A 49,408-nucleotide genomic window follows, 5' to 3' on the forward strand; every position below is an offset into this window, starting at 1 on the left:
TGGTCGCTCTGTGCAGCAGCGCATGGAACAACCGTCAGCTGCTGCATCGGCTCGCCTTTGATGTCTCGAACTATTACCGAATTGGGATGACGGACACCGTGCCAAAAGCCAGGGCGGTGGCCCGGCTGCGTAGCGATGTGGCGTTGCTCAATAACTGGTCTCGTAACGGTGAGCCGCTGCGCTACGGGCTGGGGCTGTATCGGGGGGAGCGGCTGCGCCCTGCACGACTAGCTGCCATTCAGACATACGTTCCGCCACCGCCTCCACCGCCGCCCCCACCCATTCCGGGCAGCAGCGCGGGCGAGTACACGCGCAACTGGGGCGTAGCCGGTTCCAACGTCTACGCCGCATGGCAGGCCGGTGCGACCGGCCGCGGGGTGACCGTCGCGGTTGTCGACAGCGGCATTGACATGGACCACCCCGACCTGTCCGCCAACATCTCGCCCCTTTCAACCGATGTGGTTGTCGGGCGCAATTCGCCGGAAGGGCCCGACCGTCACGGCACGCGGGTGGCCAGCTTCATCGCCTCGCCGTTCAACGGCCGCGGGACGGTTGGCGTGGCCTTCAACGCGAGCATCATGTCCATCCGCGCCGATGTTTCGGACTGCGCCAAAGAAGATCAGGAGTTCTGCTTCAGATCCGCCGATCTGGTACGCTCCATCGACTATGCCATCGCCAATGGCGCCAAGATCGTGAACATGTCGCTCGGCGGCGAGGGGCAGCTGGGATCAGCCTTCGAGGCCGCCCTGAAACGGGGCGTCGATGCGGGCATCATCTTTGCCATCGCCGCCGGCAACGAAGCCGGAGACAATCCCGAGTGGCCCGGTCGCTATGCGTCCGATCCCCGCTTTGCCGGATCGATTATTGTGGTCGGTGCGCACGGTCAGAACGGGGCTATGGCGTCCTTTTCGAACAAGGCGGGCGTTAGCCAGAACGTCTATATCTCTGCCCCCGGTTCCGATGTGATCGGGGACTGTGACGATACAAGCTGCTGGCGCCTGGGGGGCACCTCGTTCGCCAGCCCCGTCGTGGCCGGGGCTATGGCCCTGCTGAAAGAAGCCTTCCCCAACCTGACGGGCCGCGAGATCGTCGAGATCATCCTGCGCACGGCCAGCGATGCCGGTGACACCGGCACCGATACGACATGGGGGCGTGGCAAACTGGATATTGCCGCCGCCTTCCGTCCGATCGGCCAGACCTCTACCCCCTCCGCGACAGGCGCAACCGCCATTGGTCTGGGGACCACGCCCGGCACCTGGCTGGGCGGGCCGTTCGGCGATGCCATGCAACGTACCGGCAGCATGGCCACCATCGCCTATGACGAATACGAGCGTCTGTTCAAGGTGAATGCCGCCGACGTCTACCGTTCGGCACCGCGCCGCAGCTACCAGCCGGAAACGCCGCGACCGATGGCGCAATCCACGGTGGCGGCGCTTGGTCCCGCAGGCACCTATCTGTCGCTGGCCGCCGCTGTTCCCATGCCCGAACCGGAGCCTGTGATTCAGCGATACGACCTTTACAGTGCCCCGTGGATGGGCACCGAAGATCGCCGCGAGGCCCTGTTCGAGGTCTCTACCAGCAATCTGTCCTTCGCCGCGTGGCAGGGCGAAGGTGGCGCGCGTTCGCCCTTCCGCACCCGTGCCGGTGACGGCTTTGCCTCCCTGGCACAGGTGGACCATGCGGTCCGCGGCGTCATGAGCTTCAACACGGGCGATAACAGCCACATCATCCTCAGTGCCGACAGCGGCTCGGGCGACCGCCGGCTGCCGCTGCAATCGCTCGAACGCGATGCGGCCACCTATGGCCGGATGGGGCTGGACTGGCGCTTTGCCAACGGTGGACTGGCCTTCAGCCTTGGTCAGGTCGAAGAGAAGATGGGTCCGCTGGGCACCTATATGCCGATGAGCTCGGATCTGGCCCTGCCCTCCAGCACACGCTTTACCGCTCTGGGTGGCGATGTACGCCTGAGCGAACGCCTTACCCTGACCGGTGAGGTCGGCATGGGGCGCACCGATATCGACGGTCGCTTCCTGTCCTTGTCCCAGGCCGCCGTTAGCTCCAGCTGGAACCTCGGACTGCAGGCCAGCTGTAAGGGATGGTGGACGGGGTGCAGCACCCTGACGTGGGAAATCAGCCAGCCCCTGCGTGTCGAAAGCGGCACCTTTGAAGCGACACTGGCCGACATCCCGCTGGATTATTTCGATCCGGTCACCTTCTCGCGCCGCCGGTTCTCGGCAGCGCCGTCGGGCCGCCAGATCGACATGTCCATGCGCAGCCTGCACGAGCTACCGGGCGGATCGGTCCTGCAGCTTGAAGCCACCGCGATCCGCGACGAACAACACCGCCGCGATGCCAAGCCGGGCTATGCCCTGATGGCCCTGTGGCGGCGGGGCTTCTAGGCCAGTTTGAGCCATAGGGGTGCCAGCCCGATGGGCCGGTCTTCGTCCGATACACCCAGTTCGGACGGGACCGGCACAGGCTCCAGACAGATGCGGATCACCAGATCTCTCGGCATCTTCAGATGGGCTGCAATCGGCATGGAGAGGTTGACCTCCATACTGTCTCCGTCACCGGTATTGTCAAAGCTCTGCTCGAAAGCCAGCACTTCGTTCAACCATACCCAGACCTTGCGGCTGGTCGTGCCGTCGGCCTGTTTCGGAACATAGAGATAGGCCGATACAGACAGCGTTTCTGCCCTTTCCCAACCGCTACCGGCGGGCAGGACAATCTCGCCGAAGGGCGGCAGGCTCCACGGCGCGATCTCATTGGCAGGGGTCCAGCCCTGTGTCATCAAGGCGTGACCGGCTGCCCCCTGGGCAAAGTTGATCTGCGGTGTTTGGCTGAAATCCAGTTCCAGCGCCTTCATGCGCCGGTCGATCTCGGCCACAGCCTGATCCAGGGCCTTGCTGGCCGCCTGCAGTTCCGCGCGGGCCAGATGACGGGCGGGCACGGCACTGTCCGGATCGGGACGTGCACGGTTCCTCTGCCGCGCCAGATCAATCCAGTCCTGGCGGTCGAATCCGACGGGGTGCGCGGGGACGGCATGACCCTTGGCCGCATCATGGGCGATGGCCCGTTGCCAGATGGACGGGCGCACCGTGAACGGACAGGCGGCCAGCATCGGCACCAATGCCGGTAAACGCTGGCGCTTGCCCTGCGCTTCCCACCACAGACGGCCCTGTTCGAGGGTTTGATTGAACTCGCAGTCGATACCCAGCAAGGCGCAGAAATCCTGCCATTTGAAGGGAATATCGACCTCGCCGTAGTCCCAGAAGGCGAAGGGGGTGCCAAAGGCGCTGGCGATGATCGCCCCGTGCAGAGAGGCGGTGAACAGGAAATCGACCGAGGCGATCTGGTCGAACAACCGCTCCAGCTCTTCAAACGAGGCAACCGAGGCGCTGAGGGCCACATCGGCTCCCACCGTCCGGCGAAACTCCTCGCTGCGATCCCGCGCAAACACATGCACCATAGAGGCCGTCTTGCCTGCCAGCGCCTCTATCTTTTGCGGTGTGTGCAGCAAGGGCACCAGATAGCCGGGATCACCCAGCGGCGTGTCATCCGGAAGTTCCAGCAGCTGTCGCGTCAAGGGGCCGCGCACCCCCCAGATATCGCTTCGCGCCCTGCGGTCCGGCGACAGGCCGTTCTCGTCGCGGGCCCCACAGCACCAGAAGGCGACGCGGGCCTCGTCGGGCAATCCGTTCAGGTCGAAATCGACCAAGGCATCACTGAGGGCGCTGCCGATCAGCCGGTATTGGGAGGCCCAGACGAAAGGCTCGACCAGCATCCGCTCGACAAAATATTCCGTCAGATAGTCCCCGAAATTATAGGCCTGCGCACCGCGCGTATAATACGAAATTCTTTTGTCGATCTCTTCGGCCAACGCGGTCCCTCCCAAGGCAGCAGGCACCAAAAAGGCCTGAAGGCGATTGCTCACCCTCAGGCCTATCTTATTGTCCAGCTTATAGTCTAGCAGGAGTTATGCGCGCTCGACGCACAGGGCCACGCCCATGCCGCCGCCGACGCACAGGGTCGCCAGACCCTTCTTCGCGCCCGAACGCTTCATCTCGAACAGCAGGGTGGTCAGGATACGGGCACCCGAGGCACCGACCGGGTGACCGATGGCGATGGCGCCGCCGTTGACGTTCACCTTGGCCGGATCGAGGTTCAGTTCCTTGACCACGCACAGCGACTGGGCGGCAAAAGCTTCGTTCGACTCGATCAGGTCCAGGTCCTCGACCTTCCAGCCCGCCTTCTCCAGAGCGCGGGTCGAGGCCGGGATCGGGCCGGTGCCCATGATGGCCGGATCGACACCTGCGGTCGCCCACGAGGCGATGCGGGCCAGCGGCTCCAGACCGCGCTTGGCCGCTTCTTCAGCCGACATCAGCACCAGAGCGGCCGCACCGTCGTTGATACCCGAGGCGTTACCGGCGGTGACCGAGCCATCCTTGGTGAAGGCCGGACGCAGCTTGGCCATGGCCTCCAGCGTGGCGCCGTGGCGGATGTATTCGTCCTGATCGACAACCACATCGCCCTTGCGGCTCGGCACGGTCACCGGAACGATTTCATCGGCGAACTTGCCAGCCTTCTGCGCCGCCTCGGCCTTGTTCTGGCTGGCGACAGCGAACTGGTCCTGCTCGTCGCGGGTCAGGCCCCACTTCTCGACGATGTTCTCGGCGGTCTGGCCCATGTGGTAGCCGTGGAAGGCATCCAGCAGACCATCGCGGAGCATGTGGTCCTCAAGGGTGACGGCACCCATCTTGTGGCCGTTACGCAGGACCTGCAGGTGCGGTGCCTGCGACATGGATTCCTGACCGCCGACGACGACGATGTTGGCATCGCCCTGTGCCACCTGCTGGTAGCCGAGGGCCACAGCGCGCAGGCCCGAGCCGCACAGCTGGTTCAGCGACCATGCGGCGGCTTCCTTGCGGATACCGGCATTGATCGAGGCCTGACGGGCCGGACCTTGGCCTGCACCGGCTTGCAGCACCTGACCGAGGATGACCTCGTCAACCTCGTCACCCGAGACGCCAGCACGCTCCAGCGCGCCCTTGATAGCGACTTCGCCCAGCTTGGAGGCCGGAAGCGACGACAGCGAACCGAGGAAGGAGCCGACCGGCGTGCGGGCGGCGGAAACGATGACGACGTCTTTCACAATATTCACTCCCAAAGGATTTTTTCCGTCTTCGCACATGCAGCATTCTGCGTGCAAGTTAGGCTTGAGTGTTAGCTGATTTCACACCGCTTACGCGGCATCGTCATTTTCCCGCCCCTATGATGTTGAACGGTGATCGCGCTGGCGGGTTTATAGATCTGTAACCGCGTAGCAGCCCGAACGGATGTGTCGCATGACCCCTAAGCCCAACCTCTTGAACCGCCTTGGCCGCCACATGATGAAGGCCGACGAGCTGGACATGGAAGAACACTATGCCAGCCGCGCTGAAAAGCTGGCTGATCTGTGGGTGCATCTGGTCGGTCTTATTGCGGCACTGGTCGGTGCGGGCGTTCTGGCGACTCTGGCCGGTATCTATTCGGGTATCGGGGCCCTTGCGGCGACCCTTCTCTACAGCCTGTGCCTGATCGGCATGCTGACGGCCTCGACCATCTACAACCAGACCCATCCCTGCGCGGCGCGTCCAGTGCTTCGCCGTCTGGACGAAGCCTTCATCTTTTTGATGATCGCAGGCTCCTACACCCCGATCACGACCCAGCGCTTTGAAGGTTCGCTTTCGATCGGCTTTACCCTGCTGGTCTGGGCGATCGGTCTGGGCGGTGCCTTTGCCAAGATGTTCGTGCCGCGCCTGTCGGACGTATTCTGGTCGTGCGTCTATGTGCTGTTCGGCTGGCTGATCGTGTTTGCCATCAAGCCGATGATCGACACCGTATCGCCGGTGGCACTGGGCCTGCTGGTGGCGGGTGGCGTCACCTATACGGTCGGGGTGCTGTTCTTCATCAACCGCGCGCTGAAGTTCCGCCGCGCCATCTGGCACAGCTTTGTCGTTGCGGGCGCAGGCATGCACTGGGCCGCCATTCTGATCGGCGTGGTGCTGGCCCCCAATTTCGGCTGAGCATCGACTTCACCACAGTTTGAAAAACGAGACTCGCCTTAGCGCCCGCAATGCGTGATGGTGTGCTGCACAACAAAACGCGAGAACAAGCGTGGCAGACAAGTCTTCAGAGGGTGGAAATTCGATGGGTACCGTCGTCATCAAGAAGTACGCCAACCGTCGTCTCTACAACACGGCATCCAGCAGCTATGTGACGCTGGACGATCTGGCCCATATGGTCCGTCAGGGGGTAGAGTTTGTCGTCTATGACGCCAAGACCAACGACGACCTGACCCGCCAGATTCTGACCCAGATCATTTTCGAACAGGAAAACCGAGGCGAGGCCCTGCTGCCCGTTCAATTCCTGCGCCAGCTGATCGGCTTCTACGGCGACAAGATGCAGGCGGTACTGCCGTCGTATCTGGAAATGTCGCTGGACCATTTCACCCGCCAGCAGGACGAACTGCGCCAGCAGTTCACACGCGCCTTTGCCCAGACACCGGGCGGTTCGTTGATGGAAGAGGCCGCCCGTCAGAACATGGCCATGTTCGAGCGCGCCATGCGGATGTTCCCCGCCTTTGGCTATGGGGCCGCACAAACCCCGTCCGAACCCCAGGCCAAGACCGAGGCCGAGCCTGCGGCTGCTGACGATCTCACCGAGATGAAGAAGCAGATGGAAGCCATGCGGGCCCAGTTGGACAGGCTGTCAAAAGCTTCGGGGCAATAGGATGAGCCCTCCCATCGATCCCATCTCTGCGACGGGAGCCGTGGGCCCGACAGCCGTCAATGCCGTCGATCCCGTGGCGGACCGCAAGGGCGACCGCCGCCGTGGCGACCGCAGAAAGCCCGACGTTTCCAAGGCCCTCGTTCCCACCGGGGAAAAGCCCTCGGCAAAGCCTGCCTCGGTACCACCGCCACCACCGGCGGCCTTTGCCGCCCAGGTTCTGGGTCAGCCCGGCAGGAAACGCGGTTTGAAGGGCGGCCCCGAGGTGCTGGACACCGCCCGCAGCACCTATCTAAGTCGAGAATATTCAGGGACTAAAGACCGGCGACCGTCACCAGGCATCCGCAAGGCCACGGAAATCTAGGCCTCAGGCATCGTGCTTGCTTCGCGCAGGGCGAACCTTGCCGGAGCCCTAAATGTCTTCACTCTACCAGCCCTTGCTGCGCCTGACAGAACTGCTGCTGGTCAGCACCATTTTCCTGGCGTTCAGCTAGGCGGAATACTCGTCGATACGGCCCGGTGACCGGCAACGCGACTTGAGCCAGATCACACCCATCAGGTCCGAGATCGACGCCTTGAGGCGTCCCCAGTTGGTGTATTTGGACCGTCCCGTCTCGCGGTGGCGGTGATCCACATCCCGATACAGGTTGCGATAGCCCTCGCGGATCATCAGCGCGGGCAGATAGCGGTGCATGTGATCGAAATACGGTAGGCGCAAAAAGGCCTCCCGACGGAAAACCTTCAGCCCGCAACCGGTGTCATCCGCATCATCATGCAACAGCTTCTTGCGAATACGGTTGGCCCAGAGCGAGGCCCTGCGTTTGGCCTCGCTATCCTGACGCCGGGCGCGGCGACCGCCGACCAGACCGACATCCGCAGGCGCGGCCACAAGCATGTCCACCAGACCCGGCGCATCGTGCGGAGGGTTCTGCCCGTCGCCGTCGAGGGTGACGATAATGCCGCCCCGCGCCGCCAGCACCCCCGTGCGAACGGCACGCGACTGCCCCGCATTCCGCCCGTGCGACAGGACCCGAAGCATGGGCAGCTCCTGTGTCGCCGCACGAAGCAGGCTCAGGGTGTCGTCCTTGCTGGCATCATCGACAAAGATCATCTCGAAGTGACGACCCTCGAACGCCGTGGCGATATCGCGCGCCAGCGTGACCGCAGCCCCCGCTTCGTCATGTACGGGTACAACCACCGAGACGAGTGTTTCATCGGCGAAATCAGGCGACGACGGCGTCGGGGCGGATCGGGTCATGTGTTGGATGTACCTCAAGATTCCGCGATGCGATACGTCCCCTTTCACAGCCCCGATTCACAGGTTGAAGCTATTGCACGGCAAAAGCTTTCACCCTTTGATCGACGCGTGATACGAGTATCGCCATGACGCGTCCCAACCTGGATCGATTTATCGCCGGATGGCGCGGCCCCGCGCTGGCTGCCCTGTTGACCCTGATCGCGGGTTTGCCGGGTCTGCTGCTGCTGCCGCCGCTAGACCGTGACGAGGCGCGATTCGCGCAAGCCTCGTCGCAAATGCTGGAAAGCGGCGACTTCGTTGACATCCGTTATCAGGATCAGCCCCGCTGGAAAAAGCCGGTCGGTATCCACTGGATGCAGGCTGCTGTGGTCGGCACGATTTCGGATCCGGCTGACCGGGCCATCCAGCCCTACCGGATACCGTCCCTTCTGGGGGCCATGCTGGCGGCCTGGGCGATCGCATGGCTGTCTGGCGTGGCCCTGGGCCAACGCGCCGGTTTTCTGGCCGGCGCGATACTGGGTACGACCTTCCTGCTGTCCACCGAAGCCGGTATCGCCAAAACCGATGCCATGCTGTGCGGGCTGACCACTCTGGCGCTGGCCGCTATGGGGCGGATCTATCTGTCTGTCCGTAACGGGGAAAATACCGAGAGAGCACACAAGCTGTTGTTCTGGCTGGCCGTCGGACTGTCCATTCTGATCAAGGGCCCCATCGGGCCGATGGTCATACTGCTGACGATGGTATCCCTGTCGATATGGGACCGCGACATTCGCTGGATCGGCAGATTGGGATGGGGCTGGGGGCTTCCGGTTCTGGCCCTGATCATCGGTCCGTGGGCGATTGCGATAACCATCGCAACCGATGGCGGTTTCTGGCGGCAGGCGCTGGGCGGCGATCTGGCCCCCAAACTGGTTGGCGCACACGAAAGCCACGGGGCACCGTTCGGCACCTATCTGGCGCTGGCCCCGATACTTCTTTTCCCGGCCACCCTGCTGCTGCCTGCCGCGGTGGCGACCGCATGGAAGCAACGGCAGGCGTCGATCATCCGCTTTGCCGTTTGCTGGTTGGTACCGGCATGGCTGGTGTTTGAGCTGGCTCCCACCAAACTGGCGCACTACACCCTGCCGACCTTCGGGGCCCTGGCCATACTCATGGCCGCCGCCTTGACCCAACCCCTGAGCCGGTTCACCCGCTGGTCCGGTGCCGCACTGGGCCTGCTGGTGGCCGTGGCGATCAGCTTCATAGTTTTGTACGGCCTGACCGAGTTCGGCCGTTCGACCGCCCAGACATGGGCCAATGTCACCATCGTCTGTCTGGTCATGGCCGCAGCCATCGGTGGCTTCATGCTGGTCAACCGCGCCGCCGTGACCGCCGTGCTGGCCGCCATATGTTTCGGTGTCATCGGCCATGCGGCCCTGGCCGGTACGCTTCGTCAGCTCAAGCCGCTGTCCGTGGCACCGCAACTGGTCGAGAAGATGAAGCTCGCCGGCGTCCTTCCGGCACAGGGTCGCCTGCCCGGCCCGATCGCCATTACCGGCTTCCACGAGCCCAGCTTTGTGTTCCTGACGGGCCGCGAGACCCAGCTGACAGACGGCCAAGGAGCGGCCAAGGCTCTGGCAGAGGGCCGTCCGGTCGTGGTCGAAGCGCGTGACGACCGGGCCTTCCGCACGGCGCTGGCCGAGTTGGGCGGTTCTGGACGCGCCGTTGGCGAGGTGCGCGGCCACAACTATTCCAACGGCGAGGATGTGCGCCTGACCATCTATTCGCCGATCACCAGCGAACCCCAGGATTCCCCCCGTCCATGACCCGTCGTTTCATCGAAATCGTGGAGGTCGGTCCCCGCGACGGCCTTCAGAATGAAAAGACTGTTCTCAGTCCGGAAATCCGGCTGGAATTCATCCGCAGGCTCGAAGCCGCCGGTGCCCGCCGTATCGAGGCCGTCAGCTTCGTCCATCCCAAATATGTGCCCCAGATGGCCGGTGCCGAAGAGGTGATGGCCCAACTGCCCCACCACACGGGCCGCAGCCGCATCGGCCTTGTTCTGAATGGCAAGGGATATGACAGGGCGCTGGGCACGGCGGTGGACGAGGTCAATGTCTCGCTGTCTGTCAGCACCGGCTTCGGCCTGAAGAACCAGGGGCTGGCCCCGAAGGAACAGCTTCAGATGCTGGCCGACATCGTGGCCGGACGCGCCAATGCCGAAGGTGCGGGCGAGGCTGTGCCGTCCCTGTCGGCGACCCTGTCCTGCGTATGGGGCTGTCCGTTCGATGGAGAGATTTCGGTAGGCCAGGTCACGGACATGGTCGGGGCTGTGTCCGAACTCGGTCTCAAGGAGATCGCCCTGGCCGATACGATCGGCGTCGCAGACCCGTGGAGTGTAACCCGCAAGGTCGAGGCCGCACGTCAGGTCGCGGCCGACGCCAAACTCCGCCTGCACTTCCACGATACCCGCAACACCGGGCTGGCCAACGCCTATGCCGGTATCGAGGCCGGTGTCGATATTCTGGATGCCTCGGTTGGCGGTATCGGAGGTTGCCCGTTCGCACCGGGCGCGACAGGGAACCTGGCGACCGAAGATCTCGTTTACGCACTCCACCGCGGCGGGTTTGAAACGGGCTATGATCTGGATGCCCTTATCGAAACCGCTCGCTGGATCGGCAACCACCTCAATCGCCCCGTTCCCAGTGCGCTTTCGCGTGCCGGTGCGTGGGGCCAACGCGACTGATATCCCGCGCGATGATCACAGCCTGTATCGACGGCTTCAACCTGGCCATGCCTCATGGCACCGGCATCGCCACCTATGGCCACACTCTTCTCGAAGGGATCGCCAGCATGGGTGCGCGTGGGCAGGTGCTCTATGGCCCATCCGTCCCGCGCCAGGAAACGGCGGTGATGGACGAGGTGGCCGTGATCGCCAGCAGCAACCGCTCGGCCAAGGGCGGGTTCAAGCGCGCCATCGGCACCCGTCTAGCCCGGTTCGGACGCACCGCCCATCCCGTCATTCCCTCGGATCAGGTCATCTGGCCCACGGACGGCATGCGTCGCCCCGCAGCGCACAGCTATTGGCTGGCCCAGGAAATCTATTACCTCGCCAACCGCGCTTATAGCCAATATGGCACGGTCACACCTGTCCGCTTCGATCCGTCAGGCACGCCCATACCGGTTCCGGATGTCGTGCACTGGACCTGTCCGCTGCCGCTGCACGCACCGCAGGCCGTCAATATTCTGACGGTGCATGACATCATTCCGCTGAAACTGCCCCACACCACCAAGGAGCAGAAGCCGGCCTACTATCGACAGCTCATAGCCAGCTGCGAACGGGCCGACCACATTATCTGCGTGTCCGAACACACCAAGCGCGACCTGATGCAGGTCTGCCTGCTTCCGGAGCAGAAGGTGTCGGTCACCTATCAGCCGGTGATACAGCCCGATATGGGCGACGCAGAAGCCGATGCCGACTGGCTGGCCACCAACCTTGGCCTTGAACCGGACGGTTTCTTCCTGTTTTACGGCGCCATCGAGCCCAAGAAAAACCTTGGCCGCATCGTCGAGGCCTATCTGGAAAGCCGCAGCCAGACACCGCTGGTCATCGTCGGCGGCCGTTCATGGCTGGACGAATATGAAACCGGCCTGTTGAATGGCGTACAGGAGCATGGGCGCAGCCGCATCATCAAGCTGGACTACATGCCGCGCTCGGTGCTGGACCGCCTGATCCGCACCGCCCGCGCGACACTGTTTCCTTCCCTATATGAAGGTTTCGGTCTTCCGGCGCTGGAATCTATGGCCGTGGGGACGCCTGTGCTGGCTTCGACGGGTCACGCACTGGAAGAAGTCGTCGGCGAGGCCGGGATTCTTGTCGATCCTTATGATCCCGATGCCATTCGCCAGGCCATCACGGCGCTTGATACTGACAACGATTTACGTACACACCTGAAAGTATTGGGACCACGCAGGGCCAATATGTTCTCGGCAGAGAAATACCAGCAACGACTGGAAACCGTTTATCGCACGGTTGGTTTGCTGTAATCGTGGCGAACTGGAAGTCGAGCACCTAGGGCGAAATGCAACAAGTCCAAAGCCAGGGGGAGGTCATTCGGAAGCGACGCCGTTCGCCTCTGTACTCTCTCTATCGCAGCACTATAGAGCTTGGCCGTACTCTGTACGCCTTGATCATGCGCGAGATGATGACCCGCTATGGCCGCGAAGGTATCGGCTTTTTCTGGCTGATCGCCGAACCACTGGCCTTCTGTCTGGCCGTTATCGCACTGTGGTCGGCGATCAAGCCCGACTATGAATTCGGTATCCGCGTCGCCCCGTTCACCATGAGCGGCTATATGTGCCTGCTGGTGATCCGACATCTGGTGACGCACTCCCTGCATGCCCTTCAGGCGAACACCGGACTGTTGTTCCACCGCAAGGTGCGACCGCTGCACATCTATATCTCACGGGCGATTCTGGAGGTTCTGGGCTCTACCCTCGCCTTCTTCATCGTCTATGTGCTGCTGCTGGCACTCGGACAGGTTGACCTGCCCAAGGATTGGCTGCTGCTCTATGCGGGCTGGTTCATTCTGGCCTGGGTTTCATTCGGCTTTGCATTGGTGCTGGCGGCGCTGTCCATCCGCTTCGATGCCGTCGAACGATTGAACAACCTGCTGCTCTACATCATGATCCCGCTGTCCGGTGCATTCGTCATGGCAGAGTACGTGCCGGTTTCGTATCGCGAATACTTCCTGTACATCCCCTTCCCCCACGCTATTGAAATGGTTCGGGCCGGTATATGGGGCGAGTTTATCAAAACCCACTACACGCCGTGGTATCCGATTGCCTTCGGCGGTGTGTTGATCCTCATTGGCCTCGCTATGCTGAACATGTTCAGCAACCACATCGAAACTGAGTGATGCATGTCTGACCAAGCTGAAATCCGCTTCCTAGAGCCGCTGGATCAGACGCGCGTCCAAAAGCGCAAGGTGCGCTGGTGGCAAAAGCCTGTTCTGCTGGCTGCGCTGGTCATGGTCGCTCTGCCGACCTTTGCCGCGACCGTCTATTACATGGGCATCGCCAGCGACCGCTATGTCTCCGAGACGCGGTTTGTCGTGCGCCGCGCCGGACAGACCGGGCCCAACGCCCTTGGCCTTTCCCTGGCCAGCGTAGGCCTGTCGCCGACCTCGACCGATGCGTTCATCGTGCATGAATTCACGCGCTCGCGTGCCGGTATCGACTTCCTAAAACAGCGCCACGACCTGTCCAAGATCTTCATCTCGCCCAAGGCCGACCCGCTCTCGCGCGCCGTCCGTCCGTGGCAGGAAGGTACGGGTGAAGACCTGTACAAGGGCATCCAGCGCTTCATCACTGTCGGTTACGATTCGACCACCGGCATCAGCACCCTTCGTGTCGAAGCCTTTACTCCCGAAGAAGCGCAGGCCGTGACCCAAAGCCTGCTGCTGGGCGGTGAAAAGGTCGTCAACGACATCAACATCCGCTCTTCGCAGGCGGCTATCCAAGAAGGCGAGCGCACCGTCCGCGAAGCCACCGAACGTCTGACCGCGGCCCAGAACGCCGTCACCAACTTCCGCAACCGCGAGCAGATCGTCGATCCGGAACACATGGCCAAGGCCAGCGCCGAACTGCTCGGCGGCCTGATGTCCCAGTTGGCCGGACTGGAGGCGGAACGTCGCCAGATCGCACGCGAGACGCCGCAGAGCCCGCTGCTGGCACCGCTGGACCGCCGCATTGAATCCTTCCGCCAGCAGATCGATCAGGAACGCACCAAGATCGCAGGCAACACCAATTCGCTGGCCCCCAAGATCGCCAGCTACGAAGAGTTGGTGTTCGAGCGTGACGCCGCCGCGCGCACCCTGACCGCCGCCAACCAGGCACTGGAAACCGCCCGTATCGAGGCCCGCCGCCAGCTGCTGTTCCTTGACCGCGTGGTCGAGCCGAACCTGCCGGACGCCTCGACCCAGCCGCGCCGCCTTCTGTCGATCCTGACGGTCTTCATCACCTCGCTTCTGATCTTCGCCTGTAGCTTCCTGCTGTGGGCAGGTATCCGTGAGCACCGTCACGAATGATGTCTCTTGCTTCGCAGGACACTGCCGAGCGGCTTGCACTGGATGTGCGGCAGCTCGGTAAGACCTATCCCAACGGACATCGTGTATTCCAGGACCTTAGCTTTGCTCTGAAGCCGAAGGACCGACTGGCGCTTCTGGGTCGTAACGGTCAGGGTAAATCGACGCTGATCAAGATGCTGGGCGGTGCCCTGATGCCGACCGAAGGCGTGATCAACTGGGGCTGCACGGCTTCTTGGCCCATCGGCTTCGGCGGCGGGTTTCAGGGCAGCCTGTCCGGCTACGACAACATCCGCTTTCTGGCGCGTCTGTATAACCGCGACATCGGCGAGACTCTGCATCGCGTGGATTCCTTCGCCGAGCTCGGCGAAAAGCTGAAGGTTCCGGTGCGGCACTATTCATCGGGTATGCGCGCGCGTCTGGCCTTTGGCCTGTCGCTGGCGATCGAGTTCGACTGCTACCTGATCGATGAACTGGTCGCGGTGGGTGACAGCCGCTTCCAGCGCAAATGTCAGGTCGAACTGTTCGAGCGGCGTCAGGAGCGGACCTTCATCATCGCCTCGCACGATATGCACCTGATCACTTCGCTTTGCGATCGCGCCCTCATCATCGAAAGCGGCAAGGCCAAGATGTTCGATGACATCGAGGAAGCCGTAGACGTCTATAGTTGGCTAAGAGCCGCGTAATGAACGCGCTTTCCCCCCTGGTTTTTGTTCCGGCATCCATGCATTCGGGTGCCATTGTCGAACGCCTGCAGGCCCTGGCGGCCGAGCAGTGTCTCACCGCGGAGTTTGTTGCCGAAAAGGCGACCGACGCGCTGGTCGCCGCGCCGACGGCCGATGTCTGCATCTATCAGGATATCGACTTCGACCTGCTGCACCCCGATGCGCGATGGTCCGTGGTCCTGCCACGCTCCATGCAAGACCTGATCGCCATCCATAAGCTGTTGCAGCCGGATCAGCCGGACCATTGGGCACTGACCCACGGCTCCGGCGCTGCTGCGGGTGTGTACTGGCTGCGCGAGCACGGTGCCGCGACCATCCGCTTTGACGACCTGCCGCCCGCAGAAAGCGATTTCGACCTGTCGGCCAGCACCGCCGAACTCGAGCGCCTGTACGTCCAATGGCCGCTTGAACCGGGTCAGAGCTGGGATTGGCGCGCCCCGCTGATTGCAACATCTCCTGCCTATACGCCCGATCACGAGGGCTGGGTGAACCTGACAGGACGGGCGCGGCATATTCTGGCCGGTCCGTTCATCTTCCTGATGCCGGGTATATGGAAGATCGAACTGGATCTGGATGTGGACGTTGAAACCGGCGTGCCGAGACTGGCTTTCCAATGGGGCGGTGCGGCGCTGGAGAAGACGCTTTTCACCACCCTGCTGCGCAAATCGGGGCGCTATCAGGTGTCGTTGGAAGCCAAGATCACGCGCCCGGATGCGGCCCACTGTATGGTGGCCACCGATGCCGCACAGCTGCAGGGCTTTCTGAGGCTGCGCGATATGAAGCTGACCTATCTGTCAGCCCTCTGAGCGACTAACGACCGCGCAGCCGGGCGTACAGCCGCTCTCCGGAGGCCTTGTCTTCCGACAAATCGGTGATGCTTTGTAGAGGCGAGCGCTCGCTCTCGACCAGCACATGGTCGATATGCATCCGGTCCTCGTTCATCAGGGCATAGAGGGTGGCCTCGCATCCAAAGCCTCCGGCAAACCGCTGCGCCGCATCCCCGTGCATGGAGCGCAGCATGATACAGGCCCGCTCTGCCAGACGGGTCGAGTAGACGGTGGCCGTATCCGGAGCGACCACCGCCGTCGGAGCAGCCATTCCGCTGACCAGAGCGGCCCGCACCCGTGTCAGGCCATCCGTCCCGCCCGACTGTCCGAAAAAGACGGCGCGGCCATCCTGGAACAGATAGTGTGGCGCAAGTGTCCACGGGAAGGCCTGCCCGGCTTCAAGCACAAGGAAGAAGCGGTGCGCGGCATGGGCCGACAACCCCAGATCACCTTCACCGGTGACACCGGTTATGGCGCGCAGGTCCAGACCGCCCGTCTCGACATGCTCCGGCAGCCCATAGGTCAGGCTCACAGACAGACGGTATCCCGCTGCCTGTGCCGCCCTGAGCGATATCAGGGTCACATCCAGTGCGATATCGGCATCCAGCCCCGCAGGGGCCGGACGCACGAATATCTCAAGCAGGGGCAAGGTCTCAGCCCGCATCGGTTCCCGCCGTCAGCGAGGTCACGATGCGCTGCCACTCCCCATTGAACCGCACCTCTCCCGAAACGCTCTCATAGGCCTGGCGGCCCACTTCGCGCAGCGCATCGCGGGCCTTGGGATTTTCGATCAGGCGCTTGGCCTCGTTGGCAAAGGCCGCGGCACTCTCGAAGGTCGGGATACGCGATATCACATCGCTTTCCAGCCCCCGCATCGCCACAGGCGTCGCCACGAAAGCAGCCCTTTCCTGGAAGGTTTCCAGCGTCTTGATCGAGATACCCGTGCCACGGCGGTCCGGCAGAACCGAAACCTTGCTGAGAGCGCGGATGGTCGTCAGATCCTTGACGAAACCGGCATAGAAAACGCCCATCTCGCCTTCGAACCGCTCGTACATCTTGTCGCTGAGGCGTCCGGTAATCGCCAGCCTGTAGCCCTTCGGTTGCAAGAACGGCTTATAGACCTCGGCAATGAACCAGTGGGCCGACTCGACATTGGCCGGGTGGGAATCACCCGCCAGCAGCAGGTCGAACTGGTCGATGCCCTCGTACCAGACCCCCCACCCCTCGCTCGGGATCAGGTCGCTGATACGCTTCATGGCCGGATCGGGCTTGCGCAGCGGGATATAGGGTACCAGCAAGGTCGAAGCCTTGGCCGACAGGCTCAGAATGCGGTGTTCCTCCGGCGCGACATTGATCACATGATCGAAGGTCGCAACCTCGGCCATCTCGTCCTTGAGCAAGGACGACAGAGCCGCCGGCATTTCATCACGGGCGTCGATCAAGGGCCATTTGGCCATCTGGTACGACTGGATGTCGTGCGTCTCCAGGATCATTGGACCGCCGCAGTTACGCTTGGCCCACGCACTGTGGAAGACGTGGTTCACTACCGTCAGGTCCGCCTCGCGGCAGGCCTTGGCAAGGGCAGGCTCCACGATCTCGCCGGCGGCCACACGGGACAGGTGCTGGTGGAACGGCGTCATGGCCAGATAGTCGTCACTGTCTTCCAGTGCTTCCATCCGATCCGGTGTCGTGAACATGATCCGCTGCACATTGCCGCGCGTGTAGACGGAGTTCTCGCGCAGGATCAGCCACAGGTAATCCATATTCGCCATCGGCACGATCGGCTTGTCGAACATGAAGGTCTGGATGACGAAATAACCCGCGTTCACGAAGAAACGGATCTGCGCTTCCATCGCGAAGGAGCTGCCACAGCGCCCCCATGCGGGCATGACAACGACCACAACCTTGGGGTCCGCCTCGGCGACGATCGCGGGCGAGGTCTGGCCCGCGATGACGCGCTCGACCACATCAGTTGCAAAGCGACGGCGTGCCTCGGCCATGCGGCTGTCGGAGACTTCGCCTGCCTGGGGTGATGTGCGCTGTTTCCAGACGCTGTAGATCAGTCCCGGCAGTTCGGAGACGTCTTCGTAGATGGTGATGTCGGCATATTCGGCGGTGCGTGACATGGTGGTTTCGGCAGGAACCAGACACGGCACGCCAATGACCGAACAGTCGTGCAGCACCGCGCTCACCCGCTTGGCATAGTGCTCGGCCACATAGCTGAGAACCGCCAGATCGGCTTGGGCCATTGCGCGGATGTAGTCGTCGTTGTCCTCGGTATCGACGAAGGTAACGTCATCCCCCAGCACCGCAGCGATATCACGCAGGGGACGGATGGCATTGTGGTGATAGATCACGCGCAGGTCGAGCGACAGGCCCTGCCCCTTGAACAGCGACACGGCCGCCTTCAAGGCATCGCACGTTTCGGGCTTGATATCGACGGCCCGCACCACGACGCGGAAGGGGCGGTCCTTCAGGGACGGTCCCGAACGGTTGGCCCGCAGCTCGGCCTCGGCAGCTTCGCCACCGATCGCCTGCATCATCACCCCAAGGTTGGTCAGCCCTTCGAACAGACCGCAGGGCACACCGAAAAGCTCGCTGCACTCCTCCGCCAGTTCAGGACTGGTGGCCAGCAGATAGTTGTTCTTGAACGGCGATCCCGTCCGGAGGCGCTGCGCCATGCTCCCGAAATGGGAGTAGGAATAATAGCGGTCCAGGAAGGTACGGGCGTCAGACGCCTCGGCACCGAAGTGGAACAGGAAGTGGGCATCCGCCTCGACCACCCGTTCAATGCCCAGACGCAGGCGCGCCTCTGACAGGCTCTCCATCATGGCGGGCGTGACAGTGTGGAAGAAGAGGCGGTCACCGGCCCCCAGATCCAGTTCCTCGATCAGTTCGGCCAGTGCAAGACCATAGTCATCGCGGTTGAACGGCACCGGCACATTTTGCACTCGGCGCTGCTCGGATTCCTGTGCCACACGGGCGGCTTCGCGCTTGATGGCGCGCAGGCGGCGCTCGCCCAGTTCGACAGCGGCGCGGTCATTGCGGTCCCACGCCCGTTTGATGTCCTGCTCGGCACGGTTGATCTTGCGGGTATAGCGCAGAGCCAGAGCGCGCTCGGCCGCATTCTCGGGGCTCAGCTCGTGGCGCGAGACAATCTTGTCGTGCTGGTAGAAACCATGCGTGAAGACACGATGCTCGATGATTTCGGGGTGCACTGCAGTAATGCTTGGCGAGGTACGCGCCGAAGCCAGATGGAACTCATAACCATTCGCCGCAGCCGATGCCGCGAACGCCACTGCGTACTGCCACTTGTCACCAGTGGTACCGTCAAAGCTGGGGTCCACCAGGACGAAACGAGGTTTACGAGCAGCCATGATCAGTTGTTGTCCTTGGCCCGAATATCGAAGCCGATAATTTTGAAGGGTTTCAACGCACGTTGCACCACGCGAAGTTCAACCTCGCGCTCTGCCAGCTCGATGGGCCAGTCAAAGACTACCGTCGCCGCATAGTCTCCTTCGGCGGTCGCGGCCAGTTGGGCCTCGCCAAAGGTCCTGTCCACCGAAGGGCAGAAAATATCGAAGCCCGCGTCCAGCCTGGACTTTGAGCGGTCATCCACGGCCTGCGCCCGAAGCGTCAGCGAATAACGCCCCGGCAGCAGCTTTTTGTAAGGGCCATACAGTGCCGTCTGCTGGCTGCCGCGATCCAGCTTCTGGACCAGAACGCCGTCGCCCTGTTCCTGCGCGATACCGCGACGGATTTTGAAGCCCTGAAGCGTCAGCGGGCCGCGTATGTCACCCGGCTCCAGATAGTCGCTCAGCACGGAAGGCAGCGGAATGTTGACGTAGCCGCCCTGTACCTGAAGCGCCTTTTTAAAGCCGTCCAGGATGACATCATCGGCAGGTCCGTCCTGGGCGATATGGATGCCCACCGTTTCCACGCCCGCGGTCTGCGCCGACAGTCGCGCATAGATGCGGTCGATGCGCGTCTCGTAATAATCGACGAGAGCCTGCTGGCGCACGGCGGCCATCTGCTGCTCGGCCTTCAGGACCGCAAAGTCCTGGGCCATCGCATCATAGGCGGCTTCCAGCTGACGGATGCGTCCATTGACATCCTTGGGCTTACGCGCAGCCAGTCTCTTGCGGACAAAGTTGACGACCTTGTTCCTGAAACGCGCGATTTTGCGCTTTGCCGCCTTCATAGTGTCTCCTGAAATTCAGCACGCACCAGTCGCGCAACTAGGGTTTCAATCGGGGCTACAGTCGAAGCGACAGTATCTAATGCTTGTGCCGGTTCGCGTATGGCATCCACCACCGCATCGGCGATATCCCATATCTCATATGGCTCTGACACATTGATGAAACGCCATATTCCCGTAGCCTCACGAAATGCCTGGTACCGGCTGGCGACTACGCGGATATTGTGTGTCTGCGCCGAAACAAGCGTGCCGCTCGTCTCGCCGCATGACGGATACCTTAGGTTGAACACCAGATCCGATTCGCGAATATAGCGCGCAAACTCTTCCTGAGGGGGATAGTCCACAAACTCGACATGGTCCCTGAGCCCCAGACGCATGGCCATATCAACGACATCATAGTCCGGGACAGGCGGACGTTTGCCGACAATGCGCAGCCTGACCCGCGCACGTTCGGAAGGTTTCAGGCGATCCAGGGCCAGGGCGACGCCCTTGATCACACTCGCCACCCGTTTGGGCGGCGTGACCCAGCCGAAAACACCGATGTTGAAATGATCGTCCCGGCGCGGTGCCGATACCGCCTCGCCTGCCTCTTCTTTTTCACGCGGGTGCGCGCAGACACGGATGGCGGCGCAGCGCATGCCGGTGAAATCATTCTCGTAAAGGACGCGGTTGGCACCGAAAACACTGTGGGTCCAGATTTCATCCGAACGCGAAAGGGCATTGCCCATACAGTGAACACCGAAGGATATCGCATCCGGCAGCCAGCCATTGGCATAGCCGCGCAGCAGCCCCGGTGCCAATGTCCCCAGTTGGCTGGTCATGATGTCCGAAACCCTGTCCAGCGCGAACTCTGGCTCGCCCGTGCGCATCATGTGCTCGTGAACCATGAACATCGACGGATCATGCAGAACCGAGACTACCCGCCCTTTCGCCTGTTGCGACTGGCGAGCCAGCATACGGTGCGCAAAAACGTGTTTGTCGTTGTTCGCCAGAAAATAGACGCGTGTCGTATCTCCCGGCGGATCGACCTCGACTTCGCGCCAGTCCACGACGGGTACCCCGTGCAGATGCATGGGGAAATCCCCCTTTAAACCGTCACGCATCCAGGCATCGGAATCCGTGACGATGCGAACCTGCGCCAGATCCAGCACGGCGCGGTCAAGGTTCCGGACTAAAAGGTCGAAGTAGGACGCCGTCCCCGTAATGATTGGGGGTATAGGAGTCACGAATTCAAGTGCGGGCATCCGTCATCCATAGGATATGGCGTCGTCGCGAGGAAGAACACTTGATCTCGCCGAGACGTTCTATAGACCATGATTAATATTGGACGATATTAGAAATCGCGGACCATCCACGAATCACTGCGATGTCCGACTTAGGGAAATAATAATATGTTACCTACCGTAGATAGTGTTTTTTCTCCCCTGCCTACAGACGCCGATGAGGCCCGTCTTCTCCGCCTCCGCTGTGACAGCCAGTCCCTGCACTTCTATGGTGATATCTCGCGATTCATTTCTCAGCGCGTGAAGGGTTTCCAGACCCTCAGCCTGCTGGATGTCGGCGGCCGCACCGGCATCGGAACGGCCCTACTGCGCCTGCTTCACCACCCGCTGGCCTTCACCACCCTGAAGTTCGATCCGGTCACCAGCCTTGATCTGGACCCCGATCTGCCGCGCATCGCAGGCCAAGAGTTCAAGGACATCTCTGCAGTCCAGATGAATATCTTCGATCTGGAACCCAAGAGCCACGACATCGTTGTTTGCAGCCATACGATCGAGCACGTTCCGGACATGGAGGGCTTTATCGCCCAACTGGAACGGATCGCGCGTAAGTATGTGGTTCTCGCCTGCCCTATTGATGAAAATGTCCCGCTCAGCGATGGTCACCTGCGCACCATCACCCGTGAGCATCTGGCCTCCCTCGGCTACGCAGACATTGAAGTCTACGATTCCTTCCACTTCCATAACGGCCTGGCTGGCATTGCCATGAAGGCCGTCGGCTAACTGCTATGAAGATTGTATTTATCGGCAACTGTCAGGCTCAGGCGCTCACCCAGATCACGCATTTTCTGGGACTGGGCGCAGAGCTGGTTATCGTTCCGCCGGTGTTTGATCTCGGATCTTTCAACACACCCGAGATCAAAGAGAAAATCTATTCGGCAGACGTCGTCTTCTCCCAGCGTGTGAACGACGACTACCCTGCCGAATTCGTTCGTCCGTCCGTTCTGCGTCAGGAACTCGGCGACAAGGTCGTGATCTGGCCGAACATCTATTTTGACGGCTATTTCCCGGGCGTACGATATGTGTACGCCCAGAGCGGTGCCAAGCTGACCGGCCCGCTGTCGGACTATCACTTCCTGCAGATCCAGAAGTCCTATGCCGAAGGTGCATCCGTACAGGAAGCATGGGAAGCCTTTACCAGCCCCCGGGCTTCAGAGGTCCTTCCGGCCGATCCCATCGGCGACAGCATCGCCAACCTGCGCCACCGCGAGCAGGATGTTGATGTGAAGATGTCCGACTACATCGAAGCCAACGCCTTCCGCACCAAGATGTTCTATTCGATGAACCACCCCACGGACGAAGTTCTGCTGGAGGCACTTCGTCGGATGGTCGCCCACGCCGGTATCGATCTCAAGGTGCCCGACTACGATCCGTCGCTCTTTGACGGCTATCCCTATTCTCTGAACGAGATCGACCTGCCGATCCTGCCGTTCGTACAGACCCTGTATGACATGCCGGCGTCACCGATCGGCACCATCGTCGGTCGTGAGCTCGTGTTTGACGGCACCATTCACGGTGCCGGACCCGAGCCCCAAACCTTTACAGGCGTCGAACTGATCGAGGCCTTCTACAAGGTCTACGAAAGCGCCGAAGCGGCCGATGCTGTCTTCCTTCAAGGATACGACTGACTGTGACTCCGACTGATCCGATCCGTCCGCGCGCCATCCGTGCACGTGCTCCGTTGCGTCTCGGCTTTGCCGGTGGCGGAACAGATCTGTCTCCCTTCTGCGATGACCACGGGGGCTTCGTCATGAACGCCACCGTGGCATTGTATGCCTATGCCTATCTTGAACCGCGCACCGATGGCCGCGTTCATTTCGTGGCTTTGGAACACGACCAGTCTTTCGATCACGAGGCTGTCGCCGAACTGCCGCTGTCAGGTGCAGCCCTGCTTCATCGCGGCGTCTACAACCGCATTGTGCGCGACTTCAACAACGGCCAGCCGCTGGCCGTGACCGTGCGCACCTCGGTTGACGTTCCCAGCGGTTCGGGTATGGGCGGATCGTCCGCCCTGGTGGTGGCCCTGGTCGAAGCCTATCGCAACTATCTGCGCCTGCCGCTGGGTGAGTATGATGTCGCCCGTCTCGCCTTCTCGATCGAACGCGAGGACCTGCTGCTCGCTGGCGGCAAGCAGGACCAGTATGCGGCAGCCTTCGGCGGCTTCAACTTCATGGAATTCGGCGCCAAGGGTCACGCCATCATCAACCCCTTGCGCGTGCCCGAGCGGATGGTGAACGAGCTGGAGGCCTCTCTGGTGCTCTACTACACCGGACAGGCCCGTGAATCGGCCAACATCATCGAAACCCAGCAGAAGAACATCTCGGACAACAACAAGTCCTCGCTCGACGCCATGATGCGCCTCAAAGATGAGGCTGTGGCGATGAAGGAAGCTCTGCTGACCTGCAACATCAACGCTCTGGCCGAGACGCTGCGCCGCGGTTGGGAAGCCAAGAAGGCGACCTCTTCGGCCATCAGCAACAGCGAGATCGAACGTATCCTCGAACTCTCGATGGAAGCCGGCGCGCTGGCAGGCAAGGTGTCCGGTGCAGGCGGTGGCGGCTTCCTGATGCTGGTGTGCCCGCCTCACCTTCGCCAGAAGCTGGTCGACGTGCTGGCCCGCCAACCCGGCAAGCTTTTGCCGTGCAAATTCACCCCCGAAGGTGCCATCTCCTGGCGCGCCCTGTCCTAGGCCACAGCTCCATGAATGCCGTGCAAATTCGTCAGGCCGTCATCCTCTGTGGCGGCATCGGCTCGCGACTGGGCGAGCTGACCAAATCCACGCCGAAACCCTTGCTGCCGGTTGCTGGCCGTCCGTTTCTGGCGTTTCTGCTGGATCGTCTGCGTGCCGAAGGACTGGACCGCTTTCTGCTTCTGGCCGCCTTCGAGAACGAGCAGATCAAGGCCTTTGCCCGGTCCTATATGCAGTCGCATCCGGGCACCACGATCGAGGTCGCTGTAGAGCCGGGCCGTGTCGGGACCGGCGGCGCGATCTGGCATGCCCGCGAGGCACTGGACGAGCGTTTCTATCTGCTGAACGGCGACTCGTGGCTAAACGCGCCGCTGCGTGACCTTGATGGCCTCATGACACCATCCGTCCTGGGCGTCCTGTCCCTTCGCCATGTCGATGACCGCACCCGCTACGGTGCCGTAGAGACAGACGGCGATACCGTTACCGTATTTGGCGGTTCTGGCTCTGCATCCGGCCCCGGATACATCAATGGCGGTGTCTATCTGTTCGACAGGTCGATCGTTGAATTCCTGCCCGAGGATGGGTCGCTCGAACAGATGACCTTGCCGCCACTGGCTCTTGAAGGTCAGCTACGCTGCGTGAAACGAGACTGTTACTTTATTGATATCGGAGTTATTGAAGACTTCGACCGCGCCCAGACAGAGCTTTTAGCCCAGATCTAAGAATGCGCTTTATTTGTATCCGTGTGACAAGCGGCCTGCGGTCACTATTTCCGCAGGCCTAATACTTATAGTACTCTTTCGCCTAGCTACGGGCCATTCCAAGCCCGCCCCCATCTCTCAGCGAGGCTGCCATGACTTCCGGTGCCGTAGTACGATTCAAAACTGAACTTGATACGACCCGTCAGTGGCTGTTCGACTGTGCCTACAGCCTGTGGAGCACCGTCGGCACCGATGATCGAAAGGGTGGCTTTTTCGAGCGTATCCACGCCGATGGCACTCTCTGCGACGACCCTCGCCGCTCGCGTCTTGTAGCGCGTCAGATCTATGTGTTCGCTATGGCCAAACAGCTGGGCTGGAGCGGGCCTTGCGATGCCTTGATCGAGCACGGTCTGAATTTCCTGCTGAACAGATCCATACAGCCGGACGGCCGTCTGGTGGCCAGCGTCACCGCTGAGGGCAACGTCATCGACGCGAGCTTTACCCTGTATGACTATGCCTTTGCCATGTTCGCCCTGGCCGCAGCCAGCAGTGCGATGCCGCATAGGGCAGGTGCCCTGGAGACGCGGGCCAACGCCCTTCTGGACATTCTGGATCAAGACCACCGCACTGCGGACGGACGCGGCTATCAGGACGATGCCACCATCCTGAAATCAAACCCGCACATGCACCTGCTTGAAGCCGCGATTGCATGGACCAAGGTTTCGGACGCGCCACGCTGGGCCCAGATGGCCAATCGCCTGTCCGACTTGTGCGTGTCTCAATTCATCGATCCCCGCTGCCATGCGGTGCGTGAATATTTCGCACGCGACTGGACCCCGCTGGACAGTCTGGAACATCAGGGCATCGAACCGGGCCACCAGTTCGAGTGGGCATGGCTACTGATGGATTGGGCCGAGCGCGGCAACCGCCCCGAACTGGTCGCGCCGGCACAGGCCATCTTCAACACCGGCGAACAGCACGGGGTCAGCGATCAGGACCTGGCCGTCAACACCCTGAGCCCTGACCATTCCGTACTGGATCCGCGTCACCGTCTGTGGCCGCAGACCGAACGTCTGAAGGCCAAGACCTCGCTGTTCAGGCTTGCCGAAGCCCATAACCGCGACAAGCGACTGGACGAGGTCAGCGCAGCGCTGGCCTCGATGCGGCGCTTTTTCGACCATCCGGTGCGTGGTGCCTGGTGGGAGCATCTGGAACCCGATGGTCGCCCCGCTATCGAGCCGAGCCGCGCCAGCAGCCTCTATCACATCACCTGTGCTGTGGTTGAGGCCAATGGACTGACGGGCGTAGCGGAAGCGCATTCTCGTGCTACTGCTGAAGCATGCGCTTCATAAGGCCACGCATCACCCATTTTACGCCGCTGCCACCGGCCCGTAACGGCATTGCGGACTATGCCTGGCGCATGATGGAGGCACTTCGCCCCTATTTCGTGCAGTCCGCAGTCACTTCAACCGATGGCGGCACCGCGCCCAAAGGTGTGGCCCTGAAGCGCGCGGCCAAGAGCGGCGAGCTGCGCATCTACCAGATCGGCAACAACTGGCAGCACCGCACCGAGTTGGAGCAGGCCCGTAAAGTGCCGGGCGTGGTGATATTGCATGACCTTCAATTGCTTCACCTGTACCGCTCGCTGGGTCTTGATCCTGCAGAGGTCCGGCAATTGATGCGCCACAGCGCACCGCAACTGTCGGAGCGCACGATCGGCGATTTTGCCTCCGAAGCTTTGAAGTCCAAACTGCCCTATATGCTGTGCGACATGACAGGCGAGTTGGTGACCGGGTCACGGGCGGTTGTCGTCCATTCCCGATATGCCAAACGCCTGCTGGAGCGTACTGCGGGTCGCCCTCTAGACCATGTCAGCGTCATCCCCCATTTCGCCATGCAGGCGGCACCGCGCGACCGCGAGACCGTGCGCGCGCAATTGGGTGTGGCAGACACGACCTATCTGATCGTGACGTCCGGCTTTGCCGCCCACGTCAAACGGTTCGACCTGATCGCAAAGGCCATGTCCGAACTGGTCAAGACCATCCCCGATGCGCTGTGGGTCCATGCAGGCAGTCCGTCGCACGACAGGCTGGACCTGAACGACATCGTCGCAGGCTATGACAATCTGCATGGCAGGGTGATCTTTACCGGCTATGCCTCCGAAGATCGGCTGGATGACTGGATTGCGGTCAGCGACGTCTTCATCAACCTTCGCTTCCCTTCGGTCGGTGAAAGCTCGGGGTCCCTCGCCCGCGCCCTGGCCCAGGGGGCCTGTGCCATAGTCACCGACACAGGCTCGTACAGCGAATATCCAGACGACTGTGTGGTCAAAATGCCTGCGACCGGCACAGCCGACGCGCTACTTGGCATTCTGCTGCACCTGCACCATTCGCCGGATCACCGGGGATCGGTTGGACAGGCCGCGGCCAGGTTTGCGCGAACCGACCTGTCTATACAGACCTATGCCAGACAACTGGCCGACGTCATCCGCAAGGCCCGCAGACCCGCGGGGGCCGCCCTATGAGCCGCGCGCCCAGGGTTTTGCTTGTCAGCCCCACCTATACCCACCCCCAGGATCAGGGGAACTCCGCCCGCATCCATGCCTTTGCCCGCCAGTTAAAGCGGCGCGGGATCGAGGTGGACCTGCTGTATTTCGTATTGGCCGGACTGACCGACGACGGCCTGTACCAGATGCAGCAGGAATGGAATGCCGTTCACCTGCTGGACAAGCTGCCACACAGGCAACAGTCCTTTGCCTCTCACTGGGGGCTGGATGACTGGTGCCCCGATGCGCTGGTCAGCAGGGTCCGCGCCCTGACAGCCCAAAATCGCTATTCCGCCGTGATCGTCAACTATGTCTGGCTGTCCGGCTGCTTCGAGGCTGTGCACGACAGCCTGCGCATTCTCGACACCCACGACCTTTTTGGCGACCGGGCACGGCTGGCCATCGACGCCGGTCTGGAACCCTCATGGTTTTTCACCACCGTCGAGGAAGAGCGGCGCGGACTGGACCGCGCAGACCTTGTTCTGGCCATACAGGACGAAGAGGAACGCATTCTGGCCGCGCGCACGAAAGCCAGGGTGCAGATTGCGGGCCACCTGATCGATGCCATACCCGCCATTGAACGTCCGTATACGGACAACCCGGTGTTCGGCTATTTCGGAAGCGCAAACCCGTGGAACATCGCCTCGGCCCGCGCACTCGACAGGGCTCTGGTCGCGCCGCAATCAACGGCCCGTTGGGCTGTGGCCGGATCTGTCTGTCAAAACGTCGGCACTCTGCAATCGCACCCGATAACCCTGGGGCGCGTCAATCACCCTTCAGACTTCTACGACATGGTCGATTGCGTTCTGAACCCTATGACCGCAGGCACGGGGCTGAAGATCAAAACCATCGAAGCCCTGGCCTATGGGCGGCCCGTCATGGGAACGGATCAGGCCTTTGTAGGCTTGCCCGCCCGTCACGAGGCCCATGTGCTGGCCGATCCCGACGCAATGGTCCAGGCTATGGCCGCCTATAGCCAGAACAGCCGGTACCGCGATGAACTGGCGGTAGCATCGCGGGAAGTCTGGCGCGAATATACGTCGGTAACAGAAACCCAGTATGACGCTCTGGCCAATGCAATCAGGGCAAACTCTTGAACATGAGCGCTTCCATGTCGGCCACCAGCCATTCTCTGGCCTTTGAACGTTTTGTCGCCGGTGCGATCCAGCTGGCGCGGCGCGATAGCGTTGCGGGCGGTCAGTTGCAGGCCTTTGTGCGCGGCGTTGCCCTGGGTGATCCTGTCAGCATCGGCGAGGGCGACAGCCATATTCTGGTACCCGTCGAGCGGTTTCCCCACGTAGGGTTTCCAGCGGAAATCCGTATCGGCTGGGCCGATGGCAAGGATGCCATTGCCCCCTTGGTTATCGACGATTCCGCTACGGTCAACAACCTGATCGGCGAAGGTACGCTCGGCGATATTCAGGTCCAGTTCCGCAATGGCCTGATTACCGGCACCGCCCATAACCGTACAAACGGCGTCAATGTACCGATGCTGATCGGGCGGGTTAACGGCACCCTGCTACGCCCGGTCGATGTGAAACTGGCCGGTGGGGACGAGAGCGGTGGGGCGCACATCCGCTTTACCCTGCCTGTCGAGGCGAGTGATTTTTCGGACAGGGGCGTGACATTCGAAATCCTGCACGCCCCGTCGCTGGAATGTCTCTGGCGCACGGTTCTGGCTCCCGCCGATACGCTGATGGGTGGCGGGATCGTCACCGACATCCGCCTGTCCGAAGCCGAGCGGAAGCTGGCCGATGCCAGCATGGCGCTGGAAACCAAACTCAATGCGCAGATCGCCCGCCAGCATTTGCTGATCGAGGACATCACCGCCCATCTTCTGGCACTGATCAATGACAAGGGCGCGGACAACCGCGCCCAGGCACGCCAACTGGTCGCGCAAACCGGCGCAGCCACGGCTGCAGATACGGCAGTGGGCGTTGTCGGCGCACTATCGCCCTATCTGGGTTGGGGATGGAGCGATGCCGAACTGAGCCGCGACCGCATCGAGCAACGTCGCATGGGTGCCGCCGCCACGGTTCTCAATCCCCATCCGGATCGAACCCTACGCGCCATCGCCCTGACCGTAACGGAGGCGACAACCGAAGGTCTGGCCGCCCTGTCTGCCCAGATTGACGGCATTGATGCCCAGGTCGAACCCGGCAAGGTAGGCGGTGTCCCCTGCACGGTGACAATCCGCCCTCAGGCAGGCGTCAGCGCCTCTGTGCTGAGCCTGTCCTGCACCGCGCCCCGGGGCGGGATCGCGGTGCAGGATATTCGCTTCTTCTACGCCTGATTACAGGTTCAGCAGCGCCGGATCACCGCCCTGGGCGGCGATGTTGATGCTGATGGCCTTTTCCGAGGCGTAGCGGATCAGGCTGTTGGGACCGCCCGCCTTGGGGCCGGTGCCGGACAGGCCCTCGCCGCCGAAGGGCTGGACGCCGACGACAGCGCCGATGATCGAGCGGTTCACATAAACATTGCCCGCCGGAACCAGCGCCATCACCTCTTCGGCGAAGGCGTCGATGCGGCTGTGAACCCCCAGCGTCAGGCCAAAGCCGCGCGCCGCCAGTTTGGAGGCCACGTCCTTCAGGTCCTTGGGGTGGTAGCGGTAGATGTGCAGGATCGGGCCGAACACCTCGCGCTCGAGGAAGTCCGGCGTCGGGATTTCGGCGATGACCGGCGCGAACAGGTCGCCCTTGGCGCTGTCAGCGGGCAGGTTGCCACGGGCGATGACCTTGGCTTCCTTTTCCAAACGCGCGACGTGCTTTTCAAGGTTCTCGCGGCTCTCGGCATCGATCACCGGACCGATGTCGGTCTTGGGATCGGTCGGGTCACCGATGACCTGAACGTCCAGCGCGCCCTTCAGGCCCGCGATCAGCCCATCGGCGGCATCGTGCGGCACATAGAGAACGCGAAGCGCCGAGCAGCGCTGGCCCGCCGAGCCAAAGGCCGACAGGATCACATCGTCGATCACCTGTTCCTTCAGCGCCGTGGTGTCCACGAACATGCCGTTCAGGCCGCCCGTTTCGGCGATGAAGGGGATGATCGGGCCTTGGCGATTGGCCAGGCCACGGTTGATGGCATTGGCCGTGTCTGTGCCGCCAGTAAAGGCCACGCCGTCAATCATCGGGTGGGCGGTCAGAGCCGCACCCACCGTCTCCCCACGGCCCGGAACAAGGGCCAGCAGGTCAGGGTTCAGGCCCGCCTTGTAATAGAGGCGCACGGCCTCTGCGGCGATGAGCGGGGTCTGTTCGGCAGGCTTGGCCACCACGGCGTTGCCCGCTGCCAGCGCCGCCACGATCTGACCGGTGAAGATGGCCAGCGGGAAGTTCCACGGGCTGATGGCGGCGAACACGCCACGGCCATGCAGGACCAGCTGGTTCACTTCGCCCGTCGGCCCCTTCAGGGTTTCGCGGCCACCGAAGTCCTTCTCGGCCAGCATGGCGTAGTAGCGGCAGAAGTCGGCGGCTTCGCGCACCTCGGCCACGCCGTCGTTCAGGGTCTTGCCCGCTTCACGCGACAGCAGGGCGACCAGACGGTCCATGTCCGCTTCAAGCGCGTCGGCCATGGCCCGCAGGATCGGCGCGCGTCCCGCGCCCAGCATCTTGTCCCAGGCGACTTGGGCCTCTGCGGCCTTCTTGACAGCCTGATCGACCTGTTCCGGCGTGGCGTCCGAGGTCTTGCCGACGACCTGAGCGCGGTCATACGGATTGGTCACGTCGCGCGTTTCCACACCGTTCAGCAGCTTGCCGCCGATGATCGGACCCGCCATCAGCGTCTCGGCATCAATCGCCTTGACTGCGGCGGCGTGGATTTCGCGGGCCTCTGCCGTCGAATAGTCGCGGCCGAGGGAGTTCTTGCGGTCACCGTAGATGTTCATGGGCACAGGGATCTTCGGATGGCGGTCGGGCTGGGCCTCGACGGCAGTGATGGGATCGGCGGCCACATCGGCGGCCGGAACGCGTTCGTCCAGCAGGGCGTGGACAAAGGAGGAGTTGGCGCCGTTTTCCAGCAGACGGCGCACCAGATAGGGCAGCAGTTCTTCATGGCCACCGACCGGCGCATAGGCGCGGACGATGATCTTCTCGTCCGACCACATGTCGCGGGCGGCGTCATAGAGGGCCTCGCCCATGCCGTGCAGGCGCTGGTGCTCGATGGTCACGCCACGGTCGCGGGCCATGCGGCGCACGGCGGCCAGGGTGTGGGCGTTGTGGGTGGCGAACTGGCAATAGATGTGGGGCGCGGCCTCGATCATCATGCGTGCGCAGACCAGATAGTTCAGGTCGGTCGCGGGCTTGGTCGTGAACACCGGATAGTCGGTGCGGCCATTGACCTGCGCCAGCTTGATCTCGGTATCCCAATAGGCCCCCTTCACCAGACGCACCATCAGGCGACGGTTTGTGCGCTTGGACATATCGATCAGGCGCTGGATCGTTTCCGAAGTGCGCTTCTGATAGGCCTGAACGGCAAGGCCAAGTCCCTTCCAGTCACCCAGCGACGGCTCGGTGCACAGGCGCTCCAGAAGCTTCAGCGACAGGGCCAGACGGTCGGCCTCTTCGGCGTCGATCGTATAGTTGATGTCGTATTTGGCGGCGATCTCGGCCAGTCGCAGGATGCGCGGGTAAAGCTCTTGCCAGACGCGGTCTTCCTGAACCGATTGATAGCGCGGCGACAGGGCCGACAGCTTGACCGAGACACCGTGGCCCGCTTCCGGACCCTGGCCGGTTGCGGTCCTGCCGACGGCCTCGATGGCATCGGCATAGATTTTTTCATAGCGTTCGGCGTCGGCAGTCGTGCGGGCGCCTTCGCCCAGCATGTCGAAGCTGCACAGCCAGCCTTCCTTGTCCGAGCGTTTCAGCGCGGCCTCGATGGTGCGACCGACCACGAACTGCTCGCCCATGATCTTGACGGCGGTACCCACGGCGCGGCGGATGACCGGCTCGCCCAGACGACCCGCGATACCCTTGAGCACGGCGGGCAGGTCGCGCTTCATCTCTTCGTCCGGCTCAACCAGCTTGCCCGCGATCATCAGACCGAAGCTGGAAAAGTTGACCAGCGGGCTGTCCGACTTGCCGAGGTGGCTGGCCCAGTCGGCAGAGCCGATCTTTTCCGAGATCAGGCGGTCGCGCGTGTCCGAATCCGGCGTACGCAGCAGCGCCTCGGCCAGCGTCATCAGCGCCAGACCCTCACGCGTGCCCAGCGAAAACTCCTGAAGGAAGCTTTCTACAACACCCTGCTTCTTCTGGCTCTTGCGGGCGTGCTCGACCAGTTCGGTCGCCTCGGCCAAAACCTTGGCGCGCTCTGCGCCATCCAGCGGGGTCCGCGACAGCAGGTCCGCCACCGTCTCGCGCTCGTCGCGATACTTGTTGGCGTCCAGTCCGTCCCAGTGGCGAAGGTCACTCGACATTTGAATTCACTCCTGTGAATTTTCGCCTATATCGACGGATGAACCGAATGTCCTTCGATATTATATCGCCATTCCTGTACACGATTTGGCGACAGAGACCTTACCCTTGTCAGGGATATCGCGGTGGCGTGATCATCGTTGTTGGTATCTAGTCTCGCTATCGTCACGCGAAGCCGCTAAAACCTCATAACTTTACGAAACGGCTCAAAGGCCTAATCGAATTCATGCGTATCGTTCTGGTCACTGACGCCTGGGAGCCCCAGGTCAACGGCGTCGTCCGAACCCTGACCCGCACCGTGGCGGAGTGCCGCGCTATGGGTCACGAGGTCGAGGTTATCGAGCCAAGCCAGTTCAAGACTATTCCCTGCCCGACCTATCCGGAAATCCGACTGGCACTGGGAGCCGAAGAGGAAATCCGCGAGCGCCTGCGCGCGTTCGAGCCCGAGGCCGTGCACATTTCCACCGAAGGGCCGCTGGGCATCGCCACGCGCCGCATCTGCATCGAGTGGAAGCTGCCGTTCACCACCAGCTACCACACAAAATTCCCCGAATATGTTTCGGCGCGTTTCCCGATCCCCGTCCAGGTCGGCTACGCCTATATGAAGTGGTTCCACAAACCCTCGGGCCGACTGATGGTCGCCACCCCGACCCTGCGTGACGAACTGACGGAGCATGGCTTCCGCAATGTCTCGCCGTGGACCCGCGGCGTGGACACCGAGCTGTTCAACCCCGACCTGAAGCCGATCTTCGAGGAGCTGGGCGGCAAGGACTGGCCGCGCCCCTTCTTCCTGAATGTGGGCCGCGTGGCGGTCGAGAAGAACATCGAGGCCTTCCTCGAACAGGACCTGCCCGGCACCAAGATCATCGTCGGTGACGGCCCCGCGCGCGCCGAGCTTCAGGAAAAATATCCGGAGGCCAAATTCCTCGGTGCCAAATTCGGTGATGAACTGGCCCGCTGTTTTGCCGATGCCGATGTCTTCGTCTTCCCCAGCTGGACCGACACCTTCGGTCTGGTGATCCTGGAAGCTATGGCCACGGGCACGCCGGTGGCCGCCTATCCGGCCCACGGCCCAATCGATATCATCCCGAACTCAGGGGCTGGCGTGATCGACGACGATCTGCGCACGGCCTGTCTTGAATGTCTCAAGATCGACCGCAAGGATGTGCGCGCCTATGCCGAGAAGTTCAGCTGGCGCGCCTCGGCCGAGCAGTTCATCGAAAACCTCCAGCCCTATCCGGAACCCCAGCGCGGTCGCTTCTGGAGACGTCTGAGGCGCATTGCGCGCCTGCGCAGAAAACAGGCCGCATAAAATGAAAACGCCCCGGTGAATGGCTCACCGGGGCGTTTTTTGTTTGAGCGGACTTAGTCCGGACGGGCCATCGAGGTCAGGGCGCTCGCTTTGGCACGTTCTGCAGCCAGTGCCTCGGCACTGAGCGGCACCAGACCGCGATCCTGCAGATAGCCGCCGCGACCGGCTGCACCGTCCGACATGAACTCAAGAACGAATTCCTGAAGCCCCGGGATGACGCCGATGTGGGCCTTCTTGACGTAGATGTAGAGCGAACGGGCCAGCGGGTAGGATCCGTCGGCAATGGCTTCGATCGACGGGGCGACACCGTCGATGGTCTCGGCCTTCACCGTGTCCATGTTCTGCTCGAGGAAGGAGAAGCCGAACACGCCCAACGAACCCGGAGTGCGGGTCAGGGTCTGGACGATGGCGTTATCGTTTTCGCCCGAGTCGATCCACGCACCATCCTCACGGAGGGTATGGGTGACGCTTTCGAACTTTTCCTTGTCGGACTTCAACGCCGCCACGGCAGGAAGCTTCTCGCCCCCCGGTGCCATGCCCAGCTCAAGGAAGGCGTCGCGCGTGCCCGAGGTGGGCGGCGGGCCATAGACCTGGATGCGTTGGTTCGGAAGGGCCGGATTGACCTGGCTCCAGTTGGTGACGGTGTTGGCCGCCAGGGCACCGCTGGCGTCCGGTACCTGCTTGCCCAGCGCCTTGTAGAGATCTTCCAGCTTCAGATCGAAAGAATTGCCGTTGCGGGCCGTCGCCACCACAATGCCGTCATAGCCGACCTTGAGCTCGATGATGTCGGTGACGCCATTGGCGACACAGCGATCGAATTCGCTCTGCTTCATCTGGCGCGAAGCGTTGGCAATGTCGGGGAAGGACGGGCCGATACCGCCGCAGAAGGCCTGGATACCGCCGCCCGTCCCCAAGGCCTCGACCCGGGGCTGGGCACCGCCCGGATTGGCGCGGCCAAAGTTCTCGGCAACGCGGGTTACAAAGGGGAAGACGGTGGATGAGCCAGCGGCCCAAACACCCGCGCGGGCTTTCTGGTTGGCCGCTCCGCCGGAAGAGCCTTGGCCACAGGCGGCAATCGCCAGCAGTGCCGCGGCGCAGGCCGAAATCTTGAGTACGCGAGTGGGTAGTACGGTCATAGCCGGACCTCTCAGATCATCATCCATGATGCGCATAGAGATGATTTGTGACGGTCCGGCCAGACCTTTGTGACAGTCTGTGTAAACCTGACGCGGTTACAGCAGACGCTTGCGCATGGCCTGAGACAGCATGTCGATCAGGGTCACGGCGACAACGACCACGATCACAACCGCCGAAACGGCGCTGAAATCGAAGGCGTTCATGCGGTCGAACAGAACCTGACCGATACCACCTGCGCCGATCAGGCCCAGAACGGTTGCCGAACGGCTGTTCGATTCAAAGCGGTACAGGGCGAACGAGGTCCACAGCGGTGCCACTTGCGGCAGAACGCCCCAGATGATCTCGTGCAGCTTCGAAGCACCGGTAGCGCGAACGCCTTCAACCGGACCCTTGTCGATCGACTCGACCGCTTCCGAGAACAGCTTGGCCAGAACACCGGCAGTGTTCAGGGCGATAGCCAGAACACCGGCGAGCGGGCCAAGGCCCACGGCGACGACGAACAGCAGACCCATGACCAGATCAGGGATCGAACGCAGGGCGTTCATGACCCAGCGCACCGGCTGGACCACCCACACCGGAGCGATGTTACGCGCAGCCGCCAGACCCATCGGCACACCCAGGAAGATGGCCAGGAAGGTACCCCAAAGGGCGATCTGGATGGTTTCCCACATCTTGCTGACGAACAGTCGCCAGTCCGCGAAGTTCGGACGCAGCAGGTCGGCAGCGAAGGTCTGGATGTTCGCCGAGTTGGTAAACAGACGCGAGACGTTCTTCAGGTCAACGGCATCGATGCTGATCAGCAGCAGGACGGCCACGCCGCCCCAGATCAGGACATCCAGCGCCCATGCGCCAGCAGACTTTACCGGCGGCTTGGGAATGGCCGTTGTGGTTACAGGAGCGGTACTCAAGGCTGGACCTCACGAAGTGCACGCAGACGCTGCAGCTCGGCCTCGGCCTTGGCCGCAGCGGCGTTATCGCCCTTGGCCTTGGCGTCGGTCAGAGCCTGGTCGGCGATCATCTCGCGCACCGGATTCAGATAGGTTTCGTCCGCCGCGTTGAAGCCCGAATAGTTCAGGGCCTTCAGGATTTCGCGCTGACGTTCGCCCTCGGCACCTTCGGCGCGGCCGTAGGCGAGGAAAAAGGCACGGATCTTTTCCTTGACCGCCGGGTCAAGGTCGTTGCGGACAACGATGCCCGCTTCCGGGATCGGCGGCGAGCGCCAGATTTCTTCAAGCTGGGTCGCGATCGTCGGGTTTTGACGGGCGATGAAGACGGTGTTGATCGTGTTCGAGGTGGCGACCTGGACCAGACCGTTGGCCACGGCGAACGAGTTCGCCTGATGGTTTGCCGAACGCACGGTCTTGAAGCACTGCTCCGGCACAACACCCTTCGGGTTGAACAGGAAGGTCAGCGGAGCCAGCGTGCCCGATGTCGACAGGGCATCACCGATGCCGAAGTCGTATTTCTTGCCGCAAGCCATGACGTCGTCGAGCGTAATGCCCGAGCCCTTCTTGACGATGAGCGTCGAGGAATAGCTGTCATTGCCTTCCGGATCGACGATACGGGCCACGACTTCGCCGTTGGCGCGGTCGATAGCTTCGATCGCCGTCTTGGCCGGGAACCAGGCCGCCTGGATCTGGTTGCCGCGCATGGCCTCGACCAGAACGGTATAGTTCGAGGCGAAGTAAGGCTTTACCGGAACGCCGATCGACTTGGACATGTCGTCCAGCAGCGGCTGCCACAGCGGTCCCGAGGACGACTGGCCCTCGGCCGGCAGGATGGCGAACTGGACTTCACCAGCCGCCTTGCCGCCTGCGGCCTTGTCACCGCCGCAGGACGCGAGGCCCAGAGCCATGACGGCACCGGCCACCAGGCCCAGTGCGCGACGCGAAAAACGATATTGGGTCATGCCGTGGCCTCCCAGAACGCGTCCTCGTATTCGGGACCGTAGATTTCGATCAGGCGCTGCGTATCCAGACCCGTTGCCGGACCGTCGTACACGATCTTGCCCTTTTGCAGGGCGATCACGCGGTCGCAGTAGCGGATCGCATAGTCAACCTGGTGAAGGGTGACGATGACGCCGAGGCCGTCGCGCTTGTTCAGCTCGACCAGCAGTTCCATGACCTTGCGGGCCGAAACCGGATCAAGCGAAGCGACAGGCTCGTCAGCGAGGATGGCCTTGGCACCTTGAAGCAGGGCGCGGGCGATGGCACCGCGCTGCTGCTGGCCACCCGACAGGGTGTTGGCGCGCTGGGCCGCATACTCGGACACGCCGACGCGGTGAAGCGCGGCCATAGCCCTTTCGCGGTCAGCCTTCGGCCAGACGCCGAAATAGCCACGCCATGCCGGCAGACGGCCGATAGAGCCGAGGACAACGTTGGAGAACAGGCTGAGGCGTCCCACCAGATTGAACTGCTGGAAGATCATGCCCAGACGACCGCGCGCACGGCGCACGTTCTTGGTCACACGACCGTTCTGCTGAACGACGTCGCCAAAAACAGAAATCGTACCGCCCGGATCAATCGGGTGTAGACCCGTGATCGAACGGAGCAAGGTGGACTTGCCCGAACCCGAAGGACCAATAAGGGCGACCATTTCACCGGCGCCGACCTCGACGGACACGCCGTCGAGCGCCTTTCTGGCCCCGTAGGTCTTCGAGACGTCGCGTACCGACGCAACGGCGGATGATGAAGAACTCATGAACCCGTGGATGAGGTTGCAACAAAGGGGGCGCCGCATGACGCGAGAATGGCGCAAGGGCAAGTCTTAATGACACGCCTAGGTCGTTTTCGTCCAGCCTGCGGCACTTCCGACATCCGTCGCATACGACAAATTGCATATTAACTGTGTGTAACTTGGCTTTGGGCTGCCCTAAAATTACCTCTTTACATTCAGGCGTAATGACCCCATATCGCGCGTTCCGGCGGACCCCGTAGGTCCTCACTTGCGCCGCTAACGCCGGTCTAGGTTTAACAACTAACAGGGGGTTACGTGAATTGCGCACGTACCAACTTCCCCTGGACCTGGTCCGTGAGCGGTCCCCGGAGCGTCCGGTCGCACTCGTGCGTCCGGCTTCGGTTTCCGTAGCAGCGCGCTGGTTCCAGAATAATCTGAACGCTGACGTCTTCTATGCAGTGAAGGCGAACCCGTCGCCGTGGGTCATCGAGACCCTGGTCAAATCGGGCGTGAACAGCTTTGACGTGGCATCCGTGGCCGAGATCGAACTGGTTCGTTCGGTCAGCCCCAATGCACGTCTGGCCTTCATGCATCCGGTCAAGAGCCGCGGTGCCATCAAGGCGGCCTATTATGAGCATGGCGTCCGTACCTTCGTGCTGGACAGCCACGACGAGCTGCAGAAAATCCTCGAGTCGACCGACAATGCCGCAGACCTCAATCTGGTTGTGCGCATGGGCGTGTCGGCCGACGGCGCGGCCTATTCGCTGTCGGGCAAGTTCGGCGTTTCGCCGGATCAGGCTCCGGCCCTGCTGATGGCCACCCGCCAGGCCGTTCAGGACGGCCTGATGGGCGTCAGCTTCCACGTCGGTTCGCAGTGCATGCGTCCGTCGGCCTATGAAGCGGCGATGACCCAGGTCGGTCGCGCCATCAAGAAGGCTGGCGTCTTCGTCGATATCGTCGATGTCGGCGGCGGCTTCCCGTCGGTCTATCCGGGCATGGTCCCGCCGGACCTGCAGGAATATGCCGACGCCATCCATCGCGGCTTCAACGAGATGCCGGTGTCGGAAACGACCGAGCTGTGGTGCGAGCCGGGCCGTGCGATCGTGGCTGAAAGCTCTTCGATCCTGTGCCGCGTCGATCTGCGCAAGGGCGATGCCCTGTATCTGAACGACGGCTCCTATGGCTCGCTGTTCGACGCGACCCACTCGCGTTGGCCCTTCCCGACCAAGCTGGTCCGTGACGGTGAATCCTCGTCGGAACTGAAGCCTTTCCGCTTCTATGGCCCGACCTGCGATTCCATCGACCACATGCCCGGCCCGTTCTGGCTCCCGTCCGACATCGCTGAAGGCGACTTCATCGAGATCGGCATGATGGGGGCCTATGGCGTGGCCATGACCACCGGCTTCAACGGCTACGGCTCGCACGAGATTGTGGCTGTCGAGGATGCGCCTATGGCCTCGCTCTACGGTCTGGCCCCGCGCTCGATCCCGACCGTGCGCACCACCGCCGAGGAAAACTCGCGCAAGGTGGTTCGCCTGTCGCGCCCCAAGGGCAAGGCTGGCCAGCGCAAGCGTCGCAAATAACCCTCTTCCGGACCGGTCTCTTCGGAGACCGGTTCGAAAAACGTCCGATGGCGCCAAAAGCGTCATAGGACGTTTGTATAGATAGCGGCCCGTCGCTCCGTCCGGGTCGCTGTTTCAGTTTCTGACGGGCGCTCAAATCTTTAGGGAAACCGCTGAAATGACCGCTCAGTCGAACATGAAGGCTCAGCTGCTCAACAATACCGTCGAGCACGTGGACATCACCTCTTACGACGCCCGTCCGATCATCGACTCGATGCGCAAGATGTCGTTCTCGTCGCGCGATACCGCCCGCGCCGCCGACATCTTCAACATGGCCCTCGAAGACAAAGAGTGCTCGCCTTGGCTGATCCTGGCCGGTTCGACCTCGGCCGGCGGCTGCATGCACGTCTACCGTGACATGGTGCAGAACAACATGATCGACGCCGTCGTGGCCACCGGTGCCTCGATCGTCGACATGGACTTCTTCGAAGCCCTAGGCTTCAAGCACTATCAGGCCGAAGGCCCGGTGGACGACAACGTCCTGCGCGACAACTACATCGACCGTATCTACGATACCTACATCGATGAGGAAGAGCTGCAGGCCTGCGACCACACCATCCTCGAGATCGCCAACAGCCTTGAGCCGCGCCCGTATTCGTCGCGCGAATTCATTTGGGAAATGGGCAAGTGGCTGGCCTCTGGCAACGCCAAGAAGGAAGGCTCGCTGATCCAGACCGCCTATGAAAAGGGCGTGCCGATCTTCTGCCCGGCCTTCGTCGACTCCTCGGCTGGCTTCGGTCTGGTCAAGCACCAAAAGGAACGCGCCGCCGCCGGCAAGCCGTACATGTGCATCGACGCGGTTGCCGACTTCCGCGAACTGACCGACATCAAGATCGCCGCTGGCACCACCGCCCTGTTCATGGTCGGCGGTGGCGTTCCGAAGAACTTCGCCCAGGACACCGTCGTCTGCGCTGAAATCCTCGGCGTCGAAGCCGACATGCACAAATACGCCGTGCAGATCACCGTGGCCGACGTCCGCGACGGTGCCTGCTCGTCCTCGACCCTGAAGGAAGCCGCTTCGTGGGGTAAGGTCTCGACCACCTACGAACAAATGGTCTTCGCTGAAGCCACCACCGTGGTTCCGCTGATCGGCTCGGACGCCTATCACCGCGGCGCCTGGAAGTCGCGCGAAGCCCGCAACTGGGCCAAGCTGTTCGCCAAATAAGCCATGACCTGTCCCTGACAGGACAGACCATGATCAAGAAGGCTCCGGCAGTTACCTGCCGGAGCCTTTTTCATCTCTGGAAACAGACAAGGGTGATGGGCGTTCAGTTGGTAACAATAGGGAGCGCCAAACATGACCGAAGAAGAAAAACTGGCCGAACGTCTGAAGCGCGCGCTTCAAGGCACGGATTCAGGGTCCGACACACGCGCGGGATCCCTGCGTGGCGGCTCGGCCTCAGGCTCCGATGACGACAGGGATTCCGAGCGGATCAACGCGTATCTGGCCGAAAAAGGCCGCCAGTTGGCTAAAGACACGCAACAGGCCGAGGACGATAAGTCACAGGCCTAAGAGATGTGGCTGGATTGCCTTAAACGCGCCTTGCTGACAACGCGCGTATGGTCCAGTTATGAACCCTTATCTAAGGCTTGGGACCTGATAGGTAGATGAAGCCCTTTGGAAATTCATTGCTGACGGCTGTTGCGGCCTCGGCTTTGTGCGCCACCCTGCTGGCCGCATGCGGCGGGTCGTCCGATCGCCAGGAAACCGACAGCGATCCCGTTGCCGAAGCGGACCTCCATACCGAAAACGATCCTGTGCATCCGGAGCATGGCGGTAAGCCGCTAGCCACCGGTGCTCCTGTGTTCGCCAGCCTGTATCCCGACGCGACGCTGGATCAGCCGGTAATCGTGGCAGACGGTTCGGACGGACCGGGCGGTATGGCCGAATTCACCACCGCAGCCACGCCTGACGATGTGATCTCGCACTACCGTCGCCTCGCATCCGAGGCGGGCCTCAAGCCTGTCATGGCGATGAACCAGGGCAATGCCCGTGCCTTTGCGGCGCTGGGCGCGACGGGTGCCGAGGTTCAGGTTGTTGCCTCCCGCGATGAAAATGAGGCAACCTCTGTCCAACTGACCTGGAAAGACGGGCGCTGATACGGTCCCGCGGGAGATAACGATGAAGACGCGTCCGGTTGTTTTTACTGGCTTGCTGGCTTTCTCGATCTCCCTGTCAGCCTGCGTCGGCACCCCCGCAGCCTACGAACCGCAGGCGGTCGAGACGGCTCATGGCGGCAAGGGATATCTGTCACCTGACAGACTGCGTGAGTTGGCTGCTGCCGTTCCTGCACCCCCTGCGAAAGACAGCGAGCAGGATGCGGCAGACCGCAGCCTGTCGGCGTCCTATCGGTCTTTGGAAAATACCGACCGCTGGCTTCTGGCAACCAGTCACGCCGAAGTGCGCCTGCCCTATGCCCTTCAGCATTTCGATTGCACTCTGGGTGTCCGCTTCGACCCGGCCAACAATGCAGCCCCGGCTACGGCACGCCTGCTGCACAAGCTTTTCGAAGACGGTGAGGCCGCATCCACCATCGTCAAACTCAGGGCACACCGCCCCCGCCCTGTGGGCGACGACGCGGCCCGTACAGCCTGCCAAACCGTATCGCCCGCAGGTCGGGCCTCGCCATCCTATCCCTCGGGTAGCGCAACGGTTGCGGCGGCCTACGGCTATGCGATGGCTGCGATTGACCCCGAACACGCCGCTGAAGCCATAGAAACCGGCCGGCAGATCGCACTCAGCCGGGCGATCTGCGGCATGCACTACCCTACTGATGTTCGCGTCGGCTTCGAGCTGGGCCAGAAGGTTTTCGAGGAAGTGGCCAACACACCCGCCTTTGCAGCCGATTTGACCGCCGCGCAGGCCGAGCTGATGACCCTGCGCGCCAAACAGACCACCAACCCCGGCTGCGCCGCAGAAAGAAGCGCCCTGGCCATGAGCGCGGGCCTGCAGCTGTAATGCTGGAATGGCTGGCGGCGGTCCTGATCCCTCATCCCCCTGCGCCGCCCTGTACAGACGAACAAAAGCAGATACTGACACAGGTTTCCGATACACCTGTGCGGCTGGAGTGTTCGGTCACTCTGGCGGCCGGTGATACCATCCCCCGCCCTGTCCTGATCGAAGGCCGTACGGGCAATGGCGTATCCATCGACTGCCAAGGCGGCACGGTGGGTCGCCCCAACCTGGCTGTCTCGACCCGGCGCCCCACGATCGCAATCCTTTCCCGCAAGACAGACAACGGGGGATGGATACCCGCGCGTTCGGTGCGCATCCGCAACTGCACGGTTCTGGGCAATATCCGCATATTCGGCATGGGGGCGGACGGGGAATATGACGACCTCAGGCAGTCCTCCCGCAGCCGCGGCCACACAGAACGCGCCATTCTGGCAGCCCCCTCCGATATTGCGCTCGAGGGGCTGACCATCACAGGGCGCGGATCGATACCCCTCTATGTCGGGCCGGGTGTCTCGGGCGTTGTCCTGAAGGACTCGACCCTGAATGGGGTTACCTCCGCTACGGCCATTTATCTGGATGCTGAAAGTGCGCGTAACCACATCACCGGCAACCGCATATTCACCCGCACCGGACGGGAGATGATCGCGATAGACGGCTCGGCAGAGAACCGGATCAGCAACAACCGGTTTGACCTGCACGGCAAGCCCGGCGTCTTCCTGTACCGCAACTGTGGCGAGCGCGGCGTCATCCGGCATCAGACCCCGTCCCGCAACACCATCACGGACAACAGCTTCACCGGCGCATCGTGGCTGAGGCCACGTCTGGTTGTCGAGAATGCCCGCAACGGGCGGCGGTCCTATTGCCGCGACGATGCCGGATATCCATTCGGCAGCAGCATAGATGACCGCGACAACGCCAGCGGAAACATTATCCGGGGCAACAGCCGCAACTAAAAAGGGCGGAGCCTTCGGCCCCGCCCTTGGATGTCCTAGCGTTTCGGTCCCGTCAGCGGACCGTAAAGGTCCGTGCGGCGGTCGCGGAAAAAGCCCCATGCCGCACGGTGGCGATCCAGGAAGTCGAGATCGAAGGTCGAGACCAGCACGCCCTCTTCGTCACGCCCGAAGCTCTCGACCAGATCGCCACGATGGTTGGCGATGAAGCTGTGTCCATAGAAGGTCTGGCCCGCTTCGGTCACCTGTTCGTGGCCGATGCGGTTGGCACCGACCACCGGCACCACGTTCGAGACGGCATGGCCCTGCATGGCGCGCTGCCACGGGGCGGCGGTGTCGAGGCTGTCGTCGTGCGGCTCGGTACCGATGGCGGTCGGGTACATCAGCACCTCCGCGCCCTGCAGCATCATGGCGCGGGCGGTCTCTGGGTACCACTGGTCCCAGCAGATGCCGACGCCGACCTTGCCGAAGCGGGTGTTCCACACCTTGAAGCCCGTGTCGCCCGGACGGAAGTAATACTTCTCCTGATAGCCGGGGCCGTCAGGGATGTGGCTCTTGCGATAGACGCCCATAGCCTCGCCATCGGCATCCAGCATGACCAGCGAGTTGTAATACTGCGGGCCTTCACGCTCGAAGATCGAGACGGGAATGGCCACGCCCAGTTCCTTGGCGACCGGCATCAACTGGGTCACGCAGGGGTGCTTGTCCCACTCATAGGCGTGCTCGAACCAGTGCTCTTCCTGCGAAACGCAGAAGTACGGGCCCTGGAACAGTTCCGACGGCAGGATGACCTGCGCGCCCTGCTTGGCCGCTTCGCGGATGAAGCCGATGGTCTTGTCGATATTGTCCTGCAGGTCGGTGCCGTAGGACGTCTGGATACCGGCGACGGTGATTTCACGGGCCATTAGGCAGGCTCCTGCTGGCTGATGCAGTGGAACGAACCGCCGCCGGTCAGGATGGCGATGGACGGCGACGGGATGATCTGGCGATCCGGATAGATGATGGCCAGGGCTTCGCAAGCCACGCGGGCAGCGTTTTCGTTGCCGTAGGTCGGAACGACGACTGCGCCGTTGGCGATCAGGAAATTCATGTGGCTGGCCGGAATGGGCTCGCCGTCCTCGTCCTTGACCAGACCCGGCGACGGAATGCGCAGGACGTTGATCTGACGGCCCTGTGCATCGGTCGAATTCGCCAGAAGACGCGCCGTTTCATCGTAAACGTCCGCGTTCGGATCATCGGCACCAAAAGCGATCGGGCAGGCCACAACACCCGGCGCGATGAAGCGGGCCAGATTGTCGACGTGGCCGTCGGTATGGTCGTTCAGCAGACCATCGCCCAGCCAAATAACCTTTTTGGCCCCCAGAGCCTCGGCAAAGGCGGCCTCGGCCTTCTCTTCGGTCCAGCCTTCATTGCGGTTGGGGTTCAGCACGCACTGGCGCGTGGTCAGAACGGTGCCCTCGCCGTCATGATCGACAGCGCCGCCTTCGAGGATAAAGTCGTGACGGGTCAGGGCCACAGCGGCACGCTCGCCAATCTGGTCGGCGACTTCGTCATCGTGCGGCAGATCGTACTTGCCGCCCCACCCATTGAAGGTGAAGGCGTTGGCAGACGTCGATCCGGCACCGAAGATCGGGCCGGTGTCACGCAGCCATATGTCACCGAAGCGACCGGCCACGACCTCTATTCCCTCGACGCCGGCAAAGCGCGCGCGTGCGGGTTCAAGCGCCTCGTCATTACCGACCATGAGCTTGACCTGCTCGCGGCCCGGTCCGGCCAGTGCCAGCACGAGGGCCTCGACCTCGTTCTGCGCCTGTTCCAGATCTTCCTGCCAGAGTTCGGCATGGCTGGGCCAGCCAACCCACATGGCGCGGTGCGGCGTCCATTCGGCAGGGATAGGAGCGGTGGTCATAGAGCGTCCTCGAGAGGGCGTGGAAACAAGAAAAACGAAGGCGGCAGATAGGCTTTATGAGCCGCAACTTCAATGGATAGCCGATCAAAGGCGAATACGCCCCATAAAGAAAGGGCGGCCCGTTTCCGGACCGCCCTTGCCTCAGGTCTTAACCGACCCCGTTCGGATTAGAACGAGTAGGTCAGGGTCGCTTGGATGGTACGCGGAGCGCCACGGTAGCCGTAGGTAGCACGGCTGGAGTTCACAGCACCCGAGAGCGAACCGAAGTACTGTTCGTCGAACAGGTTCACGACGCGCAGGGCAACGTTGGTGCCTTCGTGGCCGAAGTAGCCCAGGTCGAACTTGGCGTCGGCGTTAACGACGGTGTAGCCCTCGGTGTAGAGGTCGTTTTCGTCGGTAACGAAACGCTCACCGGTGTACTTGACTTGAGCGCCGAGTTGCAGCGGGCCGGTTTCGTATTGAACGCGACCACCGAAGGTCCAGTCCGGGGTCTCGGTCAGCGACTTGCCGCCGGTACGGATCACAGTGGTGCCGTCCAGGTAGTCATCCGAGATCTCGCTCTCGGTGTACGAAGCCGAAGCATACAGCGACAGACCTTCGATCGGCGACCAGCCGATTTGCGAGTCAAAGCCGTACAGCTTCACATCACCCACGTTGGCGTCGATCGAGATGTCCAGATCACGGTCGTAACGCGAGATGATGCGGTTCTTGAACTGGGTGTACCACACGTTGGCCGAAGCGATCAGGGTACCGGTTTGGTAACGGTAACCAGCGTCGTAGGTCTTGGTGGTTTCCGGTTGTGCGATCGGCGAGGTGATGTTGCCCTTGTCGTCGTAGAACACGGTGTACAGGTTGTCGGTACGCGGCAGGGTCAGCGATTCAGCGTACGAAGCGTACACCGAGTGCGGGCCCGCGAAGTTCCACGAAACGTTGACGTTCGGCAGGATGTCGTCGAACTCGACTTCACGCGAGTACGGAGCGATGTAGCTCTGGGTACGGTTGCCCACCTTCACAGTGCCAGCCGGACCGGTCGGGTTTGCACCTTCGACTTCGGTCGTGCAGACGACGGTGCTCGACTTGTACTGCGAGTAGCAGAACTGGTTCAGTTCACGCTTGAAGAACGGAGCACGCAGGCCAACGTTGACGCGGACGGTGTCGTCCATGAAACGGCCGGCGTATTCAACGGCGAACTGGTTCAGGATGGCGTACGACAGACGGTCACGCGAGCGCAGCTCGTAGCCGTCCAGGTTGACGACGCGGTTGTCGGCGTTCTTCAGACCGGCCCAGACTTCAGCGAAACGCGGGTCGGTCGGGTTGGTGAAGTCGATCATGCCGTACATGCCGGTCTGGCGGTGACGGGCGTGGTCCAGGGTATAGGCGGCGCGGACGGTTTGGGTGTCCGACAGCTTCCAGATCAGCGACGACGAGATGCCGTAACGCTGGGTGTGGGTCAGGCTGGTCGAGTGAACACGAACGGTGTCCAGGAAGTCGCCGTCACCGTTCAGGTCAACACCGCCGGTGGTCTTCGAACCGCGAACGGTACGATCGGTTTCCGACAGGGTCCACTGGCCCGAACCACCGGTTGCCAGGGTGTACTGGAACGACGGGTCGAAGGTGAAGATCAGGTTGTCGGCCAGTGTGAAACGCGACTGGGCGCGGATGTTGCCGGTGTCCGACGGGTTCTGACGCAGAGCCCAGTAGCGGTTGCTGTTGCTGTCGACGTCAGCCACACCGTTACGGTAGGTCGGAGCGGTGTACTTGTTGTCGAAGTCGCTGTTCCAGCTCACGCCCGGAGCGAGAGTGGCCGAACCGTCTGCGTTACGGGCCAACTGCATGTCAGCGTAGTTATTGTTACGGTTGCGGTTCCAGTGACCGGCCAGCGAGACGAAGTCGCCGTTGTCGCGGATCGGCTGGTAGACCTTGAAGTTGTACTGGATCTTGTTGAGGTCGCCCTCGCCCTTGTACTTGTCGTACGATTGGTCCGAGTAGGCGAACCAGGCGCGGGTGCCCCACGGGCCGATCTCGCCGGTGTTCACGATGCCGAACACGCGGTGGTAGTTGTTGTCGCCGATCGAAGCCTTGACGCGACCACCGAAGTCCATCGACGGGTTGATCGAGTTCATGTTGATCGTGCCGCCGGTGGCAGCTGCGGTCGGGGAGTCGACGTCGGTGGTGCCGGTGTTGACCGAAGCCGAACCGATCAGCTCACCGTCCAGTTGCTGGTTGGTGTACAGCGAGTAGTTACCCGAGTCGTTCAGCGGCATACCGTCAAAGGTCTGCGCGATGCGGGCACCGTCGAAGCCGTGCAGACGGATGTTGCCGCCCGACGAGCCGTAGGCGTCGTTGTTGGTGAAGCTCATGCCCGGAACCAGGTTCAGAACTTCGTTGATCGACTGACCGGCGGCTTGGTTCTCGATGTACTCTTGCGTGACCGTCGAGCGCGACTTGCCGACGGTTTCAGCAACGATGGCGCCATCGATGGTGCGCGGGCCGCGACGGCCGGTCACGACGACCTGTTCGACTTCAACGGCTGCGGTACCGGTCGACTGGGCCGAAGCGGTGGTCGCCATACCGAGCGCGATGGCCAGAGCCGATGCGCCGAAGGTCAGGCTGCGAGCAAAATTAGACAACGGTGATCCCCTTTGTCGTGCCGCCGAGGTGAACAGGCGACACTTGTGTCATTGGATGTGCGGGGATTTAGGCGCTCCAACATAAGTTTGGGCGACAATCATATGACAGTAAGATGACAGCGACCGAGGGTTGCTATAAGGCAACACGCCTGTGGACGACGGGCCTAAAGCCCTAATTTTCAGGACTCTAGGCGGCCAAATGTTGCGGCAACCGACCACGCCGTACGCTTAATCGCGCGAGGTTCATGATAGTTCCCGTTAATTTGTGTCTTAGATAAGACATGTGCGCGGAAGCGTTTGAACAGTTCCTTGTCCACGGGCGCAGGTGCGGACCAAAAGGAATCCAGCGGTTTTTGATCCGACAGCCCTTCAAAATCGAAGAAGGCCTGACCCAATACCTTAACCGGGGTGCCAAATCCCAGGGCCGACAGAGCGGCGCTGGAGTTATTGACCACCATGCCCAGCGATGCCCGGCACATATCGGCCAGGTTGCCCCCATCAATGAAATCGACGCGCGAGCTGATATTACGGTCGGCAGCAAGGTTGCGGACGACCGCACGGAAATCCACCAAACCCGGATCGAGCGGGTGGTTTTTGAACACCAGTCGCGTGTGCGCCGGTGCATTTTCGGCAAAGCTGTTGATCACCTTGACGATAAAGGCGGTGTTATCGGCCAGCTTTGAATACCGCAGAAGCTGGTTGTCACCTTCGCGTTGCAGGCAGGCGATGAAGAACGGCCCGCGCGCGGCCAGTACCTTGGTATCCACTTCCTTGACCGAACGCAGCGCCAGTTTGAGGTAGCGCTGGATGTGGCTCACACACTGGAGCCAGGCGGGGACGGTGTAGGGATTGCGGTAGTTCGGATAGAGCCAGCCACCCAGCACCTGAACCGCGTGATAAACACTGATGTTCAGCACATGGTAGGGCAGGATCCGCCCGACGCTGTGGCTGACCTCGAGTTCGGGTACGGGCGGGTCGTAACCCTCGCGGTGACGCGGCAGCTGGCTGCTGGCGTTGACGCCATTGCGCTCCAGCGTGATCCAGTCCGGACGGAAATAGCCGTTCTCCAGTACCCACAGACGGGCGGGGATGGATTTGGCCAGGTTCGACACCGTTTGGTTATACGGCCCGCTTTCACCGAAAATCACAACGTCGGTGTATTCACCGGCGATCTGCGGGAACTGGCGACGCCAGTCATTGGCAGAGCCTTTGAAACGTCGCAGACCCCGTCCGCGCCAAGACAGCTCATCCCCCGCGTTGAAAGCAATACGGTCAACGACTTCCGCACCCATAGCGACCAGCGCCTGACGAAGGTGACGTCCGAACGGGCCGAACGGAAGTGTTACCAAAAGGAACTTACGTCCCTTCAGCGCTTGGGCATCACCTTGTTCGATCTTGGACTGATCGGGATCGTAGGGTGCAAGCAATGCGACAGCTCTCTCGAAGATCGGAATGTAGCAATCAGCGACGTGGTGGCACGGCGATTACCAGTACCGCTTTCGTAATCACGTTCGTTGGAATGACCAACAGAAAAGTAAAGCTTTGAACTTGGTACCAACAAAGAACCGCAGACCACCATAGGCGACCTGCGGTTCTCGTTATCTTAACTTCAAAACTGTCAGGAAGGAGACCGAAGTCCCCTTCCCTTCAGATTAGAAGTTGATGTCGATGGTCGCGCGACGGTTCAGCGGCTCGCGAACGCCATCGGCGGTCGGCTTGGCCAGGGCGGTTTCACCCTTACCGTCCAGCGAGATC

General features: G+C 61.9%; 43 protein-coding genes. 26 read left to right on the forward strand and 17 right to left on the reverse strand.

Annotated features, from left to right (window positions below):
- A partial coding sequence (locus tag B3H86_RS07165) for a S8 family peptidase (RefSeq protein ID WP_349679845.1) occupies window positions 1–2,399 on the forward strand: 2,399 nt, incomplete at its 5' end.
- On the opposite strand, the gene B3H86_RS07170 is transcribed toward B3H86_RS07165, so the two are convergent.
- The gene (locus B3H86_RS07170) at window positions 2,396–3,880 is read right to left on the reverse strand and encodes a polysaccharide pyruvyl transferase family protein (protein WP_292052382.1); all 1,485 of its coding nucleotides are present in this window, start codon (window positions 3,878–3,880) and stop codon (window positions 2,396–2,398) included. The genes B3H86_RS07165 and B3H86_RS07170 overlap by 4 nt on opposite strands.
- Window positions 3,881–3,976: 96 nt before the next feature.
- Window positions 3,977–5,152, reverse strand: a complete 1,176-nt coding sequence (locus tag B3H86_RS07175; protein WP_292052384.1) for an acetyl-CoA C-acetyltransferase — start codon at window positions 5,150–5,152, stop codon at window positions 3,977–3,979.
- A 193-nt stretch (window positions 5,153–5,345) separates the two neighbouring features.
- Here B3H86_RS07175 and trhA point away from each other — a divergent pair, with 193 nt between their 5' ends.
- The 3 genes from trhA (at window position 5,346) to B3H86_RS07190 (ending at window position 7,132) form a co-directional block, all read left to right on the forward strand.
- Entirely contained in the window at window positions 5,346–6,065 is a 720-nt protein-coding gene (trhA, locus tag B3H86_RS07180; RefSeq protein WP_292052386.1) for a PAQR family membrane homeostasis protein TrhA, read from the forward strand.
- 91 nt (window positions 6,066–6,156) lie between these two features.
- Window positions 6,157–6,771, forward strand: coding sequence for a polyhydroxyalkanoate synthesis repressor PhaR (phaR, locus tag B3H86_RS07185; RefSeq protein ID WP_414632840.1), 615 nt, complete (start codon window positions 6,157–6,159; stop codon window positions 6,769–6,771).
- A gap of 1 nt (window position 6,772) precedes the next feature.
- A complete protein-coding gene (locus B3H86_RS07190) occupies window positions 6,773–7,132 on the forward strand; it encodes a hypothetical protein (RefSeq protein WP_312821177.1) in 360 nt (119 codons plus the stop codon).
- A 126-nt stretch (window positions 7,133–7,258) separates the two neighbouring features.
- On the opposite strand, the gene B3H86_RS07195 is transcribed toward B3H86_RS07190, so the two are convergent.
- The gene (locus tag B3H86_RS07195) at window positions 7,259–8,026 is read right to left on the reverse strand and encodes a glycosyltransferase family 2 protein (protein WP_292052388.1); all 768 of its coding nucleotides are present in this window, start codon (window positions 8,024–8,026) and stop codon (window positions 7,259–7,261) included.
- A 125-nt stretch (window positions 8,027–8,151) separates the two neighbouring features.
- On the opposite strand from B3H86_RS07195, the gene B3H86_RS07200 reads away from it, so the two are divergent.
- From B3H86_RS07200 to B3H86_RS07230, 7 genes are read left to right on the forward strand one after another with little or no spacing between them, the layout of a single operon-like run.
- Window positions 8,152–9,831, forward strand: a complete 1,680-nt coding sequence (locus B3H86_RS07200; RefSeq protein WP_292052390.1) for an ArnT family glycosyltransferase — start codon at window positions 8,152–8,154, stop codon at window positions 9,829–9,831.
- Entirely contained in the window at window positions 9,828–10,751 is a 924-nt protein-coding gene (locus B3H86_RS07205) for a hydroxymethylglutaryl-CoA lyase (protein ID WP_292052392.1), read from the forward strand. The genes B3H86_RS07200 and B3H86_RS07205 overlap by 4 nt, the downstream gene beginning before the upstream one ends.
- Before the next feature lie 11 nt (window positions 10,752–10,762).
- A complete protein-coding gene (locus B3H86_RS07210) occupies window positions 10,763–12,052 on the forward strand; it encodes a glycosyltransferase family 4 protein (RefSeq protein WP_292052394.1) in 1,290 nt (429 codons plus the stop codon).
- Between the two features lie 35 nt (window positions 12,053–12,087).
- Entirely contained in the window at window positions 12,088–12,924 is an 837-nt protein-coding gene (locus tag B3H86_RS07215; protein WP_292052396.1) for an ABC transporter permease, read from the forward strand.
- 3 nt (window positions 12,925–12,927) lie between these two features.
- A complete protein-coding gene (locus tag B3H86_RS07220) occupies window positions 12,928–14,094 on the forward strand; it encodes a chain-length determining protein (protein WP_292052398.1) in 1,167 nt (388 codons plus the stop codon).
- Window positions 14,091–14,777: an ABC transporter ATP-binding protein gene (locus B3H86_RS07225; RefSeq protein ID WP_292052400.1), complete on the forward strand. Its 687-nt coding sequence runs from the start codon at window positions 14,091–14,093 to the stop codon at window positions 14,775–14,777. The genes B3H86_RS07220 and B3H86_RS07225 overlap by 4 nt, the downstream gene beginning before the upstream one ends.
- Complete coding sequence (locus tag B3H86_RS07230) at window positions 14,777–15,622, forward strand: hypothetical protein (protein WP_292052402.1); 846 nt, start codon at window positions 14,777–14,779, stop codon at window positions 15,620–15,622. The genes B3H86_RS07225 and B3H86_RS07230 overlap by 1 nt, the downstream gene beginning before the upstream one ends.
- A 4-nt stretch (window positions 15,623–15,626) precedes the next feature.
- On the opposite strand, the gene B3H86_RS07235 is transcribed toward B3H86_RS07230, so the two are convergent.
- Genes B3H86_RS07235 through B3H86_RS07250 form a run of 4 tightly spaced genes read right to left on the reverse strand, consistent with a single transcriptional unit; the run spans window position 15,627 to window position 20,992 of the window.
- A complete protein-coding gene (locus B3H86_RS07235; protein WP_292052403.1) occupies window positions 15,627–16,307 on the reverse strand; it encodes a hypothetical protein in 681 nt (226 codons plus the stop codon).
- Complete coding sequence (locus tag B3H86_RS07240) at window positions 16,297–19,020, reverse strand: glycosyltransferase (RefSeq protein WP_292052405.1); 2,724 nt, start codon at window positions 19,018–19,020, stop codon at window positions 16,297–16,299. Before B3H86_RS07240 ends, B3H86_RS07235 begins: the two co-directional genes overlap by 11 nt.
- Before the next feature lie 2 nt (window positions 19,021–19,022).
- Window positions 19,023–19,844, reverse strand: a complete 822-nt coding sequence (locus B3H86_RS07245; RefSeq protein ID WP_292052407.1) for a hypothetical protein — start codon at window positions 19,842–19,844, stop codon at window positions 19,023–19,025.
- On the reverse strand, window positions 19,841–20,992 hold the full coding sequence (locus B3H86_RS07250) for a glycosyltransferase (RefSeq protein WP_292052409.1): 1,152 nt from the start codon (window positions 20,990–20,992) through the stop codon (window positions 19,841–19,843). The genes B3H86_RS07245 and B3H86_RS07250 overlap by 4 nt, the downstream gene beginning before the upstream one ends.
- A 372-nt stretch (window positions 20,993–21,364) precedes the next feature.
- Between B3H86_RS07250 and B3H86_RS07255 the strand changes: the two genes are divergently transcribed.
- The 8 genes from B3H86_RS07255 to B3H86_RS07290 all read left to right on the forward strand — a co-directional run bounded on the left by B3H86_RS07255 (window position 21,365) and on the right by B3H86_RS07290 (window position 29,349).
- Window positions 21,365–21,844: a class I SAM-dependent methyltransferase gene (locus B3H86_RS07255; protein WP_292052411.1), complete on the forward strand. Its 480-nt coding sequence runs from the start codon at window positions 21,365–21,367 to the stop codon at window positions 21,842–21,844.
- A gap of 5 nt (window positions 21,845–21,849) precedes the next feature.
- A complete protein-coding gene (locus tag B3H86_RS07260; RefSeq protein WP_292052412.1) occupies window positions 21,850–22,749 on the forward strand; it encodes a WcbI family polysaccharide biosynthesis putative acetyltransferase in 900 nt (299 codons plus the stop codon).
- Window positions 22,750–22,751: 2 nt separating this feature from the next.
- On the forward strand, window positions 22,752–23,810 hold the full coding sequence (locus B3H86_RS07265; protein WP_292052414.1) for a dehydrogenase: 1,059 nt from the start codon (window positions 22,752–22,754) through the stop codon (window positions 23,808–23,810).
- An 11-nt stretch (window positions 23,811–23,821) separates the two neighbouring features.
- The gene (locus B3H86_RS07270) at window positions 23,822–24,532 is read left to right on the forward strand and encodes a sugar phosphate nucleotidyltransferase (RefSeq protein ID WP_292052416.1); all 711 of its coding nucleotides are present in this window, start codon (window positions 23,822–23,824) and stop codon (window positions 24,530–24,532) included.
- 131 nt (window positions 24,533–24,663) lie between these two features.
- Window positions 24,664–25,863 carry an AGE family epimerase/isomerase gene (locus tag B3H86_RS07275; protein WP_292052418.1) on the forward strand — a complete coding sequence of 400 codons (1,200 nt, stop codon included), beginning with the start codon at window positions 24,664–24,666 and terminating at the stop codon, window positions 25,861–25,863.
- Window positions 25,851–27,035, forward strand: coding sequence for a glycosyltransferase family 4 protein (locus B3H86_RS07280; protein WP_292052420.1), 1,185 nt, complete (start codon window positions 25,851–25,853; stop codon window positions 27,033–27,035). Before B3H86_RS07275 ends, B3H86_RS07280 begins: the two co-directional genes overlap by 13 nt.
- Window positions 27,032–28,153: a glycosyltransferase gene (locus B3H86_RS07285; protein ID WP_292052422.1), complete on the forward strand. Its 1,122-nt coding sequence runs from the start codon at window positions 27,032–27,034 to the stop codon at window positions 28,151–28,153. The genes B3H86_RS07280 and B3H86_RS07285 overlap by 4 nt, the downstream gene beginning before the upstream one ends.
- Window positions 28,154–28,155: 2 nt before the next feature.
- Window positions 28,156–29,349, forward strand: coding sequence for a hypothetical protein (locus B3H86_RS07290; protein ID WP_292052424.1), 1,194 nt, complete (start codon window positions 28,156–28,158; stop codon window positions 29,347–29,349).
- Here the strand turns inward: B3H86_RS07290 and putA are convergent, their stop codons facing one another.
- Window positions 29,350–32,463: a bifunctional proline dehydrogenase/L-glutamate gamma-semialdehyde dehydrogenase PutA gene (gene putA / locus B3H86_RS07295; RefSeq protein ID WP_292052426.1), complete on the reverse strand. Its 3,114-nt coding sequence runs from the start codon at window positions 32,461–32,463 to the stop codon at window positions 29,350–29,352.
- A 224-nt stretch (window positions 32,464–32,687) separates the two neighbouring features.
- Here putA and B3H86_RS07300 point away from each other — a divergent pair, with 224 nt between their 5' ends.
- Window positions 32,688–33,773 carry a glycosyltransferase family 4 protein gene (locus tag B3H86_RS07300; protein WP_292052428.1) on the forward strand — a complete coding sequence of 362 codons (1,086 nt, stop codon included), beginning with the start codon at window positions 32,688–32,690 and terminating at the stop codon, window positions 33,771–33,773.
- Window positions 33,774–33,826: 53 nt separating this feature from the next.
- Here B3H86_RS07300 and B3H86_RS07305 read toward each other — a convergent pair whose 3' ends face one another.
- From B3H86_RS07305 to phnC, 4 genes are all read right to left on the reverse strand, one after another.
- Window positions 33,827–34,909: a substrate-binding domain-containing protein gene (locus B3H86_RS07305; protein ID WP_292052429.1), complete on the reverse strand. Its 1,083-nt coding sequence runs from the start codon at window positions 34,907–34,909 to the stop codon at window positions 33,827–33,829.
- A 96-nt stretch (window positions 34,910–35,005) separates the two neighbouring features.
- Complete coding sequence (gene phnE, locus B3H86_RS07310; protein WP_292052431.1) at window positions 35,006–35,818, reverse strand: phosphonate ABC transporter, permease protein PhnE; 813 nt, start codon at window positions 35,816–35,818, stop codon at window positions 35,006–35,008.
- On the reverse strand, window positions 35,815–36,819 hold the full coding sequence (gene phnD / locus B3H86_RS07315; protein WP_292052433.1) for a phosphate/phosphite/phosphonate ABC transporter substrate-binding protein: 1,005 nt from the start codon (window positions 36,817–36,819) through the stop codon (window positions 35,815–35,817). The genes phnE and phnD overlap by 4 nt, the downstream gene beginning before the upstream one ends.
- Window positions 36,816–37,610, reverse strand: coding sequence for a phosphonate ABC transporter ATP-binding protein (gene phnC / locus B3H86_RS07320; RefSeq protein WP_292052436.1), 795 nt, complete (start codon window positions 37,608–37,610; stop codon window positions 36,816–36,818). Before phnC ends, phnD begins: the two co-directional genes overlap by 4 nt.
- 296 nt (window positions 37,611–37,906) lie before the next feature.
- Between phnC and B3H86_RS07325 the strand changes: the two genes are divergently transcribed.
- The 6 genes from B3H86_RS07325 (at window position 37,907) to B3H86_RS07350 (ending at window position 43,117) form a co-directional block, all read left to right on the forward strand.
- Entirely contained in the window at window positions 37,907–39,169 is a 1,263-nt protein-coding gene (locus B3H86_RS07325) for a type III PLP-dependent enzyme (RefSeq protein WP_292052439.1), read from the forward strand.
- A 157-nt stretch (window positions 39,170–39,326) separates the two neighbouring features.
- Window positions 39,327–40,373, forward strand: coding sequence for a 1,9-bis(guanidino)-5-aza-nonane synthase (locus B3H86_RS07330; RefSeq protein WP_292052441.1), 1,047 nt, complete (start codon window positions 39,327–39,329; stop codon window positions 40,371–40,373).
- A gap of 132 nt (window positions 40,374–40,505) precedes the next feature.
- Window positions 40,506–40,721 carry a hypothetical protein gene (locus tag B3H86_RS07335; RefSeq protein ID WP_292052443.1) on the forward strand — a complete coding sequence of 72 codons (216 nt, stop codon included), beginning with the start codon at window positions 40,506–40,508 and terminating at the stop codon, window positions 40,719–40,721.
- A 116-nt stretch (window positions 40,722–40,837) separates the two neighbouring features.
- Window positions 40,838–41,308, forward strand: coding sequence for a hypothetical protein (locus tag B3H86_RS07340; protein WP_292052445.1), 471 nt, complete (start codon window positions 40,838–40,840; stop codon window positions 41,306–41,308).
- Between the two features lie 22 nt (window positions 41,309–41,330).
- Complete coding sequence (locus B3H86_RS07345) at window positions 41,331–42,167, forward strand: phosphatase PAP2 family protein (protein ID WP_292052447.1); 837 nt, start codon at window positions 41,331–41,333, stop codon at window positions 42,165–42,167.
- Window positions 42,167–43,117 carry a right-handed parallel beta-helix repeat-containing protein gene (locus B3H86_RS07350; protein ID WP_292052449.1) on the forward strand — a complete coding sequence of 317 codons (951 nt, stop codon included), beginning with the start codon at window positions 42,167–42,169 and terminating at the stop codon, window positions 43,115–43,117. Before B3H86_RS07345 ends, B3H86_RS07350 begins: the two co-directional genes overlap by 1 nt.
- A gap of 35 nt (window positions 43,118–43,152) precedes the next feature.
- Here the strand turns inward: B3H86_RS07350 and aguB are convergent, their stop codons facing one another.
- The 5 genes from aguB to B3H86_RS07375 all read right to left on the reverse strand — a co-directional run.
- A complete protein-coding gene (gene aguB, locus B3H86_RS07355) occupies window positions 43,153–44,019 on the reverse strand; it encodes an N-carbamoylputrescine amidase (protein ID WP_292052451.1) in 867 nt (288 codons plus the stop codon).
- Window positions 44,019–45,023 carry an agmatine deiminase family protein gene (locus B3H86_RS07360; protein WP_292052453.1) on the reverse strand — a complete coding sequence of 335 codons (1,005 nt, stop codon included), beginning with the start codon at window positions 45,021–45,023 and terminating at the stop codon, window positions 44,019–44,021. Before B3H86_RS07360 ends, aguB begins: the two co-directional genes overlap by 1 nt.
- Window positions 45,024–45,190: 167 nt before the next feature.
- Complete coding sequence (locus B3H86_RS07365) at window positions 45,191–47,653, reverse strand: TonB-dependent receptor (protein WP_292052455.1); 2,463 nt, start codon at window positions 47,651–47,653, stop codon at window positions 45,191–45,193.
- A gap of 179 nt (window positions 47,654–47,832) precedes the next feature.
- Window positions 47,833–49,080, reverse strand: a complete 1,248-nt coding sequence (locus B3H86_RS07370) for a capsular biosynthesis protein (RefSeq protein ID WP_292052457.1) — start codon at window positions 49,078–49,080, stop codon at window positions 47,833–47,835.
- A gap of 225 nt (window positions 49,081–49,305) precedes the next feature.
- On the reverse strand, window positions 49,306–49,408 hold a 103-nt coding region (locus tag B3H86_RS07375; protein ID WP_349679839.1), incomplete at its 5' end, for a hypothetical protein.

This window comes from Brevundimonas sp. UBA5866, from assembly GCF_002432125.1.
Lineage (GTDB): Bacteria > Pseudomonadota > Alphaproteobacteria > Caulobacterales > Caulobacteraceae > Brevundimonas.

Coding starts and splice junctions, on each gene's coding strand:
- trhA (WP_292052386.1), top strand. CDS start 5,346: ATGACCCCTAAGCCCAACCTCTTGAACCGCCTTGGCCGCCACATGATG.
- B3H86_RS07190 (WP_312821177.1), top strand. CDS start 6,773: ATGAGCCCTCCCATCGATCCCATCTCTGCGACGGGAGCCGTGGGCCCG.
- B3H86_RS07195 (WP_292052388.1), bottom strand. CDS start 8,026: ATGACCCGATCCGCCCCGACGCCGTCGTCGCCTGATTTCGCCGATGAA.
- B3H86_RS07200 (WP_292052390.1), top strand. CDS start 8,152: ATGACGCGTCCCAACCTGGATCGATTTATCGCCGGATGGCGCGGCCCC.
- B3H86_RS07205 (WP_292052392.1), top strand. CDS start 9,828: ATGACCCGTCGTTTCATCGAAATCGTGGAGGTCGGTCCCCGCGACGGC.
- B3H86_RS07210 (WP_292052394.1), top strand. CDS start 10,763: ATGATCACAGCCTGTATCGACGGCTTCAACCTGGCCATGCCTCATGGC.
- B3H86_RS07215 (WP_292052396.1), top strand. CDS start 12,088: ATGCAACAAGTCCAAAGCCAGGGGGAGGTCATTCGGAAGCGACGCCGT.
- B3H86_RS07220 (WP_292052398.1), top strand. CDS start 12,928: ATGTCTGACCAAGCTGAAATCCGCTTCCTAGAGCCGCTGGATCAGACG.
- B3H86_RS07225 (WP_292052400.1), top strand. CDS start 14,091: ATGATGTCTCTTGCTTCGCAGGACACTGCCGAGCGGCTTGCACTGGAT.
- B3H86_RS07230 (WP_292052402.1), top strand. CDS start 14,777: ATGAACGCGCTTTCCCCCCTGGTTTTTGTTCCGGCATCCATGCATTCG.
- B3H86_RS07235 (WP_292052403.1), bottom strand. CDS start 16,307: ATGCGGGCTGAGACCTTGCCCCTGCTTGAGATATTCGTGCGTCCGGCC.
- B3H86_RS07240 (WP_292052405.1), bottom strand. CDS start 19,020: ATGGCTGCTCGTAAACCTCGTTTCGTCCTGGTGGACCCCAGCTTTGAC.
- B3H86_RS07245 (WP_292052407.1), bottom strand. CDS start 19,844: ATGAAGGCGGCAAAGCGCAAAATCGCGCGTTTCAGGAACAAGGTCGTC.
- B3H86_RS07260 (WP_292052412.1), top strand. CDS start 21,850: ATGAAGATTGTATTTATCGGCAACTGTCAGGCTCAGGCGCTCACCCAG.
- B3H86_RS07270 (WP_292052416.1), top strand. CDS start 23,822: ATGAATGCCGTGCAAATTCGTCAGGCCGTCATCCTCTGTGGCGGCATC.
- B3H86_RS07275 (WP_292052418.1), top strand. CDS start 24,664: ATGACTTCCGGTGCCGTAGTACGATTCAAAACTGAACTTGATACGACC.
- B3H86_RS07280 (WP_292052420.1), top strand. CDS start 25,851: ATGCGCTTCATAAGGCCACGCATCACCCATTTTACGCCGCTGCCACCG.
- B3H86_RS07285 (WP_292052422.1), top strand. CDS start 27,032: ATGAGCCGCGCGCCCAGGGTTTTGCTTGTCAGCCCCACCTATACCCAC.
- B3H86_RS07290 (WP_292052424.1), top strand. CDS start 28,156: ATGAGCGCTTCCATGTCGGCCACCAGCCATTCTCTGGCCTTTGAACGT.
- putA (WP_292052426.1), bottom strand. CDS start 32,463: ATGTCGAGTGACCTTCGCCACTGGGACGGACTGGACGCCAACAAGTAT.
- B3H86_RS07300 (WP_292052428.1), top strand. CDS start 32,688: ATGCGTATCGTTCTGGTCACTGACGCCTGGGAGCCCCAGGTCAACGGC.
- B3H86_RS07305 (WP_292052429.1), bottom strand. CDS start 34,909: ATGACCGTACTACCCACTCGCGTACTCAAGATTTCGGCCTGCGCCGCG.
- phnD (WP_292052433.1), bottom strand. CDS start 36,819: ATGACCCAATATCGTTTTTCGCGTCGCGCACTGGGCCTGGTGGCCGGT.
- phnC (WP_292052436.1), bottom strand. CDS start 37,610: ATGAGTTCTTCATCATCCGCCGTTGCGTCGGTACGCGACGTCTCGAAG.
- B3H86_RS07330 (WP_292052441.1), top strand. CDS start 39,327: ATGACCGCTCAGTCGAACATGAAGGCTCAGCTGCTCAACAATACCGTC.
- B3H86_RS07335 (WP_292052443.1), top strand. CDS start 40,506: ATGACCGAAGAAGAAAAACTGGCCGAACGTCTGAAGCGCGCGCTTCAA.
- B3H86_RS07345 (WP_292052447.1), top strand. CDS start 41,331: ATGAAGACGCGTCCGGTTGTTTTTACTGGCTTGCTGGCTTTCTCGATC.
- B3H86_RS07350 (WP_292052449.1), top strand. CDS start 42,167: ATGCTGGAATGGCTGGCGGCGGTCCTGATCCCTCATCCCCCTGCGCCG.
- aguB (WP_292052451.1), bottom strand. CDS start 44,019: ATGGCCCGTGAAATCACCGTCGCCGGTATCCAGACGTCCTACGGCACC.
- B3H86_RS07360 (WP_292052453.1), bottom strand. CDS start 45,023: ATGACCACCGCTCCTATCCCTGCCGAATGGACGCCGCACCGCGCCATG.